46 protein-coding genes are annotated in these 50190 nt (G+C 63.0%); 9 read left to right on the top strand and 37 right to left on the bottom strand.

Annotation, left to right across the window (positions count from 1 at the left end):
• Positions 1-136 precede the first annotated feature (136 nt).
• The 5 genes from GEV37_RS16610 to GEV37_RS16590 all read right to left on the bottom strand — a co-directional run bounded on the left by GEV37_RS16610 (position 137) and on the right by GEV37_RS16590 (position 5668).
• Complete coding sequence (locus GEV37_RS16610) at positions 137-886, bottom strand: electron transfer flavoprotein subunit beta/FixA family protein (RefSeq protein ID WP_227391387.1); 750 nt, start codon at positions 884-886, stop codon at positions 137-139.
• 159 nt (positions 887-1045) lie between these two features.
• On the bottom strand, positions 1046-2329 hold the full coding sequence (locus GEV37_RS16605; protein WP_227391386.1) for a hypothetical protein: 1284 nt from the start codon (positions 2327-2329) through the stop codon (positions 1046-1048).
• Positions 2330-2436: 107 nt separating this feature from the next.
• Positions 2437-2919, bottom strand: coding sequence for a PaaI family thioesterase (locus GEV37_RS16600; protein ID WP_227391385.1), 483 nt, complete (start codon positions 2917-2919; stop codon positions 2437-2439).
• Positions 2919-4517: a class I adenylate-forming enzyme family protein gene (locus GEV37_RS16595; protein ID WP_227391384.1), complete on the bottom strand. Its 1599-nt coding sequence runs from the start codon at positions 4515-4517 to the stop codon at positions 2919-2921. Before GEV37_RS16595 ends, GEV37_RS16600 begins: the two co-directional genes overlap by 1 nt.
• On the bottom strand, positions 4517-5668 hold the full coding sequence (locus GEV37_RS16590) for an acyl-CoA dehydrogenase family protein (protein WP_227391383.1): 1152 nt from the start codon (positions 5666-5668) through the stop codon (positions 4517-4519). The genes GEV37_RS16595 and GEV37_RS16590 overlap by 1 nt, the downstream gene beginning before the upstream one ends.
• A 241-nt stretch (positions 5669-5909) precedes the next feature.
• Between GEV37_RS16590 and GEV37_RS16585 the strand changes: the two genes are divergently transcribed.
• The 7 genes from GEV37_RS16585 (at position 5910) to GEV37_RS16555 (ending at position 13152) form a co-directional block, all read left to right on the top strand.
• Positions 5910-7430 (top strand): 3-hydroxyacyl-CoA dehydrogenase, encoded by a 1521-nt coding sequence (locus tag GEV37_RS16585; RefSeq protein ID WP_227391382.1) that lies wholly within the window; start codon positions 5910-5912, stop codon positions 7428-7430.
• A gap of 59 nt (positions 7431-7489) precedes the next feature.
• Positions 7490-8698, top strand: a complete 1209-nt coding sequence (locus GEV37_RS16580; protein WP_227391381.1) for a 3-oxoadipyl-CoA thiolase — start codon at positions 7490-7492, stop codon at positions 8696-8698.
• A gap of 81 nt (positions 8699-8779) precedes the next feature.
• The gene (locus tag GEV37_RS16575; protein WP_227391380.1) at positions 8780-9595 is read left to right on the top strand and encodes an IclR family transcriptional regulator; all 816 of its coding nucleotides are present in this window, start codon (positions 8780-8782) and stop codon (positions 9593-9595) included.
• Between the two features lie 80 nt (positions 9596-9675).
• Complete coding sequence (locus GEV37_RS16570; RefSeq protein WP_227391379.1) at positions 9676-10788, top strand: MlaE family ABC transporter permease; 1113 nt, start codon at positions 9676-9678, stop codon at positions 10786-10788.
• The gene (locus GEV37_RS16565; RefSeq protein WP_227391378.1) at positions 10785-11585 is read left to right on the top strand and encodes an ABC transporter ATP-binding protein; all 801 of its coding nucleotides are present in this window, start codon (positions 10785-10787) and stop codon (positions 11583-11585) included. The genes GEV37_RS16570 and GEV37_RS16565 overlap by 4 nt, the downstream gene beginning before the upstream one ends.
• 8 nt (positions 11586-11593) lie before the next feature.
• Positions 11594-12535: an MlaD family protein gene (locus GEV37_RS16560; protein ID WP_227391377.1), complete on the top strand. Its 942-nt coding sequence runs from the start codon at positions 11594-11596 to the stop codon at positions 12533-12535.
• Positions 12532-13152: an ABC-type transport auxiliary lipoprotein family protein gene (locus GEV37_RS16555; protein WP_227391376.1), complete on the top strand. Its 621-nt coding sequence runs from the start codon at positions 12532-12534 to the stop codon at positions 13150-13152. Before GEV37_RS16560 ends, GEV37_RS16555 begins: the two co-directional genes overlap by 4 nt.
• Here the strand turns inward: GEV37_RS16555 and GEV37_RS16550 are convergent.
• The 10 genes from GEV37_RS16550 to GEV37_RS16505 all read right to left on the bottom strand — a co-directional run bounded on the left by GEV37_RS16550 (position 13149) and on the right by GEV37_RS16505 (position 25557).
• A complete protein-coding gene (locus GEV37_RS16550; protein ID WP_227391375.1) occupies positions 13149-14972 on the bottom strand; it encodes a protein kinase domain-containing protein in 1824 nt (607 codons plus the stop codon). The genes GEV37_RS16555 and GEV37_RS16550 overlap by 4 nt on opposite strands.
• A gap of 24 nt (positions 14973-14996) precedes the next feature.
• Positions 14997-16232 carry a 2-oxo acid dehydrogenase subunit E2 gene (locus GEV37_RS16545; RefSeq protein WP_227391374.1) on the bottom strand — a complete coding sequence of 412 codons (1236 nt, stop codon included), beginning with the start codon at positions 16230-16232 and terminating at the stop codon, positions 14997-14999.
• Between the two features lie 18 nt (positions 16233-16250).
• Positions 16251-17228 (bottom strand): alpha-ketoacid dehydrogenase subunit beta, encoded by a 978-nt coding sequence (locus GEV37_RS16540; RefSeq protein WP_227391373.1) that lies wholly within the window; start codon positions 17226-17228, stop codon positions 16251-16253.
• A 1-nt stretch (position 17229) separates the two neighbouring features.
• The gene (locus tag GEV37_RS16535) at positions 17230-18432 is read right to left on the bottom strand and encodes a thiamine pyrophosphate-dependent dehydrogenase E1 component subunit alpha (RefSeq protein WP_227391372.1); all 1203 of its coding nucleotides are present in this window, start codon (positions 18430-18432) and stop codon (positions 17230-17232) included.
• Positions 18433-18575: 143 nt separating this feature from the next.
• Positions 18576-19247: an ABC transporter permease gene (locus GEV37_RS16530; RefSeq protein ID WP_386110643.1), complete on the bottom strand. Its 672-nt coding sequence runs from the start codon at positions 19245-19247 to the stop codon at positions 18576-18578.
• An 85-nt stretch (positions 19248-19332) separates the two neighbouring features.
• Entirely contained in the window at positions 19333-20298 is a 966-nt protein-coding gene (locus GEV37_RS16525) for an ABC transporter ATP-binding protein (protein WP_227391371.1), read from the bottom strand.
• Positions 20295-21476 carry an ABC transporter permease gene (locus GEV37_RS16520; RefSeq protein ID WP_227391370.1) on the bottom strand — a complete coding sequence of 394 codons (1182 nt, stop codon included), beginning with the start codon at positions 21474-21476 and terminating at the stop codon, positions 20295-20297. The genes GEV37_RS16525 and GEV37_RS16520 overlap by 4 nt, the downstream gene beginning before the upstream one ends.
• Positions 21477-21494: 18 nt before the next feature.
• Entirely contained in the window at positions 21495-22403 is a 909-nt protein-coding gene (gene osmF, locus GEV37_RS16515; protein ID WP_227391369.1) for a glycine betaine ABC transporter substrate-binding protein OsmF, read from the bottom strand.
• Positions 22404-22478: 75 nt separating this feature from the next.
• Positions 22479-23867 (bottom strand): cysteine--tRNA ligase, encoded by a 1389-nt coding sequence (cysS, locus tag GEV37_RS16510; protein ID WP_227391368.1) that lies wholly within the window; start codon positions 23865-23867, stop codon positions 22479-22481.
• A gap of 10 nt (positions 23868-23877) precedes the next feature.
• Positions 23878-25557: a glutamine--tRNA ligase/YqeY domain fusion protein gene (locus GEV37_RS16505; RefSeq protein WP_227391367.1), complete on the bottom strand. Its 1680-nt coding sequence runs from the start codon at positions 25555-25557 to the stop codon at positions 23878-23880.
• Positions 25558-25712: 155 nt separating this feature from the next.
• Between GEV37_RS16505 and GEV37_RS16500 the strand changes: the two genes are divergently transcribed.
• Entirely contained in the window at positions 25713-26210 is a 498-nt protein-coding gene (locus tag GEV37_RS16500; RefSeq protein WP_227391366.1) for a peptidylprolyl isomerase, read from the top strand.
• Positions 26211-26221: 11 nt separating this feature from the next.
• A complete protein-coding gene (locus GEV37_RS16495; protein WP_227391365.1) occupies positions 26222-27001 on the top strand; it encodes a UDP-2,3-diacylglucosamine diphosphatase in 780 nt (259 codons plus the stop codon).
• Positions 27002-27102: 101 nt separating this feature from the next.
• Here GEV37_RS16495 and GEV37_RS16490 read toward each other — a convergent pair whose 3' ends face one another.
• The 22 genes from GEV37_RS16490 to GEV37_RS16385 form a co-directional block, all read right to left on the bottom strand.
• The gene (locus GEV37_RS16490; protein ID WP_227391364.1) at positions 27103-28923 is read right to left on the bottom strand and encodes a SurA N-terminal domain-containing protein; all 1821 of its coding nucleotides are present in this window, start codon (positions 28921-28923) and stop codon (positions 27103-27105) included.
• Positions 28924-29036: 113 nt separating this feature from the next.
• Positions 29037-29309, bottom strand: coding sequence for a nucleoid-associated protein HU-beta (gene hupB / locus GEV37_RS16485; RefSeq protein ID WP_227391363.1), 273 nt, complete (start codon positions 29307-29309; stop codon positions 29037-29039).
• A 181-nt stretch (positions 29310-29490) separates the two neighbouring features.
• Positions 29491-31911 carry an endopeptidase La gene (gene lon / locus GEV37_RS16480; RefSeq protein ID WP_227391362.1) on the bottom strand — a complete coding sequence of 807 codons (2421 nt, stop codon included), beginning with the start codon at positions 31909-31911 and terminating at the stop codon, positions 29491-29493.
• A gap of 202 nt (positions 31912-32113) precedes the next feature.
• Complete coding sequence (clpX, locus tag GEV37_RS16475) at positions 32114-33394, bottom strand: ATP-dependent Clp protease ATP-binding subunit ClpX (RefSeq protein ID WP_227391361.1); 1281 nt, start codon at positions 33392-33394, stop codon at positions 32114-32116.
• 75 nt (positions 33395-33469) lie between these two features.
• The gene (gene clpP / locus GEV37_RS16470; RefSeq protein WP_227391360.1) at positions 33470-34087 is read right to left on the bottom strand and encodes an ATP-dependent Clp endopeptidase proteolytic subunit ClpP; all 618 of its coding nucleotides are present in this window, start codon (positions 34085-34087) and stop codon (positions 33470-33472) included.
• A 58-nt stretch (positions 34088-34145) separates the two neighbouring features.
• The gene (gene tig, locus GEV37_RS16465; protein ID WP_227391359.1) at positions 34146-35486 is read right to left on the bottom strand and encodes a trigger factor; all 1341 of its coding nucleotides are present in this window, start codon (positions 35484-35486) and stop codon (positions 34146-34148) included.
• A 172-nt stretch (positions 35487-35658) separates the two neighbouring features.
• Complete coding sequence (locus GEV37_RS16460) at positions 35659-36027, bottom strand: hypothetical protein (RefSeq protein WP_227391358.1); 369 nt, start codon at positions 36025-36027, stop codon at positions 35659-35661.
• A complete protein-coding gene (locus tag GEV37_RS16455) occupies positions 36027-36485 on the bottom strand; it encodes a flavodoxin (RefSeq protein WP_227391357.1) in 459 nt (152 codons plus the stop codon). The genes GEV37_RS16460 and GEV37_RS16455 overlap by 1 nt, the downstream gene beginning before the upstream one ends.
• Positions 36486-36661: 176 nt before the next feature.
• On the bottom strand, positions 36662-36961 hold the full coding sequence (locus tag GEV37_RS16450) for an integration host factor subunit alpha (RefSeq protein ID WP_227391356.1): 300 nt from the start codon (positions 36959-36961) through the stop codon (positions 36662-36664).
• 58 nt (positions 36962-37019) lie between these two features.
• On the bottom strand, positions 37020-39398 hold the full coding sequence (pheT, locus tag GEV37_RS16445; protein WP_227391355.1) for a phenylalanine--tRNA ligase subunit beta: 2379 nt from the start codon (positions 39396-39398) through the stop codon (positions 37020-37022).
• 26 nt (positions 39399-39424) lie between these two features.
• Positions 39425-40444 carry a phenylalanine--tRNA ligase subunit alpha gene (gene pheS, locus GEV37_RS16440; RefSeq protein WP_227391354.1) on the bottom strand — a complete coding sequence of 340 codons (1020 nt, stop codon included), beginning with the start codon at positions 40442-40444 and terminating at the stop codon, positions 39425-39427.
• 255 nt (positions 40445-40699) lie between these two features.
• On the bottom strand, positions 40700-41053 hold the full coding sequence (rplT, locus tag GEV37_RS16435) for a 50S ribosomal protein L20 (RefSeq protein ID WP_009097607.1): 354 nt from the start codon (positions 41051-41053) through the stop codon (positions 40700-40702).
• 35 nt (positions 41054-41088) lie between these two features.
• Positions 41089-41283 carry a 50S ribosomal protein L35 gene (gene rpmI / locus GEV37_RS16430; RefSeq protein WP_009724291.1) on the bottom strand — a complete coding sequence of 65 codons (195 nt, stop codon included), beginning with the start codon at positions 41281-41283 and terminating at the stop codon, positions 41089-41091.
• An 81-nt stretch (positions 41284-41364) separates the two neighbouring features.
• On the bottom strand, positions 41365-41856 hold the full coding sequence (gene infC / locus GEV37_RS16425; RefSeq protein ID WP_227391353.1) for a translation initiation factor IF-3: 492 nt from the start codon (positions 41854-41856) through the stop codon (positions 41365-41367).
• Between the two features lie 60 nt (positions 41857-41916).
• A complete protein-coding gene (gene thrS, locus GEV37_RS16420; RefSeq protein ID WP_227391352.1) occupies positions 41917-43839 on the bottom strand; it encodes a threonine--tRNA ligase in 1923 nt (640 codons plus the stop codon).
• A gap of 159 nt (positions 43840-43998) precedes the next feature.
• Complete coding sequence (locus GEV37_RS16415; RefSeq protein ID WP_227391351.1) at positions 43999-44415, bottom strand: NUDIX hydrolase; 417 nt, start codon at positions 44413-44415, stop codon at positions 43999-44001.
• Between the two features lies 1 nt (position 44416).
• Positions 44417-45388: a class 1b ribonucleoside-diphosphate reductase subunit beta gene (gene nrdF, locus GEV37_RS16410; RefSeq protein WP_227391350.1), complete on the bottom strand. Its 972-nt coding sequence runs from the start codon at positions 45386-45388 to the stop codon at positions 44417-44419.
• A 28-nt stretch (positions 45389-45416) separates the two neighbouring features.
• Entirely contained in the window at positions 45417-47600 is a 2184-nt protein-coding gene (gene nrdE / locus GEV37_RS16405) for a class 1b ribonucleoside-diphosphate reductase subunit alpha (protein ID WP_227391349.1), read from the bottom strand.
• Positions 47582-48013, bottom strand: coding sequence for a class Ib ribonucleoside-diphosphate reductase assembly flavoprotein NrdI (nrdI, locus tag GEV37_RS16400; protein ID WP_227391348.1), 432 nt, complete (start codon positions 48011-48013; stop codon positions 47582-47584). Before nrdI ends, nrdE begins: the two co-directional genes overlap by 19 nt.
• 9 nt (positions 48014-48022) lie before the next feature.
• On the bottom strand, positions 48023-48244 hold the full coding sequence (gene nrdH / locus GEV37_RS16395) for a glutaredoxin-like protein NrdH (protein ID WP_227391347.1): 222 nt from the start codon (positions 48242-48244) through the stop codon (positions 48023-48025).
• Between the two features lie 455 nt (positions 48245-48699).
• The gene (locus tag GEV37_RS16390) at positions 48700-49311 is read right to left on the bottom strand and encodes a superoxide dismutase (RefSeq protein WP_227391346.1); all 612 of its coding nucleotides are present in this window, start codon (positions 49309-49311) and stop codon (positions 48700-48702) included.
• Between the two features lie 187 nt (positions 49312-49498).
• Positions 49499-50190 (bottom strand): electron transfer flavoprotein subunit alpha/FixB family protein (locus GEV37_RS16385; protein WP_227391345.1); only part of this gene is annotated, 692 nt, incomplete at its 5' end.

Genomic DNA, 50190 nt, shown 5'->3' with positions numbered 1-50190 from the left:
GCCGATGGCGCGGGCGGCGGCCACCACGTGGGCAGTGGCGTCAAGCAGGTGACCGTCGTGAACGTCGGCCAGAACCAGAATGCTCATGAGAAACTCCTTGAATACGGGTGAAAGAGGCGATCACTGGACCGGGAAATCAAAGCACCTTGGCTTCGTTCTTCAACTTGTCGACCAGCTCGTCCACCGAAGCCACCTTCACGCCGCCCTTGCGCTCGGCGGGCGTCTCGACCTTAATCAGGCTGATACGTGATGCCACCTCGACGCCGTAGTCCGCCGGGGTCTTGACGTCCAGCGGCTTCTTCTTCGCCTTCATGATGTCGGGAAGCTTGGCGTAGCGCGGCTCGTTGAGGCGCAGGTCCGTGGTGACGATCGCCGGCAGCGCGAGCGACACGGTCTGCAGGCCGCCGTCGATCTCGCGGGTGACGTTGACACGATCACCCTCGATCTCCACCTTCGAGGCGAAGGTGCCCTGGCCCATGTGGGTCAGCGCGGCGAGCATCTGGCCGGTCTGGTTGTTGTCGGTATCGATCGCCTGCTTGCCGAGGATCACCAGCCCCGGCTGCTCTTCTTCCACCACCTTCGCCAGGAGCTTTGCCACGGCGAGCGACTCGACCCGCTCGTCGGTCTCGATCTGGATCGCGCGGTCGGCGCCGAGCGCGAGTGCGGTGCGCAGCTGTTCCTGGGCCGCCTTGGGCCCGATGGTCACGGCGATCACTTCCGTCGCCGCGCCCTTCTCCTTCAAGCGTACTGCCTCTTCCACAGCGATTTCGCAGAAGGGGTTCATGGCCATCTTGACGTTGGTGAGATCCACATCGGAGTGATCCGCCTTGACGCGAATCTTGACGTTGTAGTCGATGACACGTTTCACCGCGACGAGAATTTTCATGCAATGCTCCAGGCTGGTTGATCGTTAGAAAACAAGAATACGGCAACTATGTAGCACTTTTATTCCGCTATGCAAAATAAGGTTTTGCTATTTATGCAATGAAAGTAAAAAAACCTTGAGGTAAAGGTCAAGCGCATCAGATGTCACCCGACGGATCGTTCAAAACGGCGACCAGGCAAACCACGCCGTGAGCAAGGGCACGACCGCCAGCATGAATCGCCCGTTCCAGCGGTAGCCGATGCACAGTGGCGAAATACCGGTAAACCGCGACAGGATCAGCATCGAGGCGGTCATCGGCGATGACATCAACGCCAGCGCCCACCCCACCATCAGCGCGGCGGCAATGAGTACCGGTGATAAGCCTTGAATATCAAGCGCTGGCAGGATGCCGGCCAGCAGCGTCACCGTGACAATGGGATTGACACCCAGTTGCGCAAGGCCGAGCACCGCCAGCATGGCCAGCACGGCGTTCAGTGCGCCCCACCCTTCGACCACCTTCAGCAGTGGCGCAAGCGTATGGGTATCCAGCACGCCCACGCAGAGGTGCCCGAGATAACCTGCGCCGCCGAGCACCACGATCTCGTTGGCACTGGGTGAAAGCAGCCAGGGCAGCTGGCGGTGCGCGGTGGTCACGGCAGCTGGCAAGCAAGCGCTACCGAGTCGACGGCGCTGCCAGGCAAGCCAGACGAGTGCACTCGCAGGCGCCCCCAGAAGCGCGCCGACGGGCAGGCGAACCTGGAGCAGCCAGGCGATCACCACCACCAGTGCTACCACGCCGGTCAGCAGCGCACTGAAGCGCAAAAGCGGCGCAAGCGAAGGTACCGCCTGCGCCTGGTTGGCGGGGGGATGTGGCCCGGTCAGATAATCCACGGCCCAGCCGGCCAGGAACATCAGGCCGGCGGCAGAGAAGATATAGGGGGCAAGTGCCGGCCAGGTGATCTGAGGAATGCTCGAGAGCACGACCGCAACGCCCATCCCCATGGGCGAGACCAGCGGTGCCAGGGCAAAGCCCCGCAGCAGCGCCAGCATCATGCGCCGCTGGCGCGCCTGGCGTACCCAGACGCGCCCTTGAGCCACCTCCAGCGTATTGCTCTTTTCGATCATGGCGGCGAACACGTTCAGTACGCCGATATTGAGGATGATACCGAACAGCATCGAGCCGAAGGACAGGATCGGATAGCGCCGGCCCGGCGGCTGCAGCAGCATCGCCTGACCGCAACGACGCACCAAAGGAGAACGGTAGGCGGGGAGCCGCATCATTCCCAGTGCCACTACGAAAGTGGCGAAGAAGGCGAAGCGCCCGCCGGCCTCGAACAGCAGCGCGCCGGGCGATGGCGCGTAGCAGACCGCCAGCGCCGTCATTGCCGCCGCCACGAACAGCAGGCCTCTCGCCATGGCATTCAGTTGCCCAGCCAAGGTGAGCAGATAACCGAGCAACGCCACGATCGCGCTCCCTTGCGCGAACATGGATAGCCAGCCGGTACTCGTCAGATGAAGCAGCGTCGCGAACGTGGTTAACAGCAGCAGTGAAACCCGCAAGCGGGGGTACGTCACTCGCGACGTCCTTTAAGACGCTCCTTGAGTATCGCGACAGGTACGCCTTGCGGGGATTCGCTTCCGCTCAGGCGCTTGAACGATCCTTCTCCCATGGCCACGAGATTACCCTGCTCGTCGGTGACCTCGGCGCTGGCCATGTAGATCTTGTGCCCGCCACCTCGCAGCTCGCCCACGGCACGCAGCACGCCATGTCGCGCCGGGCCCACGAAGGTGGTGCTCAGCGACAGCGTCACGGCGCGCCGGGCGTTGCCCTGTACCGAGCAGTAGAGCCCGGTCAGGCTCAAGGCGTTGTCCAGCAGCGAACAGAGCACGCCCCCGTGAACGTTGCCGCTGCGGTTGAAATGCTTTTCTTCCAGGCGCATTTCGACCACGGCGCGCGTCTCGCTCCACTCGACCACGCAAAGCCCCAGCAGGTCGTTGAAGCCGCCCGGTTCATCTTGCGGGCCTTGTGCAGCATCGTCATCGGCGCGGCGCATCACACGTCCTCCCGCTGTGCCAGATCGCGAAGGCGACCTTTCAAAATCTTGCCCGTCGCGGTCGCAGGCAGCGTCTCCATCAAAACGATCCGGGCAGGCCGCTTGTAGGGCGCCAGGCGTTCGGCGATGAAAGCTTGAAACTCGGCCATGTCGAGCTCGACACTCTCTTCGCACTGCACGAAGGCGACCACCTCCTCGTTGCCCGTGACTTGACGCCCTACCACGGCACTGAGCGTGACCGCGGGATGCTCGTTGATGACCGCCTCGACGTCCGGCGGGTAGATGTTGAACCCCGAACGTATGATGAGCTCCTTGCTGCGACCGACGATGTAAAGCTGGTCGTCGTGATCGATTTTCGCGATATCGCCGGTATTGAGCCAGCCATCCTCAGTCAGGCTGCGGCGCGTGGCCTCGGGTTGGCGAAAATATCCCTTCATGACGTTGGGCCCGCGCACCCAGAGTTCCCCCACCTCGTCCCCGGGGCGCTCGGCACTGGTGTCTCCCCCAAGCGGCTCGAGCCGATACTCGAGCAGCGGCAATACCCGGCCTACGGTGTTGCTGGCATGACGATCATCGATACGGGTCTGGCTGATGGTCGGACTCGCCTCGGTGAGCCCGTAGCCGTTGTGCAAGGTCAAGCCGAAAGCCGCCTCGACCCGAGTCTTGGTATCACTGTCCAGAGGCGAGCCGCCCGCCGAGATGTAGATCAGCGCTGGTGCCTTTAGGATGCGCTGCGCGCGCTTGAGATATTCGAGGGTGCGGGCATACATGGCGGGTACACCCTGCAGTACGCTGATGCGCTCCTTCTCGAGGGTTTCGAGCAGGTGCTCGGCCTCGAAGCGCGGCACAGTATAGAGGCAGGCGCCGTTGTAGAGCGACCCCATGCAGACCGAGGAAAGCCCGAACACATGAGACATGGGCAGCACGCCATAGACCCGCTGGCCTTCGCCCAGATGACGCATGCCCCCGGAAATCGAGGCTATGTAGAGAATGCCGCGATGGGTGAGCATCACGCCCTTGGGCGTACCGGTGGTGCCCGAGGTATAGATCATGGCGGCGACCTGATCGGCACCGCTTTCGCCCACCGGCTCCGGGTCGCTTTCCAGTAACGAGGAGAGGGCCAGTCCTCCGAGCTGCGGATGCTGGTAGCGGTCGGCACCGTGGCGTTCGGCGTGGAGGGCGGCCTCCGGCGAGACTTCGCAGGTATAGACGATGCGCCGGGGCTGGCAGTTGTCGCGGATGAGATCGACCTCCTGTGCCGAATGCCGCGAATTGACGATCGCCACCCAGACGTCCATTTCGCTGGCGGCCAGCAGCAGGACCACCAGCGCTCGGCCGTTCTCGCTCACCGTCATGAGCCGATCGCCGGGTCGCAGGCCGAGCTCCTCGAGCCAGCGACGAGCGGCGAGCACCTCGGCACCGAGCTCGGCATAGCTCCAGCGCACGCGGCCATCGACCAAGGCCGGGCATGTTGCGAGGCGCTGCGCGTTCTCGAGCACCCGAGTGCTGAGCCGCTCGGGCAGCCGAGCCACCAACTCACTTGCCAGCGTGCCGAAGATATTCTCGTCCGGCGCCTGATAGGGAGTCGAGAGGGCCATCAGGAGGCCTCCCGCACCATGTTGCGAGCGATGACCAGCTGCTGGATCTGTGTCGTTCCTTCATAGATACGAAACAGACGTACATCACGGTAGAAACGCTCGACGGCGTACTCGGCCATGTAGCCCGCGCCACCATGAACCTGCACCGCACGATCCGCCACGCGCCCCACCATTTCTGCGCAGAAAAGCTTGCAGCAGGACGCCAGGGTCGAGACGTTCTCGCCCGCGTCCTTGCGCCGCGCGGCATCCATCACCATGGTACGCCCGGCGTAGGCCTCGGTCTTGCTGTCCGCTAGCATCGCCTGTACCAGCTGGTGCTCGGCCAGGGCGGCGCCGAACTGCTTGCGCTCCATGGTGTAGTTGAGCGACTCCTCGACCAGCCGCTCGGCCACACCCACGCACACGGCGGAGATGTGCAAGCGGCCCCGATCGAGCACCTTCATGGCGGTCTTGAAGCCCTTGCCCTCCTGACCGCCGATGATATTTTCGGCAGGCACCCGGCAGTCGTCGAAGATGATGTCGCAGGTATGCGCGCCCTTCTGCCCCATCTTGCGATCCGATGGCCCGCGGGTGAGCCCCGGGGTATCGGCTTCGACGATGAAGGCAGAGATCCCCCCGGCGCCCTTGTTGTCGGGGTCGGTACGCGCCATCACGGTGAAGATGTCCGCCTCGGGGCCGTTGGTGATATAGCGCTTGGTGCCGTTGAGCACGTAGTGATCGCCATCGCGGATGGCGGTGGTGCGCAGACTCGCCGCATCGGAGCCGGAATCCGGCTCGGTCAGGCAGAACGAGCTGAGCAGCTCGCCGGTTGCCAGGCGCGGCACGTAGCGTGCCTTCTGCTCATCGGTGCCATCGATCAGAATGCCCTGCGCACCGATGCCGTTATTGGTACCGAAGACCGACCGAAACGCCGGTGAGGTCTTGCCGATCTCCATGGCGACCAACGCCTCCTCCTCCATGGTGAGCCCCAGGCCGCCATACTCTTCGGGTATAGACAGACCGAACAGCCCCATTTCCTTCATCTCCGCCAGAAGCTCGGCAGGTACGGCGTCCTCTTCGGCCAGCCGCGCTTCATTGGGTATCAAGCGTGCGCGCACGAAGCGAGAAATGGTAGCGACGAGCTGGTCGATCAATTCGGGATCACGAATCATGGCGGCTCCATAAAGCAGAGGTTATTCGAAGGGTCGAGTGCCCGGCAGAATGCGTAGCGCTTCTCGAGAAATCAGTTCTCAACTTATTCTGCACAGCGAAATCAAAGTTCGCATATTGTTGTCACGCACTTTTGCATAGCCTAGGATGGTCGTCAACGATCAAAACCTGGTTTTGCTCTGCAGAACAAAACCCAATGCCATATTTCAGACGACTGGCATCGATATATACGGGGAGCGGTAAATGGCAACATCGACTTCATCTTCCTTCACGACGATAGGCATCGTGGGTACCGGCGCCATGGGGCGCGGTATTGCCCAGTTGGCGGCGCAGGCAGGACTGGACGTGAGGCTTTTCGATCTAAAACAGGGCGCGGTTGACGACGCCAGGGCATTCATCGAGAACCACTGGCAGCGCGGCGTTCAGAAGGGACGGCTCTCTTCCCAGCAGGCTGATGCCTTCAGCGCGCGCCTTGCGAAGGCTGATGAACTTCAGGCGCTCGCTGGTTGCGATATCGTCGTCGAGGCGATCGTCGAAAACCTCGATGCGAAACAGGCGCTTTTCTCGGATCTCGAGGCGATCGTCGACACCGCTGCGGTGCTGGCGACCAATACCTCGTCGCTGCCGGTCACGCGCATTGCCGCGGGCTGCCGATATCCCGAACGAGTGATCGGCTTTCACTTCTTCAACCCCGTTCCCCTGATGAAGATTGTCGAGGTGATTCCGGGACTGCGGACCCGCGACGACATCACCGAACGCGTCACTGCACTAGGCGACGCCATGGGACACTTCACGGCGCGCGCGACCGATACGCCAGGGTTTCTCGTCAATCACGCCGGACGCGCCTTTGGCACCGAGGCACTGCGTATACTGGGTGAAAGCGTCGCCGACCCCGCCACCATCGATCGCATCATGGTCGATCAGGGTGGTTTCAAGATGGGCCCCTTCACGCTGCTGGACCTGACCGGCCTCGACGTTTCGCACGCGGTCATGGAATCCATCTACCATCAATTCTTCGAAGAGCCGCGCTTTCGCCCCTCTCCGCTGACGCGCCAGCGCCTTGACGCTGGCCTTCTGGGGCGCAAGACCGGGGAAGGTTTCTACCGTTACGTGGAGGGTCAGCAGCAACGCCCTGCAGAGCTCGAGATCCCCGAGGCCGACGCGCGCCCGGTATGGATCAGTCAGGACGACCCTGAAAGCGCGGCGCTTCTCGCGCGTCTGGTCACCGATGCCGGCTGGGTGCTGGAAGAGGACGATGCCCCTTCGCCTCACGCGCTGTGCCTGCTCACGCCCTTGGGAGAAGATGCCACGGCCTGCGCCCATCGCCTAGGGCTCGATGCCTGGCGCTGCGTCGCGGTCGACATGCTGGCCGGCCTCGACAGGCGGCGCAGCCTGATGACCACCCCGGCAACCGATCCGGATTACGTCAACGCCGCCGCCAGACTTCTGAATCACGACGGCACCCCGGTCAGCATCTTGCAGGACAGCAACGGCTTCGTTCTCCAGCGCATCGTGGCGTGCATCGTCAACGTGGGCGCCGAGATCGCCCAGCAAAGGGTGGCCGAGCCCGCCACCATCGATCGCGCGGTGGAGCTCGGCCTGGGGTATCCCCAAGGGCCGCTGGCGATGGGAGATCACTACGGGGTACGGCGAATCCTGACCATTCTCGAGCGTATGCTGGCCGCCACCGGCGATCCTCGCTACCGCCCGAGCCCATGGCTGCGCCGCCGCGCTGCGCTCGGCCTGTCGCTGACCCAGGCCTGATGCCTGGTCAGTCCCAGCCACTACGCCCAGAAGATGTCACTTAAAACAAGGACAACCCCATGCAAGACGCTTACATCTACGACGGTATTCGCACACCCTTTGGCCGCCACGGCGGCAGCCTCTCGACCCTGCGCCCGGATGACCTGCTTGGCCTTACCCTGAAAGCGCTGGTGGAGCGCAACCCCTTCTCGCCGGCAAGCTACGAAGACGTGCTGGCAGGGTGCACCAACCAGGCGGGCGAGGACTCGCGCAACGTGGCTCGCCACGCGGCGCTTTGTTCTGGACTGCCGATCAAGGTGGCCGGTCAGACCGTCAACCGTCTGTGCGGCAGCGGCCTAGCGGCGATGATTGACGCCGCCCGCGCGGCGTGCGTCGGCGAGGGTGATCTGTTTCTTGCCGGCGGGGTGGAGTCGATGTCGCGGGCGCCCTATGTAGTGGGCAAGGCGGAGTCGCCTTTCGCACGCAATCAGTCGATGTATGACACAGTGATCGGTTCGCGCTTCCCCAACCCTTGGATCGGTCGCGAGTACGGCAACCACAGCATGCCGGAAACCGCCGATAACGTGGCGCGGGATCTCGGCATCAGCCGTGAAGAGGGCGATGCCTTCGCCGCACGCTCTCAGGCGCGCTACGCCCGGGCGCTGGAAAACGGTTTTTACACGGGTGAAATCCTGGAGGTCGAGGTAGCCCAGGGACGCAAGCAGCCCCCACGCTTGATCGTCCAGGACGAGCATCCCCGCCCCCAGAGCACTGAGGAGAAGCTTGCCGGACTTGCGGCACTGTTCGAGAACGGCGTGGTCACCGCCGGCAATGCTTCCGGTCTCAACGACGGCGCCGCTGCGCTGATCATCGGAACCTTGGGCGCCGGCGAGCGCGCCGGCGTCGTGCCTCGAGCGCGGATCCTGGCAAGTGCCGTGGCCGGTGTCGCGCCACGGGTGATGGGGCTGGGTCCCGTACCCGCCTCGCACAAGGCGCTGACGCGGGCCGGGCTCTCTCTCGATCAGATGGATGTCATCGAGATCAACGAGGCCTTCGCGGTTCAGGTACTGGGATGCATCAAGCAGCTGGGGATCGCGCATGACGATCCCCGCCTGAATGCCAACGGTGGCGCCATCGCCATCGGCCATCCGCTGGGCGCTTCGGGCGCCCGCCTGGCACTCACCGCGCTGCGCCAGCTCGAGGCGACAAATGGTCGCTACGCTCTGGTGACCATGTGCATCGGAGTAGGTCAGGGCATCGCCACAGTCATCGAGCGCCTCGAGCAGTGATCCCCGGCGTTGAAGGGAGAGACGATGCTCCCTTCAGCCTGTGCGATAATTCATGACATCGCTCACCGACTGGAACAACGAATGCAGCATACCGACAGCGACGCCCCCTCTTCGCCCGACAAGGACCGTAATTTCGTGACCGCGCTGGCCCGCGGGCTCGAGCTGTTGCGGGCCTTTGATGCGGGCGAGGAGTACCTGGGCAATGCCGAGCTCTCGAGTCGAACCGGCATTCCCCGCCCGACGGTCTCGAGGCTCACCTATACGCTGACCCAACTGGGCTATCTTCAGCATAATACCCACCTGGAGAAGTATCGGCTCGGCCCCGGCGTTCTCGCTCTGGGCTATCGCTATCTCGGCAACATGGGGATTCGCGAGATCGCCCGCCCCCACCTACAGCGCTTCGCGGAAGTGACCGATTGCAACGTGAGCCTGGGGAGCGCGGACCGCAACGACATCGTGTATCTGGAAACCTGCCACGGTAGCGGGCCGTTGATCATTCGCCTGGACGTTGGCTCGCGCCTGCCCATCGCCACGTCTGCTATCGGGCGCGCCTGGCTTTGCGGGCTGCCCACGGATCGCCGCCGGCAGGTGCTTGTCGAGCTTGCAAAACACCACGCAAACGACTGGCCGACCCTCGAAGCCGGTATTCAGCGCAGCCTCGACGACTACGCCGAATACGGCTTCTGCTTCTCGGAACAGGACTGGCAACGCGATATCAGCGCCGTGGCGATGCCGCTCGTGCTCGAGGGCGGCGCCGAAGTGATGGCGATCAACTGCGGCGGCTCCAGCGTTCGCCTGGATCATGATCGCCTCGTCAACAACCTCGGCCCGCGCCTTAAGGAAGTGGCAGCACAAATCAAGCAGGAACTCGCTCCCAAACCGCGCATAGTGCGCTAAGCTGACACCCGAACCTTTCACTAACGCTCGTTTGAAACCATCATGTGCAGTCGATGATCCAGAGCGCACAGGGAGCGGGAATGCCGAAGGAGTGGGTAACACGGGAAGGCGAGTCGCTTTCGCTCACCGGGGAGTGGACGCTCGAGCACTACGCCAAGCTCAAGAAAGCGCTGACTGGGTACGCTAACGAGCGCGACCTCCAGGTGTCGCTCGAGGCGTTCGACCGGTTGGATACTGCCGGTGCGGCGCTGATCGTCGATCTGGTGGGTGTCGAGCGCGCCCAGGCGATCAATGACTGGGCGGGGCACCTTCCCGAAGCGCAGCAGGCGCTGATCAAGCGTATCGCCGAGGCGATGGAGGGCTCCCTCACTCCGGACACCGCCACCCCGAATCGCCTTACCCTGATGCTTGCGAGCATCGGCGAGCACATGGAGGGGCTCTGGCATCAGCAGCGCCAGCTTCTGGGTTTCGTCGGCCTGGTGCTGGCCACGCTTGTGCCGGTCATGATCGCTCCCCGGCGCTGGCGCCTGACGGCGACCGTCGCCCACATCCAGCAAAGTGGTCTCAACGCGGTGCCAATTGTCATCCTGCTCACCTTCATGGTCGGCGCGGTGGTGGCGTTTCTGGGCGCAACGGTGCTCGAGGACTTCGGCGCCACGGTCTACACCATCGATCTGGTGGCGTTCTCGTTTCTGCGCGAGTTCGGCGTGCTGCTGGCGGCCATCCTGCTCGCCGGGCGTACCGCTAGCGCCTTTACCGCCCAGCTCGGGGCGATGAAATCCAACGAGGAGATTGATGCGCTCAAGGCCTTCGGGCTCGACCCCATCGAGCTTCTGGTACTGCCCCGGGTGATGGCGATGCTGGTCAGCCTGCCGCTGCTGGCCTTCGTCGGCATGCTGAGCGGGCTGGTGGGCGGGGCGATGGTCGCCACACTGTCGCTGGACATCTCGCTTGGCCAGTTCATGAACACCCTGCAAAAGGACGTCTCGGTCACCCACTTTCTGGTCGGACTCGCCAAGGCGCCGATCTTCGCCTTCGTGATCGCGGTGATCGGCTGCCTCGAGGGCTTCAAGGTAGCGGGCAGCGCCCAATCTGTAGGCGCTCATACCACCTCGAGCGTGGTGCAGTCGATCTTCATGGTGATCCTGATCGATGCGCTGGCGGCGCTGTTCTTCATGGAGATGGGCTGGTGAGCGGGCGCGACGATTCACGCGATAGCACCGAGTCGGTCATTGAGGTACGCGGGCTGGTCAACCGCTTCGGCGATCACGTGGTGCACGACGGCCTCGATCTGACTCTGGCCAAGGGCGAGATCCTCGGCGTGGTGGGCGGTTCGGGCACCGGCAAATCGGTACTGCTGCGCAGCATCGTAGGCCTTAAGCGGCCCAGCCAAGGGGATATCGAGGTGCTCGGCACCAATCTGTCGACTCTGGACGACGCCGAGCGCAGCCGGGTGGATCGCCGCTTCGGCGTGCTGTTTCAGCAGGGGGCGCTGTTCAGCTCGCTGAATCTTCAGGAGAACGTGGCGCTACCCTTGATCGAGCATGCGGGGCTTGCCCGTGATGATGCGGAGTACCTGGCGCGGATCAAGCTGTCGCTGGTCGGGCTGTCGCCGGAGGCGGCGCTGCAGTCGCCGGAATCGCTCTCCGGCGGCATGATCAAGCGCGCTGCCCTCGCTCGAGCTCTCGCGCTGGACCCGGACATCCTGTTCCTCGACGAGCCCACCGCCGGGCTCGACCCGATCGGCGCGGCCGCCTTCGATCAGTTGATCAAGACGCTGCGCGACGCGCTCGGCTTCAGCGTCTTTCTGGTTACTCACGATCTGGACACGCTTAATGCCGCCTGCGACCGGGTGGCGGTGCTGTCGCAAAAGCGCGTACTGGTGGCGGACACCCTCGACAAGGTCGCCCGGACCGACGACGAGTGGGTGCAGGAGTACTTCAACGGGCCACGAGGCCGAGCCGCCGCCTCTTCATCGGACAGGGAATAATCGAACACATGGAAACCCGTGCACATCACGTTCTCATCGGCCTTTTCACCCTACTCACCGGCGCCGGCGCCCTGCTTTTCGCGCTGTGGATGAGCCAGGCCGCCGGCGACCACGACTATCGCCCTTATCGCATTCTCTTCGAGCGCAGCGTCAGCGGGCTTTCCGAGGGTAGCGCCGTGCAGTACAACGGCATCGAGGTGGGTGAGGTCACCGAGCTGACCCTCGACCCGCGCGATCCGCGCCGGGTGATCGTCGACATTCGCGTTCAAGAGGACACCCCGATCAAGACCGACACTCGGGCGAAACTCTCCTTCGCCAGCATCACTGGCAGCCTGTCGGTTCAGCTCGAAGGCGGCGAACCGGATAGCCCTTTGCTGACGGCAGATGACGACGACGAGGTACCTTTCATACGGGCCGAACCCTCGCCGATCGCCACCCTGATGGACCAGGGCGAGGAGATGATTCAGAACGTCAACGCCGTGCTCGAGAACGTCAACGCGCTGTTCACTGACGACAACCGCCAACAGGCCGGCAACATTCTGACCGACATCGCCGAGATCACCGACATGATCGCTTCCCAGCGCGCGGCCCTCGACGAGAATATGGCGCTGTTCGGCGACGTGTCGCGTCAGGCCACCGCCACACTCGCCAATATCGAGACGTTGAGCCAGGAAGCCACCCAGCTTCTGCAGCAGGATGGCCGACAGGTGATGGCTAGCGCCCGGAACGCCAGCCAGGACGTCGCCGATGCCGCCCGGCGCATCGAGCAGCTGGTCGATGACAACGCCGCCGCAGTGCAAAGTACGCTCGCCAGCACCCAGGACATCGCCCCGGCACTGGCCGCCCTGCGCGCCACGCTTACCACTCTTGATCGCATCACCCGCGACATCGAGGAAAATCCGACCGACTTTCTGCTGGGTCGGGACCGCGTAGAGGAGTTTCGCCCATGAACACCCGTTCGCTCGCAACCGTCGCCCTGGCTCTCGGCCTCGGCGGCTGCTCGATTCTGCCCGAAAGCGATCCGGCTACGCTCTACCGCCTGCCCGAACCCCGGCTTTCGGCGGCCGCGAGCAGTTCCGTGCTTGCCGGCAAGCGCCTGGGTGTCGCCACGCCCGAGGCCGGCCACCTGATCGGCAGCAACCGTATCGTGGTGTTTCCGGAGCGCAACGTGGTCAATGTCTACGAGGGGGCGCGCTGGCATCAGGACGCCCCGGAACTGATCCAGTCACGCCTGATCGACAGTCTGCAACGAAGCAAGCTGTTCGAGAGCGTCGGGGTGGATCGACTGCCGTCGGACCTGGTACTGCTCGGCGAGCTGCGCCACTTTCAGAGCGAGTATGATCGCACGCCGCCGGTGGCCCACGTACAGCTCGACGTGCAGTTGACCGGGCCGAATCGTGAACCGCTGGCGAGCCAGATCTTCGAGGCCCGTGCACGGGCGCAAAGCGTCGAGATTCCCGACGTGGTAAACGCCTTCGGCGCTGCAAGCGATACGCTTACCGACGAGCTGATCACCTGGCTCGCCAGTCTCGCGCCGTCAAAGCTCACCTCGCGGATCGACGACTAACGTGCGCGAGGATTACGCGGGTAGAAGCGTTCGGGCTGGCGCTCGAGGTGCGAGAAAAAGCGGGTATCCTTGTAGGGCATCTTCATGAACCCGGATACCCCGAGCCCCTCGATCAGCCCCACCGCCGCGAGAATCGCATCGAGCAGATCGCGAAACGTTGCTTCCTGCGCGGGGTCGAGCAGCCGGTAATAGCTGTGCAGCTTCAGGTGTCGCGGGTGGGCCTCAAAGATGATCATGCCGGTATGGTGAATCTCGTTGAGGCGCGTGAGCAGCGCCATGATCGCGACCGGCAGCACCAGCAGCTCCTCCGGGTCCGGGCCATCCTCGAAATAGCTGTGCAGCCGGGTGCGGTTCTCTTCCGGGGTGGCACTGATCTCGAACCGGATATGGGTGCCGGGAACCGGCACGAAGCGTTCATGCTCGCCACCGCGCTCCATGTGCAGTGTCTGGCGGGCATCGAACAGGCAGCTCTTGAATACCCCCTGACGGTGGATCGCCCGGGCCAGGTGGACCATGTTGTTCACCGCCTGCACGAAGGCCGCCTTGAAACGGGTATCGTGCAGGTTGAGCGAGGAGTCTATATAGACGCCTTCCGCCTCCCAGCGAATTGCCAGCCCGCCGACTACCGGGTACCTGCCCAGCCGGCTGACCGCCGCCAGAAAGGCTTTCTCGGTATCGCCCATGCCTTGCATGAACTGCCGGTAGTAGCGGTCGAGCTGCACATCGTCGACTTCGCCAAGCGCTTGCTCCACCTGCGCCTCGCGCAGGAACGCCTTGCGCGAGCTGTAGACCACGGTATCGATCTCGACACCCGCCGGGCGCAGCCAGACCGGCACCAGGGCCGCGGGTGGCACCTCGGGCAGCGTCACCATGACCATCTTCGCCATCGCCGGCATGGCCTTGAGAAAGTAGTCCCCCGCCGCGCGACGGCGCGCCGGATCGACGTCCAGCATGGCATCGAGGGTGCGCGCGAACTCCAGCGGAAGACCCAGCGAACTCGCCGGAATGGCGCGCTGACCGAACCGGCAGGACTGAGCCGAGGCCAGCGCGTAGAGCGTGCCCGCCACGCCCTGCTCGTCGAAGCGCGGTGACGAGAGCGCGCCGTTCAACTGCTCCTCGCCGATGAAATAGACGTCGCCGAGTCGCGCGTTGGTGTGCTGGTGCTGGTTCGACATCAGCTCCATGACGTTGCTGCCCACCGGCTGCAGGTCCGCATCGAGCTGGGCGAAGACCGACGATCCCCAGTCGATCAGCGCCACCGATTCGGTATCGGGATCGAACACCAGATTCGAAGGTTTGATGTCGCCGTGCACCAGTGGGCGCCCGTGCGGGCCCGTCTCCTGGCGCAGCGCCTGCAGAAGCTCGGCGAGTTGGACCGCGATACGCACCACCCACCGTGGCGCCAGGCGCCCCTCGCGCAGCGAGATCTCCTCGAGGTTGAGTCCCGGGGCGCGCTCCATCACCAGAATCGACTGACCGCGAATGCGCTGGTAGGCGATCAGCTTGGGAATACGCGGATGGGTGAGTTGGTCGAGCATGAACGCCTCCTCCTCGAGGCGCTCCTGCAGGTGAGTGGGCAGCGTGATGCGCGAAAACTTGAAGACGTAGTGGGCGGGCTCGCCGCGAACGCTTGCTCGCCCGGCGAAGACGAAGCCATAGGCGCCCTTGCCGATCAGCTCGATGGCGTCGAAGCCGAGCTGCTCGAGCTCGGCCTGGCACAGCGCCACCCAGTCCTTGAGCTTGCGCGCATCCCGGTGGGTGAGCAGGTAGACCGATTGCTCCTCGGGAATGTAAAACTGCTGAAGCGCGCCTTGGGACATCGTCCACCACCCTCCGAGAGCGGGCTAGCGCAGATGCAGCAGCATCGTCTCCGGCGCTTCGAGAAAGCCCTTCCAGGCGTTGCAGAAGCGTGCGATGGTGCCGCCATCGATGAAACGGTGATCCCCCGCCCAGGTGATGGTCATGATCGCCCGCCGCTCGACGCCCCCCGCCGCGTCGAAGCGCGGCAGCCACTGGGTCTTGCCGAGGGCGACGATGGCGGCTTCCGGCGCGTTGATGATCGGCGCGGCGTAGGTGCCGCCGAGCGCGCCGATGTTCGACACGGTGATGGTGCCGCCCTTGAGGTCCGCCTGCTCCACCCGCCCTTCCCGAGCCGCCTGGGTGAGGCGGCCGATCTCGCCGGCAAGCTCGAAAAGCGTGCGTGCCTCGACGCCCTTGACGTTAGGCACCATCAGACCCGCCTTGCCATCCACCGCCATGCCGATGTTGCAGGCACTCTGGTAATGCAGATTCTCGCCGGCCTCGTCGAGGCGTGCGTTGACGATCGGCTCCACGTCGATGGCCAGTGCCAGTGCCTTCATGATGAAGGGCATCAGGGTGAGGCGCTCGCCGCTCGCCTCGATGGCGGGCTTGAGCCGCTCGCGCAGCGCCAGAAGCGCCGTGACATCGATCTCGTCGCCGTAGTGAAAGTGGGGAATGGTACTGACCGCGTGCACCATGCGCCTGGCCATCGCCGCGCGCACGCCGCGCAGCGGCTCGACCCGCTCCGTCTGCGTGGAAGGCAAGGCGGGTTCGGCAGACACCGGCTGCCCGCCTTCTAGATGCGACAGTACGTCCTCCTTGAGTACGCGCCCCTCCTTGCCGCTGCCGGCGATGTCGCTCAAGCAGAGGTCGTGCTCGCGCACCAGGCGGCGCACCGCCGGGCTCGCCGGAGTCCTGTGGCCAACGCGAGAGGCCGGCGGGTTCGAGCGGGCCGGCGGCGCGTCCTCGACCGGCCGATCCGCCGCCCGCTGTTCCGATGCCGATTCCTGCGCGGCAGGCTCGCTCTGCGTGTCCGCCGTATCGCCTTCGGCCTGGTAGGCGTAGAGCGGCGCGTGCACCTTTGCGATCTCGCCTTTCTGAACGTAGAGCTTCGTGACCACGCCGGCTTCGGGGGCGGTGATCTCGACCAGCGCCTTGTCGGTCATCACTTCGACCACTGGCTGATCCTCTTCGATGCGCTCGCCCTCCTGGACGCGCCACTCGACCACTTCGCACTCGACGATCCCTTCGCCGATATCCGGCAATACAAAATCACTCATTGTCAGTCTCCGGGGGCGCTAGAAATCGACGCTTTCGCGAATCGCGTCGAGGATTTTGAGGTGATCCGGAAGGTACTCCTTCTCGAGCACCAGCGGGAACGGCGTATCCAGCCCCGTCACCCGGCGAATGGGCGACTCGAGATACAGAAAGCAGCGCTCGGCAATGGTCGCCGCGATCTCGCCGGCAAAGCCGCCGGTCAAGGGGGCTTCGTGGCTGACCACCAGCCGTCCGGTCTTGAGCACCGACTCGACCACGGTATCCGCATCCCAGGGCAACAGCGTGCGCAAATCGATCACCTCGCAGGCAATGCCCTGCTCCTCGGCGAGCTCAGCGGCCTTCTGGATCACTTCCATCTGCGCGCCCCAGCCCACCAGGGTGATGTCGCCACCCTCCTTGACGATTTCTGCCTCGCCAAAAGGAAGTTGATAGTCGGTTTCCGGCACTTCGCCGGTGGCGGCGCGGTAGAGCCTTTTCGGCTCTAGAAACAGCACCGGGTCCGGGTCGCGGATAGCGGCGAGCAGCAGTCCCTTGGCCTGGTAGGGGCTTCGCGGCACCACCACCTTGAGCCCCGGCGTATGGGTGAAGTAGGCCTCCGGCGACTGGGAGTGGTAAAGGCCGCCCGCAATACCGCCGCCGTAGGGCGTGCGGATGGTCAAGCCTCCAACGTTGAACAGATCCCCGGAGCGGTAGCGGAACTTGGCGGTCTCGTTGACGATTTGATCGAAGGCCGGAAAGATATAGTCGGCGAACTGGATCTCGGCCACCGGCACCGAGCCTTGGGCGGCCAGGCCGTTGGCAAAACCGATGATGCCCTGCTCGACCAGGGGCGTGTTGAAACAGCGTGCCTTGCCGTACTTCTCCTGCAGGTGGCTCGTGGCGCGAAACACCCCGCCGAAGACACCGACGTCCTCGCCGAAGCAGATCACCTTGTCGTCTTCCGCCATGGCGGTATCGAGGGCGCTGTTGATCGCCTGGAGCAGATTCATGGTCGGCATGTCAGGCGTCTCCCTCGGCGCTCGAGGTGGAAGAGATATCCAGATCCAGGGTCTTCGCCCCTTTGGGGTAGGCCTCGGGGTGGCGGCGGATATGGCGCTTAAGATCATCGAACTGACGCTGGAGCGCTGGAGTGATATCGGCATAGACATCGCTGATCAGCGTGTCGAGCGGCGGCGCGGGCCTTTTCTCGGCGCGCTTCATGGTCTCGAGCACGTCACGGCGCAGCCGCTCCTCCTCGCTTGCCTGCTCGTCGTCACTCCACCAGCCCTTGGCGGTCAGCCATTTGCGCAGCCGCAGCACCGGGTCCTTCAGGCGCCACGTCTCCTCTTCGCTCTTGGCGCGATAGCCCGAGGGGTCGTCCGAGGAGGAGTGCGCGGCCAGGCGGTAGGACATCGCCTCGATCAGTACCGGCTGGTTCTGCTCCACAGCGATGCGCCGCGCCATTCGGGTCGCCTCGAACACTGCCAGGGCATCGTTGCCGTCGACCCGAATGGCGTGCATGCGATAGCCGATCGCACGTGGTGCGATCCCGTCGGCGGCGAACTGCTCGACCGCGGGCGTGGAGATGGCGTAGCCGTTATTGCGACAGAAAAAGATCACCGGTACGCGGTGCACGGAGGCCATGTTGAGCGCGGCGTGAAAGTCCCCTTCCGAGGCCGCGCCCTCGCCGAAGAAGGTCAGCGTGCACTGGCCGTCGCCGGCGAGTTTCTGGCCGTAGGCATAGCCGGTCGCCTGGGGGATCTGGGTGGCCAGCGGCGACGAGATGGTCATGTAGTGGAGCTTGCGCGAGCCATAGTGAACCGGCATCTGACGGCCCTTGCCGTAATCCAGGTCGTTGCCGAACAGCTGGTTCATGAACTCGTCGATGGTGAAGCCGCGATACATCAGCGCCCCCTGCTCGCGGTACTGCGCCATGATCATGTCGGCATCGTCGAGAGCAGCGGTGGCACCGACGATCGCCGCCTCCTCGCCGGTACTCTGCATGTAGAAACTCAGTCGCCCCTGGCGCTGGGCGGCCAACATGCGTTCGTCGAGCAGTCTCGTGGCGAGCATCGCCTGGTACATGCGCCGGGCATGATCGCGTTCGAGCCGGGGTTCGACAGCGCCTTCGTGGAGCGCCCCGTCAGGGTCGAGCAGGGCAAAGGTCGCCATGGAGAATTCGTCGCCGGTCATGAAGCTCGGCTGATGGCAGTAGCGTGTCATGTTCTTGTCCTTGTTGACCCCTTTTGAGGGCAGTGTTGTCGGTGCCGACCGTTTTCGCCAGTGGATTTATCTGGCAAGGGTCAACGCAACACAAGGACAGTACCTCAGTGCAAACGCTTTAGGCATACCACTTAAGGTGGGGGTCAATCGGTCGGACGGTGGCGCAATTGCTGCTCGAGCAGATCGAACAGGCTGTCCACGGTGAGCGCCAGCAACGCAATGAGCAGCGCCCCCTGGATCACGTAGGCCATGTTGGCGTTGATGATGCCGGCGATGATCGGATCGCCCAAGTTGCTCGCGCCCACGGTGGCGCCCAGCGCGGCGGTGGCGATGTTGATGGTGATGGAGGTGCGCACGCCGGCGAGAATGACCGGTGCCGCCAGGGGCAGCTCCACCCGCCAGAGCCGCTGGCGCGGCGTCATGCCCATCGCAATGGCCGCTTCCTTGAGGGCCGGGTCGACCCCGTCGAGGCCAGCCAGGGTGTTGCGCAGAATGGGCAGCAGGCCGTAGAGCATCAGCGCGACGATGATCGCGGGCGTGCCGAAACCTAGCGCCGGTACCGCCAGCGCCAGTACCGCGACCGGTGGAAAGGTCTGGCCGATGGAGGCGAGCTGACCCGCCAGGGGCAGAAAGTCGCGCCCGTATCTGCGGGTCACCGCGATGCCGGCGATTAGCCCCAGGCACACCGTGACCGCGCCCGCCGCGCCGACCACCAGCAGATGCCGCCCCAGCAGGTCCACGAAGCTCGCCCGGGCATAGATGACGCTGCGCGCATCCGGTTCCACCCAGCGAAAGAACGGCTCCAGAAGCTCCATGCCAAAGAGTGCCAGCCCAAGGAGTGCGGCAAAGCCAAAAGCTGGCAGCCAGTTCGGCCACGCACGCGGGATGGAAACGGCGCCCCTAGCCTGCACGAGGCGTGCCTCGCTCGCTTTGGGACTCCTTGATCAGCCGACGCAGCGACAGCTCGCCTATGGGAACGTCGCTTGCATCGACCACGGTGAGACGCTCGGTGTGATCACGCAGCATCATCGAAAGCCCCTGGCGCAGGGTGAAGTCGCCCGGGATACGCGAATGGGCGGGAACCTGCGGGCCAAGCGAGGTCATGTGCTCCTTGACCCGGGTGAGGCCCGCCTGCTTGAGCCCGCGCTCGAGCCCGCCCAGCAGTGACTCCACGAAGGGATCGGCGGGATGGCGCAAAAGCGTGAGCGGACTGCCCTGCTGAACGATGCGACCCTCGCGCATCACCACCAAATGGTCGGCGAGCTTGAGTGCCTCGTCCATGTCATGAGTGACGAATACCACCGTCTTGTGCAGCCTGGCCTGGAGCCTTGCGAGCTCCTCCTGGAGCTTGTCGCGGGTGAGCGGATCGAGGGCCCCGAAGGGCTCGTCCATCAGCAGAATATCCGGGTCGGCGGCCAGCGCCCGGGCCACCCCCACCCGCTGGGCCTGGCCGCCAGAGAGCTGGTGCGGGTACTTGCCGACGAACTCGTCGAAAGGCAGCCCGAGCAGCGCCATCAGCTCCTCGACCCGGGCATCGATCTTCTCTGCCGGCCACTTGAGAAGCCGCGGTACCAAGGCGATGTTGCGCGCCACACTCCAATGCGGAAACAGCCCGGTACTCTGGATCACGTAGCCGATGCGCCGGCGCAACTTGACCGGATCGAGCTGTTCGATCGGCTGGCCATCGATGAGGATCTCGCCGTCGCTGTGGGGAATGAGCCGATTGATCATGCGAAGCGTGGTCGACTTGCCGCAGCCGGAGGTGCCGACCAGCGCGCAGAACGAGCCCTTCTCCACGCGCAGCGAGATGTCGTTGACGGCCAGCGCCTCGTTAAAGCGCTTGGAAACCTTGTTGAGTTCGATCACGACGCGCCTCCATGACGGGTGATGTCGGCCAGCGCACCGAGGGCGGCGTCGGCGATCAGGGCCATGGCCACGATCGGCAGCGCCCCGAGCAGCACCATGTCCATGGCCGCCTGCCCCAGGCCTTGGAAGATGAAGGTGCCCAGGCCCCCGGCGCCGATCAACGCGGCCACGGCAGTCAATCCGACCGCCTGGACGGTGGTAATGCGTACCCCTTCGATCAGCACTGGCAGCGCCAGCGGAAAGCGCACCTGCCAGAAGCGCTGATGCCCGCGCATGCCCATTGCCGTGGCGGCTTCCAGAGTATCCGGGCGTACCTGTTGGAGGGCGATGAAGGTATTGCGCACGATCGGCAGCAGGCTGTACGCGATCAGCGCGATCAATGCCGGGGTGTTGCCGATACCGCTGACGCCAAGATTTCCAAGCCAGGCGACGTTGGCACCGAGCCAGGCCAGCGGCGCAAGAAGCAGCCCGAACAGGGCAAGGCTTGGAATGGTCTGCAGGAAATTAAGCAGCGCGAACCCTGCCTTGCGCAGACGATGAAAACGGTGCATGGCCAGTGCCAGGGCAAGGCCCAGCAAGAGACTGCTGCCCACCGCGACACCCACCAGCAGCACGTGCTGACCCACGGCGGAAAAGAACGCCCCGCGACGTGCCTGGAACTCCTGTACGAGGGCAAGATCATCCAGCCATAGCCTGGCGCAAAGCCACCACGCGAGCGCCACGGCCACCAGCAACAGCGCCGTGGGCAGCCGCTTGATGGCAAGGCGCAGGCGCAGCTCGACGAGATAAAGCAATAGCACGAAGGAAAGTGTCCAGTACGCCGCGCCGAGCCCCAGGCGCGCCTGGGGCAGCGCCGGATCGATCAAGAAATGACCGGCGACCATGAGCCCGAAAGGCATCAAGAGCAGCACCATGACCAGCAGCAACAGCATCGCCAGGTAGTGGATACGCGCCGGGCGCAGCGCCAGCGCCGTCATGGCACCGAGCAGCAGCGTGACCAGCAGCGCGCCGGGCATGCCCAGCGCCGCGACCAGGGGATAGGAAGTACCGGGCACGATGCGGTTGGGTGCAACGCTGACGACCCCGAGTAGCCAGACGGCGCACAGCATAACGATGCCGAGCGCTATCAGAACGACATTGGGGGATGGGTGCCGCTCACCAGCGTTGACGATGACCATCCCTCCAGGCACTTTTTATCACTCGCCGAGGGTGTCGAGATAGTCGCGAGCTACCTGATCCGGCGACAGGCCATTGACGGCCACGTCGGCGTTCAGGCGCTGAAGCGTTTCGAGATCCAGTGTCTCGAACACGGCGTCGAGGCTCGCCTCGATCCCCGGGTAGGTCTCGAGCACGCTTTCACGCACCACCGGCGCAGGCTGATAGATCGGCTGAACGCCGAGGGTATCCTCCAGCACGACCAGATTCAGAGCGTTGAGCCCACCATCAGTCCCGTAGGTCATGGCGGCATTGACGCCGCTGGTCTGCTGGGCGGCGGCGCGCATGGTGGCAGCGGTATTGCCGCCGGAGAGTACCAGCAGCTGGTCATCGGAGAGCTCGAAGCCGTAGGCCTCCTGGAAGGCAGGTAGCGCCTGGTCGGAGTCGACAAACTCGGCGCTGGCGGCGAACTTGAACTCGCCCCCCTGCTCCAGGTACGTCGCCAGGTCTTCCAGCGTCACGAGATCGTTCTCTTCGGCAACGTCGGCGCGAATGCTCATCGCCCAGGTATTGTTGGCGCTGGCGGGTGCAAGCCACACCAACCCCTGCTCGGCATCGCGTTCGCGCACGGTCTGGTAGGCCTGCTCCGCATCGTTCCAGACGGGGCTGTCGGTCATGTCGAAGAAGAACGCGCCGTTACCGGTGTACTCTGGATAGAGGTCGATCTCGCCGGCCTGGAGGGCGCTGCGCACCACGCTGGTCGCGCCCAGCTGCAGGCGATTCTCGGTCGGGATTCCCTCGCGCTCCAGCGTCTGGATGATCAGCTCGCCGAGCACGGCACCCTCGGTATCGATCTTCGACGACACCACCACCGGCTCCTCGGCCTGGGCCGTGCCGGCCAGCCACGAAAGCGCCAGTCCACCCAGCGCGGTTTTCACGATAGAGCGCATCGTCATCATCCTTTTATCAATTGGCTCATTTAGCGGTGGCTTCAGTATAGGTGGCCTGGGGGCCAACGCCACGGGTCAGGGCGTTTCGATCACCCAGGTAGTGCCTTCCCGCGAATCCTTGAGCACCACACCAAGCGCTGCAAGCTCATCGCGAATGGCGTCGGCTCGGGCAAAATCCTTGTCCGTTTTCGCCTGCTGGCGCTCTGCGATTTTCATCTCGATGTCGGCGCCACTGATCGCTGCCTTCGCGCTCGCCCCCTTGAGAAACGCCTCGGGTGGCTGTTGCAAAAGACCCAGCACGCCGCCCAGACGGACGAGCTCCGACGCCAGAAGCGGGGCGCGCTCAGGCGCATCGGTCCTGGACCGGTTCACTTCGCGGGCCAGATCGAACAGCACCGCCAGCGCTTCCGGCGTGTTGAAGTCGTCGTCCATGGCCTGCTCGAAGCGCGCCGCGTACGGCGTTTCCACGCCACCCCTTGCCTCGGCGTCGACGCCTTCGAGGGCGGTGTAGAAGCGGATCAACGACTTGCGCGCTTCAAGAAGCGAACTCACCGAGTAGTTGATCGGGCTGCGGTAGTGGCTCGCCACCAGAAGATAGCGCACCACTTCCGGGTCGTGCTCTTCGAGCACTTCGCGGATGGTGAAGAAGTTGCCCAGCGACTTGGACATTTTCTCCTGATCAACCCGCACGGCACCGGCGTGCATCCAAGTGTTGACGTAGGTCTGACCGGTGGCGGCCTCGCTCTGGGCGATCTCGTTCTCGTGGTGCGGGAAGGTCAGGTCAGGCCCGCCGCCGTGGATGTCGAAGGTGTTGCCCAGGCAGCACGTCGACATCGCCGAACACTCGATGTGCCAGCCCGGGCGGCCGTCGCCCCAGGGCGAGGCCCAGTGCGCCTCGCCCGGCTTGGCGGCTTTCCACAGCACGAAGTCGAGCGGGTCTTCCTTGTGGGTGTCGATCTCGACCCGGGAGCCTGCGCGCATGTCATCGAGCTGACGGTTGTTGAGCTTGCCGTAGCCTTCGAACCGGCGCACGCGGTAGTAGACGTCGCCGTTGTCGACGGCGTAGGCGAAGCCCTTGTCGATCAGCGTCTCGATCATCGCGACGATCTCGTCGATGTGGCCGGTGGCCCGGGGCTCGCGGGACGGCGGCAGCACCCCGAGGCGCGCCTCGTCCTCGTGCATGGCGTCGATCATGCGCTCGGTGAGCGAGGCGATCGACTCGTCGTTCTCCTCGGCACGCTTCAAAATCTTGTCGTCGATGTCGGTGATGTTGCGCACGTAGGTGACGTCGAACCCGCGATGGCGCAGGTAGCGCGTGATCACGTCGAACGCCACCATCACCCGGGCGTGGCCGAGGTGGCAGTAGTCGTACACCGTCATGCCGCAGACGTACATGCTCACCCGGCCGGGTTCGATGGGCGTGAACGCCTCCTTGCGGCGGGTGAGCGTGTTGTAGATGTGCATGGCGCGCCTCTTAGCCTTTTTTCTGAATTTTCGCCCAGGAGTCCTTCAAGCCCACGGTGCGGTTGAAGACCAGCTTCTCGGGAGTGGAAAGATGGCGATCGGCGCAGAAGTAGCCCACCCGCTCGAACTGGTAGCGCGACTCCGGGGTCGCATCGGCCAGGCTCGGCTCGCCGATCGCCTGGCTGATCACCAGCGACTCCGGATTCAAGTGCTCGAGGAAGTCGGCGTCCTTGTCGCGGTCCGGCTGCTCGACCATGAACAGGTTGTTGTAGAGGCGCACCTCCATGGGCACGCCGTGAGTCGCGCTCACCCAGTGAATCACGCCCTTCACCTTGCGCCCTTCCGGGTTCTTGCCCAGTGTGTCGAAATCCACCGAGCAGCGAAGCTCGGTGATCACGCCAGCGTCGTCCTTGATCACCTCGTCGCAGCGAATGACGTAGCTGTTGCGCAGGCGTACTTCCTTGCCCGGCGCCAGACGGAAGAACTTCTTCGGCGCATCCTCCATGAAGTCGTCGCGGTCGATGTAGAGCTCGCGGGTGAAGGGCACGCGGCGCACGGGCATGTCTTCGCGAGCCGGGTGCCCTGGTACCTCGTAGACCTCCTCGAAGCCTTGCTCGACGTTGGTCAGTACCACCTTCAAGGGGTTGATCACGCACATCGCGCGCGGGGCGTTGTCCTCGAGATCCGAGCGGATCGCGTGGGTCAGCATGGCGATGTCGACCAGGCCGCCGTCGGCACGGGTGACGCCGATCATCTCGCAGAACTTGCGGATGGAGGCCGGCGTGTAGCCACGCCGGCGCATGCCGGAGATGGTCGGCATGCGCGGATCGTCCCAGCCATCGACAATACCCTCGTCGACCAGCAGCTTCAGCTTGCGCTTGGAGGTCAGGGTGTAGTCGAGATTCAGACGCGCGAACTCGATCTGGCGCGGCTTGCTGGGCACCGGCAGGTTATTCAGGAACCACTCGTAGAGCGGGCGGTGATCCTCGAACTCCAGGGTGCAGATCGAGTGGGTCACGCCTTCGATGGCGTCCGACTGACCGTGAGTGAAATCGTAGGAGGGGTAGATCTTCCAGGCATCGCCGGTCTGGTGGTGGCTTGCGTGGCGAATGCGGTAGAGGATCGGGTCGCGCAGGTTGATGTTCGGCGAGGCCATGTCGATCTTGGCGCGCAGCACCTTCTCGCCTTCAGCGAACTCGCCGACGCGCATGCGCTCGAGCAGCTCCAGGTTCTCCTCGACGCCGCGCTCGCGGTGGGGGCTCGGACGACCCGGCTCGGTGAGCGTGCCGCGGTACTCGCGGATCTCGTCCGGGGAAAGATCGTCGACGTAGGCCTTGCCTTCGCGAATCAGGTGCTGGGCCCAGGCGTAGAGCTGGTCGAAATAGCTGGAGGCGAAACGCACCTCGCCCGCCCACTCAAAGCCCAGCCACGCGACGTCCTCCTTGATGGCATCGATGTAGGCCTGCTCTTCCTTCGCCGGGTTGGTGTCGTCGAAGCGCAGATGACAGTCACCACCGAGTTCCTCGGCCAACCCGAAGTTCAGACAGATCGACTTCGCATGACCGATGTGCAGAAAGCCATTGGGCTCCGGCGGAAAACGGGTCACGATCTGGGTGACCTGCCCACGCTCGATCTCGTCGCTCACCTGGTTGCGAATGAAGTTCGGGGCTTTGGTGGTCTCGTTGGTCATGGTGGTGTCGCTAACCTCACAGTGGATGGCGTGCCGGGCGCCGGGCGCCTACGCTGAAACCGTAGCGCTTCGCGGCGCCGGGCAAAACCGCTATTATAACGCGACGCCGATGCACAGCGCCAAGGCGAACGCCTTTATTCAACAGGAATTTATCCATGATCGTATTACAGACCACCCTGGGTGACATCACCATCGCGCTCGACCACGAGAAGGCGCCGAAGACCGCCGCCAACTTCGAGCAGTACGTACGCGACGGCTTCTACGACGGCACCCTGTTCCACCGCGTGATCGATGGCTTCATGGTGCAGGGCGGCGGCTTCGACCAGTCCTTCGAGCAAAAGCCCACCCGCGAGCCGGTCGAGAATGAAGCCGACAACGGCCTTCAGAACACCATCGGCACCGTCGCCATGGCGCGTACCCAGGACCCGCACTCGGCGACCGCACAGTTCTTCATCAACGTGGGTAACAATGCCTTCTTGAACCATAGCGGCAAGAACCTGCAGGGCTGGGGCTACGCGGTCTTCGGTGAAGTGACCGATGGCATGGACGTGGTCAATGCCATCAAGGGCGTGGCCACCACCCGCCGTGGCATGCATGCCGACGTGCCCGCCGAGGACGTCATCATCGAGCGCGCCTACGTCAAAGAAGACTGAGCGAGGGTATCATGCGCACTCTGCTGGTAGCCGACACGCACTTGAGCGGTGACACGCCCAAGATCAACCAGGGCTTCTACCGCTACCTGGAGCATACCGCCCCGGGAGCCGACGCGCTCTATATCCTGGGGGACCTGTTCGATGCCTGGATAGGCGATGACGTGCTCGACACGCCGCACCCCATCGCCACCGTGGCCCACGAGGTGATCACCCGGCTGAGCGCGCTAAGTGATGGGGGCACGCGGGTCTACTTCCAGCACGGCAACCGCGACTTCCTGCTCGGCGAGCGCTTTCTCGCCGCCTGCGGCGCCGAGGCGCTGCCCGAGGTGCACGAGGTCGAACTCGAGGGGCTACCCGTGGTGCTGCTGCACGGCGACAGCCTCTGCACCCGGGACGAGCCCTACATGGCGTTTCGCGCCCAGTCGCGAAGCCGCGAGTGGCAGGCGCAGATACTCGCCATGCCGCTGCAGGATCGGCTGGCGCTGGCCGGCAAGCTGCGCCTGGAATCGAGCAGTGCCAACGCCGACAAGGCGCAGGCGATCATGGATGTCACCGAGGCCGAAGTGATTGCCCTGATGCATCAGCTGGGCGTGAGCGTGATGATCCACGGTCATACCCATCGCCCGCAGGTGCATACGCTCAGCGTCGAGGACGTGCCCGCAAAGCGCTTCGTGCTGGGCGACTGGAGCGAGAGCCACGGTTTCGACATCGTGGTCGAGCGCCATGACGGTCGAACGCCTGAGCCCGAGCTTCGCCGCTTCGAGCTGGCGTCACCTCCCGCCGCTGACTAGCCCAAGCACTCAGATACGAACCAAGCACTCAGATACGAAAAAGCCGATCCAAGGATCGGCTTTTTTGATGACGCACGCTCGTGTCCGAGCGGACAAGAACCTCAGCGCTCGATGTCGGCGTCGTCGCGCAGTGCCTCGACCAGACCTTCGAGCGCCGCCTGGGCGCGCATCTGCTCGGCGAACTGCACCATGAACTCGCTCAGCTGGTCGTCGTCGGCGCTACCCTGCTCGACACTATCCAGTGCCACGACGCTTACCGTACCAGGCATGGCGATGCTCGCGAAACGGCTTTCGCCTTCTTCCGGGCGCGGCAGGCGGAACACGCCGTCGATCAGCGCAGCGGGCAGCGTGGCCGGACCTTGACGCGAGACGTCGCTGGCCTCGAGCCAGGTGACATCGATCTCATCGCCGGCTTCGAGCGCCGCCACCAACCGATCGGCCTCGGCCTGGAGTGCGCGCTGGCGCTGCGCGGCGGCGACGTACCCTTCGATGTCCCCACGCACCTCGTCCAGCGGCAGCACGGTCGCTTCGCGATGATCCGCCACGCGAAGCACCAAGCGCCGGTCGTCATCGAGCTCGATCACTTCGCTGTTGTAGCCGGCATCGAGCACGTCCTCGCTGAACGCCTCGTCCATCACCCCGGGTTCGGAAAGAACGCCGGTCGCTTCGTCGCGGGCGATCCAGCCGGTCTGCTGGAGCGCAAGGCCAAGATCGTCGGCCACGCTGCCGAGATCGTCGGCGGCAAAGCTCTCGTCGATCAGGCGCTGCACCTGGCGGTTGAAGTCGTCGCTGACTTCGCTGACCGCCGCGCTCTGGGCGAGCGTTTCGCGCTGCTCCTCGAAGCTCGGGCCTTCGACCTCGGTGACCTGCAGCACGTGGAAGGCGTCGCCCATTTCGACCAGCCCCGAGGTTTCGCCTTCGGCAAGCTCGAAGGCCGCATCATCGAAGGCCTGCCCCATGATGCCCGGTGCGATCACGCCAAGATCGCCCCCCTGCTCAGCGCTGGCGGTATCATCGGAGTAACGCAGCACGGTGTCCTCGAAGGACTGGCCTTGCTCAAGATCGTCGAGCGCCTGCTGGGCACGTGCCTCGGCCTCCTCGCGACTGCGCTCGTCACCATAGGTGACCATGATGTGTGACACGCGTCGCTCGGCGGTGCGGTTCTGTGCCCGCCAGGCACGCCTGAGCGCCTCGTCGTCGACATCGACGTTCTCGGCCATTGCCCGACGATCGATCAAAACGTATTCGACTTGAACCTGTTCCGGGCGCTCGAAACGCTCCGGGTTGGCATCGAAGTAGGCCTCGACGTCCTCATCGGTGACGTTCGGTGTGAAATCGATGTCACCTGCCTGCAGCATCGCATAGCGGAAACTGCGCTGCTGGTTCTGCAGCGCCGCCATGCGCTCGCGTTCGCTTGGCAGGCTGAAATCGCTCTGCGCAACGCCCTGCTGAAGGTAGCGGCGTTTCAGATCGCCCTCGAGCTCCTGACGGAACGCCATGGGCGTGTAACCGGCGCGGCCGAGCTGATTACGGAAGATATCGGGGTTGAAACGGCCCTGTTCATCCTGGAATTCCGGCAGCGTGACGATGACCTGATCGAGCTGATCGTCAGAAAGATGGAAGCCGCCTTCCTCGGCGTACTGGCTAAGAAGCTCCTGGGTGATCAGCTGGTCGAGCACCTCATTGCGCAGGGCGCGCTCCTGTTCCGGTGGCACCTGGCCCGAGCGCAGCGCGCGCTGGACCTCGAGTTCCACCTGCTGGCGCAGGATCGGTTCGCCATTGACGCTGGCGACCTGGTTCGGATCGCGGCCGAAGGCGCTGAACAGCGACTCGACACCGAATAGCGCCATCGCGGCCACCATGAGTCCGATGATGATTTTGGCTCCCCAGCTTCGGGAGCCGTTTCGAATACTTTGCAGCATGCTTGCCTCAGATCGTCGCAGCCAAACGCATCGCCCGTTGCCGGGGCTTGAAAAAAACATGGGCGCATCGCCCAAGCGATGCGCCCATTACGTTACACGAAAACGCGAGCCAATTAGTTGACGGCGTCTTTCAGCGCTTTACCGGCCTTGAAGCTGGGCACCTTGGCAGCGCTGATCTCGATCGGCTGACCGGTCTGCGGGTTACGACCGGTACGGGCAGCGCGCTCTTTGATCGCGAACGTGCCAAAACCTACCAGTGAAACGCTGTCGCCCTTCTTGAGGCTATCGGTGACGGACTCCACCATGGCATCCAATGCGCGAGTCGCCGCAGCCTTGGGAATATCGGCAGATGCGGCAATAGCTTCGATCAGCTCGGACTTATTCACACTTCACCCCTTAAATGTTTCGCAAAATGGCTCTGAACGGCGCGGTCACCGGCAGGTACAACCTCAAAGCGTAGCTGCGTTTTATAGCAATGCCTTGAAACACCTGTCAAGCGACCCAGTGTCGGGCGCCCGGGCCTTTGTCCCGGGCGCCCGTTATCGATACAAGTCTCTTCGGACCTGCTTAGTGCGTGCTGGCAACGGTAGTACCCTTGAACGATGGATCGGTACCAGCGAGCGTCGCCGCTCCCTCCACCGCTTCATCGGCCAGCGCGACCGTCAATACATCATCTATCCAGCGTACCGGGCGAATATCAAGCGCTCCCTTGATATTGTCCGGTACTTCCTTGAGATCACGACGATTTTCCTCAGGGATCAGGACGGTCTTTATACCACCCCGGCGGGCTGCCAGCAATTTCTCCTTGAGCCCTCCTATGGGCAGCACTTCACCGCGCAGATTGACCTCGCCGGTCATGGCGACATCGCAGCGTACCGGGCGCTGGGTGTAGGCGGAAATGATCGCCGTCACCATGGCGATACCCGCACTTGGGCCATCCTTGGGCGTGGCGCCTTCCGGCACATGAATGTGCAGGTCTTCGTTCTCGAAACGCTGCGGGTCGATCGCGAACGCCGCCGCCCGGGCCTTGACCACGGTCTGGGCCGCGCTCACCGACTCCTTCATGACGTCGCCGAGCGAGCCGGTCTTGTTCAACCGCCCCTTGCCGGGGGTGACGACGGACTCGATAGTCAGAATCTCGCCGCCCACGGATGTCCAGGCAAGCCCGGTCACGCGGCCGACCTGATCTTCCTTCTCGGCCAGCCCGTAGCTGTAGCGGCGCACGCCAGCGTAGGTCTCGACATCCTCGGCGGTAAGCGTGCGCTCAACCGCCGCCCCCGCTTTCTTGGAACTCACCTCGGCCTCGACATGCTCGCGCAGCACCTTGCGGCACACCTTGGCGATCTGGCGTTCGAGCTCGCGCACCCCGGCCTCGCGGGTGTAGTAGCGCACCAGTTCCAGAAGCGCTTCGTCATCGAGGGCCAGCTCATCAGGCTTCAGACCGTTGGCGCCGAGCTGCTTGGGCAGCAGATAGCGCCTTGCGATGGCAAGCTTCTCGTCCTCGGTGTAGCCGGGCAGACGAATGATCTCCATGCGGTCCAGCAGTGGTCCGGGAATGTTCATCGAATTGGCGGTACAGATGAACAGTGTCTCCGAGAGGTCAAAATCGAGCTCGAGGTAGTGGTCGCTGAAGCTGCTGTTCTGTTCCGGGTCGAGCACTTCGAGCAGCGCCGAGGCGGGGTCGCCACGGTGGTCCATGCCAAGCTTGTCGACCTCGTCGAGCAGAAACAGCGGGTTCTTAACCTCGGCGCGAGCCATGCGCTGCATCAACTTGCCGGGAAGCGAGCCGATGTAGGTTCGCCGGTGGCCGCGAATCTCGGACTCGTCGCGCACCCCGCCGAGCGCCAGGCGCACGTACTTGCGATTGGTTGCCCGGGCGATCGACTGCCCCAGAGAGGTCTTGCCCACCCCGGGCGGGCCGACAAGGCACAGCACCGGGCCCTTCATCTTCTTGACCCGCTTCTGCACCGCGAGGTATTCGAGAATGCGCGCCTTGACCTCCTCGAGGCCATAGTGATCCTCGTCGAGCACTTCCTGGGCCTTGACCAGATCGTGCTTGACGCGGGTGCGTTTCTTCCAAGGCACGGCGATCAGCCAGTCGAGGTAGGAGCGCACCACGGTGGCCTCCGCCGAGTTGCTCGCCATCATCTTGAGCTTGTTGAGCTCCTGGGTGGCTTTCTCGGCGGCCTCCTTGGGCATGCCGGATTCCTTGATGGCGCGCTCGTACTTCTCGGCCTCGTTGGGCACATCGTCGAGCTCGCCCATCTCCTTCTGGATGGCCTTCATCTGCTCGTTGAGATAGTACTCGCGCTGGGTCTTCTCCATCTGCTCCTTGACCCGCGAGCGGATGCGTTTCTCCACCTGGAGAAGATCGATCTCGGACTCGATCAGCGCCATCAGGTGTTCGATGCGATCACGCACGCGATCCATCTCGAGCAGCTCCTGCTTGTCACCGATCTTCAGCGACAGGTGGGCACAGATGGTATCCACCAGCCGGCTCGGGTCCTCGATGCCGGAGAGCGAGTTGAGCACCTCGTTGGGCACCTTCTTGGAAAGCTTGACGTACTGCTCGAACTGGTTAAGCAGTACGCGCACCAGCGCCTCCTGCTCGCGGGAGGTGAGCGGCTCGCTCTCGCGCGGAACCAGGTGCGCCTGGGTATAGCCCGCCTCGTTCTCCTCGATGTCGACCACGTCGGCGCGGAAGTTGCCTTCGATCAGAACCTTGACCGTGCCGTCCGGCAGTTTCAGAAGCTGCATGATATCGGCCACGGTGCCCATGCGGTAAAGGTCGTCGTTGTCCGGTTCATCCTGAGAGGCTTCGCGCTGGGCCACCAGGAGAACGCGCTTGTCCGATTCCATTGCGGCCTCGAGGGCCTGGATGGACTTTTCCCGACCCACGAACAGCGGGATCACCATTTGCGGGTAAACAACCACGTCGCGCAGCGGCAACATGGGTAAACACTGTGTCTGATCGGCGTTCTGCTGCATCGCAGACGTTCCTCAAAATCGGAGAAGCGCTTGGTGAAGCGTTACCACTTTAAAGCGCTTGACAGTATGGAAGACGCGGCTCGATGACCCGAGCCCCGGGTTCGCGCAGCGGCCAGACCCAGGTGCGGCTCAGTCAACGGCAAGGGGTCGCCTAGGCGACCCCTTGGATTGGCTTTTGCGAGCACTCAGGTCGAAAGGCGCATTAGCCGTCGGTGCCGTCGACGCGAGCCTTCTGCTGATTGAAGTAGATCAGAAGCGGCTGACTTTCGCCCGTGATGACCGACTCGTCGATGACCACCTTGCTGACGTCCTCGAGCGAGGGGATCTCGTACATGGTGTCGAGCAGCACCGACTCGAGAATCGAGCGCAGGCCGCGAGCACCGGTCTTACGCTCCATCGCCTTGGCGGCAACGGCGCGCAGCGCCTCCTCGCGAAACTCAAGCGCCACGTCCTCCATCTCGAAGAGCTTGGCATACTGTTTGACCAGCGAGTTCTTGGGCTCGGTCAGAATCTGGATCAGCGCGTCCTCGGTCAGTTCGGTGAGCGTGGCGATGACCGGCAGGCGACCGACGAACTCCGGTATCAGACCGAACTTGACCAGATCCTCCGGCTCAACGCCGGCCAGCACCTCGCCCACACCGCGCGAGGATTCCTTGCTTTTGACACTGGCGTTGAAGCCGATGCCACCTTTCTCGGCGCGGTCACGAATGACGTTGTCGAGCCCGGCGAAGGCGCCGCCCACAATGAACAGGATGTTGGCGGTGTTGACCTGCACGAACTCCTGCTGCGGGTGCTTGCGCCCCCCCTGGGGTGGAACCGAAGCGGTGGTGCCCTCGATCAGCTTCAGAAGCGCCTGCTGCACACCCTCGCCCGATACGTCGCGGGTGATCGAGGGATTGTCCGACTTGCGCGAGATCTTGTCGATCTCATCGATGTAGACGATGCCGCGCTCCGCCTTCTCGACATCGTAGTCGCACTTTTGCAGCAGCTTCTGGATGATGTTCTCGACATCCTCGCCCACGTAGCCCGCTTCGGTCAGCGTGGTCGCGTCAGCAATAGTGAAGGGTACGTTCAGAAGCCTGGCCATGGTTTCCGCCAGCAGCGTCTTGCCGCTACCGGTCGGGCCAATCAGCAGGATATTGGATTTACCCAGCTCCACATCGCCATCGCGCACTTCGCTTTTCAGGCGCTTGTAGTGGTTGTAGACCGCCACCGACAGCACCATCTTGGCACGGTCCTGGCCAATGACGTAGTCGTCCAGGGTGTGGCGAATTTCGCGAGGCGTAGGCAGACGCTCCTCGTCGCTCTCGGCATCGGCTTCGAGAACTTCCTCGCGAATGATGTCGTTGCACAGATCGACACACTCATCGCAGATATATACGGACGGGCCGGCAATCAGCTTGCGTACTTCGTTCTGGTTCTTGCCACAAAACGAGCAGTAGAGCAGCTTGCCACCTTCGTCCTTGCCTTTGCCGTCGGCCATTGGCGTACCTCTATCGCTGCGGCGGCGTTCGCCGCCTTGAAAGCTCGTTGGAAAAGCGGGAATCCGATAACGCTATCAGGATGTAGGGCGCTTATCCAGCACTGCGTCGATCAGGCCGTACTCTTGAGCCTTGTCGGCGCTCATGAAATTGTCGCGGTCGGTATCACGCGCCACTTTCTCGATATCCTGGCCCGTGTGATGGGCAAGAATCTGGTTCAACTTCTCGCGGATGCCGAGGATTTCCCGAGTGTGGATCTCGATGTCCGAGGCCTGACCCTGGTAGCCGCCGAGCGGCTGGTGGATCATTACGCGCGAGTTGGGCAGACAGTACCGCTTGCCCGCGGCACCCGCGGTCAGCAGAAGCGCGCCCATGCTCGCCGCCTGACCGATACATACGGTCGAGACGTCCGGCTTGATGAACTGCATGGTGTCGTAGATCGACATGCCCGCCGTGACCGAGCCACCGGGCGAGTTGATATAGAGATGGATATCCTTATCGGGATTCTCGGACTCCAGGAACAGCATCTGCGCCACGACCAGGTTAGCCATGTAATCTTCGACCGGCCCGACGAGGAAAATGACGCGCTCCTTGAGAAGGCGCGAATAGATATCGTAGGCGCGTTCGCCCTTGGCGCTCTGCTCGACCACCATGGGGACCAAACCGCCGGCGTTTTGAATATCAAACTCACTCATTCGGGTGATTCCTTGCGTCCGGTAAGAGAGTGGCGCGCCGGGCGCGCCACGCGTTGCATCAGGCCTCGGACTCTTCGCCTTCGCCCTGCTCTGCCTGCTGCTGGGCAGCGGCCAGCGCCTGCTGGTAGGTCATCTCGACATCCTTGACCGTCGCCTGCTCGAGAAGCTTGTCGACCGCCTTCTCTTCGAGGATGGCGGACTTGACCTGGGTCTTGAGCTCGTCGTTACCCATGTAGTAGTCGACGACTTCGGACGGGTCCTGGTACTGCTCGGCCAGCTCCTCGACCTTGGCCTTGATCGCGGCGTCGTCGGCGTCGAGCTCGTGAGACTTGATCACTTCGGCCAGCAGCAGGCCGACCTGAACGCGGCCACGGGCCTGCTCCTCGAACAGCTCGTTGGGCAGCTGGCTGACGTCGAAGTCTTCACCGAGGCCGAACTGCTGCGCAGCCTGGCGCTTCATGCCGTCGGTCTCCTGCTGAACCAGTGCGCTCGGCACGGTGATCTCGTTGGCCTTCTTGAGCGCATCGAGCACTTGCTGCTTGACGCGATTGTCGACCGCCTGGGAGGCTTCGCGGGTCATGTTCTTCTTGATCTCGGCGCGGAACTTGGCTTCGTCGCCATCCTCGATACCGAAGCGTTCGAAGAAGTTCTGGTCGACCTCGGGCAGCGCCTGAGTGCTGACCTTGTGAACCTTGACCTTGAAGGTCGCTTCCTTGCCCGCCAGGTGCTCGGCCTGGTAGTCCTCCGGGAAGGTCACGGTCAGGGTCTTCTCTTCACCGGCCTTGGCCCCGATCAGCTGCTCCTCAAAGCCGGGGATGAAGCTGTTGGAACCGATCACCAGCGCGTGGCCCTCGGCACTGCCGCCTTCGAAAGGTTCGTCGCCCAGAAAGCCCTGGAAATCGATGGTGACCTGGTCGCCATCTTCGGCAGCCTTGTCGTCTTCCTTCCATTCGGCGTTCTGCTTGCGCAGCGTCTCGATCATCTCGTCAACGTCGGCATCGGTGACGCTCACTACCGGACGCTCGACTTCAGTGCCCTCGATCGAGCTGAGCTCGACCTGCGGGTACACTTCCATGACCGCCACGAATTCGAAATCCTTGCCCGCCTCGTTGATCTTCGGCTCGATCTTCGGGAAACCGGCGGGGTTGAGTCCTTCATCGGTGATCGCACGCACGTAGCGCTCGCGCATCACCTCACCCACGACCTCGTTGCGCACGCTCGCGCCGTAGCGCTGGCGAACGACGTCCATGGGTACCCGGCCCTGGCGAAAACCGTTCAGGCGAACGTTCTTCGCGGTGTCTTTCAAGCGAGCGCTGACGGCCTCGTCGATGTCGGCAGCCGGTACCTGAATGGTGATACGGCGTTCGATGGGGGAGGTCGTCTCGACAGAAACTTGCATGAATTGTCCTCTAGCGGCTGGGCTTTGTGTTGATTGCTTGATGTTCAGTGCATATTCGGTGTTCAAGGGGGCAATTTTAAGAACCCCGGCGTGCAGTGGCAAGCACCATGCTCGCAAGATGGGGGCGCGCCGGGCGATTACAAGGCACCGGCACAGAAATTGTCGCTTTCCCCTAGTGCTGGGCGCTGCGGCGCCATCCGAGCGTCACGGCGTGGAGCAGCAGCCCGCAGGTGGCGGCATGGGAGATGAAGCGCTGCCAGCTGATCCAGTCAGTCATCAGCGCGTGCCAGACGCCCATCATCACCGCGCCGGCCAGCATCATGATGGTCAGACGCTTGAGCAGCGCCGTCAGCGCACTGCGCTGCGTTGATGCCAACAAACGCCACTGGAGCAGCGCCGCACCGATGACCACCGCCAGGGCGATGAGCAGCATGGTCAGGTGCGTCTGGTGGCCACCGGCAAGATAGCGTGGCACGATGGAGATCATCACGATGCAAAGACCCAGCGTGACGCTGACGCGTTCGGCGGAAACCGTCTGCATCAGGCGACCGTCAACGCTTGTTCGTCGATCCACTGCTCCACCCAGGGCACGGCGGCGTCGTCGGCCATGAACGTCTCCATGGCATCCACCTCCAGGCGTTCGCCCAGACGCTCGGCCCCGAGCTCTTCGAGAAGCGCGTCGAGCGCTCGCCCGGCGCCGCAGAAGGTATCACCGTAGGAACTGTCGCCGAGCGCGATCACGCCGTAGCGCAAGGTGCTCAGCGCCGGGCTCTCGTCGCGCAAACGGCGCACGAACGGCACGATATTACCGGGGAAGTCGCCGCTGCCGGTGGTGGAGATGCAGAACAGTGCAAGCTCACACGCCTGGAGATCCTCGAGACTCGGCTGCTCGAAGATATCGACATCGTAGCCGGCGGTCTCGAACAAGGGTTTGACCTGCTCGGCGACATCCAGTGCGCCGCCGTACATGGTACCCACGACAATCGAAAGCTTGGGCATCATCGGTATCCTGTAACGCTTTGCAGGCACTGAACCTGCAAAAATAGTTGATGAATTCGCTCGGATATTAACACGACTCACCCGGCGCACGCAGCCGGTCGACCCGCGATAAAAAAGGCGCCCTTCGCGGGGCGCCTCGATCGTGAGTCTGGCCAGGGACTCGAGCCATCCAATCTTTACCGAGTGCTGGTGTAGTGCTCCACCTGCTGCTTGAGCTTCTGGCCAGGCCGAAAGGTCACTACCCGCCGGGCGGAGATCGGAATCTCCTCGCCGGTCTTGGGGTTACGGCCAGGGCGCTCGCGCTTGTCGCGCAGATCGAAATTGCCGAAGCCCGACAGTTTGACCTGCTCGTTCTCGCGCAGGCAGGCGCGAATCTCCTCGAAAAACGCCTCCACCATCGCCTTGGCCTCGCGCTTGGAAAGCGCAAGCTCGGTATGTAGATGCTCTGCCAGTTCCGCCTTGGTCAACGCCCCCATGACGCCTCTCCTTGTTCGCAAACCCATTGCTCGAAAGGTCAGTCGCAGCCGGCGTCCGTCAGCCCCGCAACCGTGCGTTCAGCACGGCGTTCGCCTGCGCCACGATCGAATCCACGCGCTCATTGATTTCATCATCATTTAGCGTGCGCGATGGATGCTGCCAGGTCAAGCCCAGAGCGATACTCTTCTGCCCCGGCTCCACGCCCTTGCCGGCGTAGACGTCGAACAGCTTGAGATCCTGCAGATAATCGCCCGCCTCGCGCTTCACGCAGTCCAGCAGCGACTGTACCGGCACCTGCTCATCGAGCATGAAGGCAAGATCACGACGCACTTCCGGGTAGCGTGACAGCGGCTCGAAGGCCGGAATCACGCCATCGCCGAGCGCGTCGAGGCGCACCTCGAAAAGCACCGCATCGGCCTTGAGACCGAGTTCGGCGCGTACCTTCGGGTGAAGCGTGCCGATCCAGCCGGCGGGACGGTCGTGATGCAGAAGCCGTGCGCTCTGCCCAGGATGCAGCGCCGGGTGCTCGGCGGGCTCGAAGCGCCAGGCACCGGGATTGCCACCGAGCGCGAGAAGAGTCTCGAGATCGCCCTTCAGATCGAAGAAGTCGATCGCGTCCTTAGCGCTGCTCCAGCCCTCCACTTCGCGTGAGCCGCAGGCCAGCGCCCCCATCATCGGCGTCTGGACGAGGGCGTCGAGCTCGCCTTCGAACACCAGCCCGGTCTCGAACAGCCGCACCCGGGTCTGCTGGCGATTAAGGTTGTGCTCGAGAGCGCGCACCAGTCCCGGGAAAAGACTGGCCCGCATTACCGACAGATCCGCCGAAATGGGGTTGGCCAGTACCGGCGATACCGCTTCGGGCAGGATTGCCTTTTGCAACTCCGGCGCGACGAAACTGTAGGTCACCGCTTCCTGGTAGCCGCGCGCGACCATCTGGTTGCGCAGCCGGGCCTGGGTCAGCCGAGCCTCGTTCGCCGGGCGAAGCGCCAATCGCGCCGCCGGACGACGAACCGGCAGGTTGTTGTAGCCGTGGATACGAGCGATTTCTTCGATCAGATCCTCTTCGATGGCGATATCGAAGCGCCAGCTCGGCGCCGTGACGCGAAAACCCTCCTCGACGCGCTCGGCCGTCATACCGAGGCGACCGAGAATGTCGGCGACGTCATCATCGGCCAGCGTCTTGGAAAGCGCCTGGGCCAGACGCGCCTTGCGCAGCGTGATGACGCGCTCCGAGGGCAGATGCGCCTCGCTTTCGCTCGCGCAGACCGGACCCGGCACGCCGCCGCAGATCTCCATCAGCAGCTGGGTCGCCCGTTCGATGGCGTCGATCGTCAACGCCGGATCGACGCCGCGCTCGAAACGGTGCGAGGCATCGGTGTGCAGCCCGTAGGAGCGCGCCTTGCCGGCGATAGCCAGCGGCGTGAAGTAGGCGGCCTCGAGAAACAGGCTGCGGGTCTTGTCGCTCACTCCTGAGGTTTCGCCGCCCATGATGCCCGCCATGGCGAGCGGCCCGGAGGCATCGGCGATCACCAGCGTGTCGGTGCGCAACGCCACATCCTGACCATCCAGCAGGGTCAGGCGCTCGCCCTCCCCGGCCATGCGCACCTCGATACCCTCCTGGAGATTGTCGAGATCGAAGGCGTGCAGCGGCTGGCCGAGCTCGAGCATGACGTAGTTGGTGACATCCACCGCGGGGTCGATGGCGCGCACGCCACTGCGCCGCAGGCGCTCGACCATCCACAAGGGCGTCGGCCGGGTGAGATCGACCTCGTTGATGATGCGAGAGACGTAGCGCGGGCACTGTTCGGCGGCGGCGATGCGCACCGGGAAGCGGCGATCGCTCGCCGGGGCAACCGGCGCGAGCGACGGCGACGCGACCGGCAGGCGGTTGAGCACGCCCACTTCGCGCGCCAGCCCTTTCACGCTCAGACAGTCGCCGCGGTTGGGCGTCAGATCCACCTCGATGGTGGCGTCGTCCAGCAGCAGATAGTCGCGCACGCTGGTACCGACCGGGGCATCAGCGGGCAGTACGAAGATGCCCTCGGACGTCTCCTCCTCGAGACCCAACTCCGAGGCGGAGCAGATCATGCCGAAAGACTCGACGCCGCGAAGCTTCGCTTTCTTGATCTTGAAATCGCCGGGCAGCACTCCGCCCACCTGGGCGAAGGGTACGCGCTGGCCAACGGCCACGTTGCGCGCGCCGCATACCACCTGCACTTCGCCCGTGCCGTCGCTGACGCGGCAGACGTTGAGCTTGTCGGCATCCGGATGCGGCTCCTTGGCGATCACTTCGGCCACGACCACGCCTTGGAAAGCCGGGGCGACGGGTTCGACGGCATCGACCTCGAGGCCCGCCATGGTGATCTGGTCGGCCAGCGCCTGGGTCTCGAGCTTCGGCGAGACCCACTCACGCAGCCACTGTTCTGAAAATTTCATGCTCGTTCCTGTGTCTGGCGGCGTGGTTAGGCGAACTGGCGCAGAAAGCGCAGATCGTTTTCGAAGAACAGGCGCAGGTCATTGACGCCGTAGCGCAGCATGGCCAGGCGCTCGGCCCCCATGCCGAAGGCGAAGCCGGTGAAGCGCTCGGTGTCGATACCGGAGTGCTTGAAGACTTCCGGGTGCACCATGCCGCAACCCATCACCTCGAGCCAGCCGCTGTGCGAGCAGACCCGGCACCCCTTGCCACTGCACATCACGCACTGGATGTCGACTTCGGCGGAAGGCTCGGTGAAGGGGAAGTAGGAGGGCCGAAAGCGCACGTCGAGATCGTCGCGCTCGAAGAACGCCTGCAGGAAATCTTCGATGGTGCCCTTGAGATCGGCGAAGCTCACGCCCTCGTCGACCAGCAACCCCTCGACCTGATGGAACATCGGCGTATGGGTCAAGTCTGAGTCGCTGCGGTAGACCCGCCCCGGGCAAACGATGCGAATCGGCGGCTCGCTCTCCTTCATGGTGCGCACCTGCACCGGCGACGTATGGGTACGCAGAAGCCGCGTGGCGTCGAAGTAGAAGGTGTCCGCCATGCCGCGCGCCGGGTGATGGGCGGGAATGTTGAGCGCTTCGAAGTTGTGGTAGTCGTCCTCGATCTCCGGGCCGACCGCGACGTCATAACCGATGCGCGTGAAGAGGTTCTCGATGCGCTCGAGCGTACGCGTGACCGGGTGCAGACCGCCGCCGGCCTGATGGCGACCGGGCAGCGTCACGTCGATCTTCTCCGCTGCGAGACGCTGGTTCAACGCCTCGCTTTCAAGCGCGGCGCGCCGGGTGTCGATCTCGCCAGCCAATGTCTGCTTGGCCTGGTTGATGCGCTCGCCCGCCGCCGGACGCTCTTCGGCAGAAAGCTTGCCGAGGCCCTTGAGCAGCGCGGTGACCTCGCCCTTCTTGCCCAGATAGCGAACTCGCAACTCATCCAGCGCCGCGACGCTCTGCGCGGCCTGAATGGCCTCGCGCGCCTCGGATACCAGCGTAGGCAGGTGATCCATCCATTACACTCCGAATTAAGCGATTTTTTACAACTCATTCATTACTGCAAGACAGCGTTTTAAACGCCGTGGCCCGCAAGCGCCGTGGCGCCGATGCCGAGCGCAACGCGCGGGTCACGTCTTTTAAGACACGGCCCTGAAAAGTGCTTTACATTGCACCATTACAAAAAAACAGGGGAAGAGCGGCTGCTCTTCCCCTGCTCGGGTCACTTTACAATGACCTTACGGTTTTAAGCCAACGAAAGGCTTGAAACCTTATTGGGCAGCCTTGGCTTTTTCCACGATAGCAGCAAAGGCTGCTTTCTCGTGTACCGCCAGATCGGCCAATACTTTACGGTCGATTTCGATGCCGGCCTTCTTCAAACCGCCAACGAAACGGCTGTAGGACATACCGTTGATGCGCGCACCAGCGTTGATACGCTGGATCCACAGGGCGCGGAACTGGCGCTTACGATTACGACGGTCACGGTAGGCGTACTGGCCGGCTTTGATGACGGCCTGCTTGGCCACGCGGAAAACGCGCGAACGGGCACCGTAGTAACCCTTGGCCTGCTTCAGTACCTTCTTGTGACGACGACGGGCGACTACGCCACGCTTGACTCGAGTCATGACTTACTCCTGACGATATAGATTTCGAAAACGACTTACAGGTTCGGCAGCATGCGCTGGATCAGCGCCTTGTCGGACGCGTGGATCTGCTTCATGCCGCGAAGCTGACGCTTACGCTTGGTCGATTTCTTGGTCAGGATGTGACTACGGAAAGACTGCTTGTGCTTGAAGCCATTAGCCGTCTTCTTGAAGCGCTTGGCCGCGCCGCTGTTGCTTTTGATTTTCGGCATGAGAAAAACTCCGCTCGATGTTTTTTAGAAAACCCAGGGCCGGTCAGCGCCAGGCGCTGACCCGTTAAACTCGCCGCTGGATCACTTCTTTTTGGGGGCAAGAATCATGATCATCTGGCGGCCTTCCATTTTCGGGAAGGATTCCACCGAACCGATCTCTTCGAGGTCAGCAGCGATCCGCTCCATCAGCTTGCGGCCGATGTCCTGGTGCGCCATTTCGCGACCGCGAAAACGCAATGTGACCTTGCCCTTGTCACCACCTTCGAGAAAGCGGATCAGGTTCTTGAGCTTCACCTGATAATCGCCTTCGTCGGTGCCAGGCCGGAATTTGACTTCCTTGACCTGGATTTGCTTTTGCTTTTTCTTTTGAGCCGCTTTCTGCTTTTTCGTCTCAAAAACGAACTTGCCGTAATCCATGATCTTGCAGACGATCGGATCGGCATTGGAAATTTGCACGAGGTCGAGACCGGCAGCTTCAGCACGCTCCAACGCTTCAGTGGTGGGCACCACACCCAACTGCTCACCTTCGGCGTCGATCAGACGTACTTCTTCTTCGGTAATACGCTCGTTCATTGGTGGGCGCTTGTCTGCTGGACGCCCGCGCGGATTGCTTCGCTTGATTGCTCTGTCTCCTTAGGCAATTGACGATGTCGCCAGGGCTGCTCTCTCGGCAGTAACGCGCTCGATGAACTCATCGACGGTCATGGTGCCGAGGTTTTCGCCGCTGCGAGTTCGCACGGCCACTGAGTCAGCTTCGACTTCCTTATCTCCGACCACAAGGAGATAGGGAATTTTCTGTAACGTATGCTCACGGATTTTAAAGCCGATCTTCTCGTTCCTCAAGTCTGCCTTGACGCGAAGACCGCTTTTTTGCAGGCGATTCTCCAATTCGAGCGCATAATCGCGCTGAGAATCGGTAATATTCATGATCACGACCTGCTCGGGCGCCAGCCATAATGGCATGGCACCGGCATAGTGTTCAATCAGGATGCCGATGAAGCGCTCCATGGAACCGACGATCGCACGGTGCAGCATGACCGGCGGCTTGCGCTCGCCCTCTTCGGTCACGTACTGGGCACCGAGGCGCTCAGGCATCATGAAATCGACCTGCATGGTGCCGACCTGCCATTCGCGGCCCAGGCAATCCTTCATGTGGTACTCGATCTTGGGTCCGTAGAACGCACCTTCGCCGGGAAGTTCCTGCCACTCGACATCACATGCTTTCAAGGCGCCGCGCAGCGCTTCTTCGGCGCGGTCCCACACGTCGTCGCTGCCGATGCGCTTTTCCGGGCGCAGGGCGATCTTGATCGCGATGTCCTCGAAGCCGAAGTCGTGATAGACCTTGAGCGCCTGACGATGAAAGCTCGTGACCTCCGGCTCGACCTGGGCTTCGGTGCAGAAGACGTGACCGTCATCCTGAGTGAAGGCGCGCACGCGCATGATGCCGTGAAGCGCACCCGAGGGCTCGTTGCGGTGGCAGCCGCCGAACTCGCCAAAGCGCACCGGAAGCTCCCGGTAGCTTCGAAGCCCGGAGTTGAACACCTGGACGTGGCCCGGGCAGTTCATCGGCTTGAGCGCGTACTCGCGCCTCTCCGACTCGGTGAAGAACATGCCGTCGGCGTAGTTGTCCCAGTGGCCGGACTTCTTCCACAGCGACACGTCCATGATCTGCGGGCAGCGAATCTCCTGGTAGCCGCCAGCCTTGTAGACGCCGCGCATGTACTGCTCGACCTGCTGCCACAGCGCCCAGCCGTTGGGGTGCCAGAAGATCATGCCCGGCGCCTCTTCCTGCATGTGGAACAGGTCGAGCTTGCGCGCAAGCTTGCGGTGATCGCGCTTCTCCGCCTCCTCGAGGCGCTTCATGTACGCCTTGAGCTGCTTCTTGTCGCCCCAGGCGGTGCCGTAGATGCGCGTGAGCATCGCGTTGGAGGCGTCCGCCCGCCAGTAGGCGCCGGCCAGCTTGGTCAGCTTGAAGGCCTTCAGGTGACGGGTGTTGGGCACGTGCGGGCCCCGGCACATGTCGGTGTACTCTTCGTGGTGGTACAACCGAATGGTGGCGCCTTCGGGGATGTCGCGGATGATCTCCTGCTTGTACGGCTCGTCGCGGCTCTCGAAAGTCGCCATGGCCTTGTCGCGATCCACGTACTCGCGCACCACGTCGTACTCCTGGTCGATCAGCGCCTGCATGCGCTTCTCGATCGCCTCCATGTCCTCCGGCGTGACCGAACGGCCGAAGTCGATATCGTAGTAGAAGCCGTTCTCGATCACCGGGCCGATCGCCATCTTGGCGTCCGGGTAGAGCTGTTTCACCGCATGCCCGATCAGGTGCGCACAGGAGTGACGAATGATCTCGACGCCTTCCGGGTCGCGGGCGGTGATGATCGCCACGTCCGCGTCGTGTTCGATCATATCGGCGGCATCGACCAGCACACCGTCTATCTTTCCGGCAACGCACGCCTTGGCCAAACCAGGGCCAATGGACTCGGCAAGCTGCATAATGGAAAGCGGTTCGTCGAAGGGTCGTTGACTGCCGTCGGGCAGTGTCACAATGGGCATTCGGATGTTCCTTGAGCGCAGTGGTGATCCATACCAGGGATCACATATCGCTATCAATGGCTTGAGGATTCGTTTCAAACGCAAAAGCGCCTGCCCATCGATGGGCAGGCGCGTAGCCTAGCAGACTTTAAAGCGGCGAGACACCGGCGCCGAGCCGCTTCAATCGAACGCCAGCGGCAGAACGTGTTCGCGGGTCAGCGGCGCAAGCTCGAGTGCCAAGGCTTGCCTTGGCGCCACCCATATCGTTTCTGCGATCTCCGCCGCCGCCTCCACGCGCTCATCGAGCACAAGGCGATAGAGCTCGGCGTCGATCAGCGTGTTCGCTTCGTTGGCCGCCTCGATCTCGACCCGCGTGACGTACGCAAGACGAGATGGCGCCACGCGCACGCCTAGCTCCTCCTCGATTTCACGCGTCAGCGCCTCGCGGACGGGCTCACCGGGCTCGATCTTTCCGCCGGGCTGCATGAAATAGCGAGTGCCGCGCTTGCGAACCAACAAGAGCTCCCCCTTCACGTTCTCGACGATCGCTGCGGCGATGCGAAGCGTCTGCTGCGGGAGTTCACTTGTGAGCGCCATGCTAGAACGCCCAGTCGTCGTCTTCGGTGGCCACCGCCTTGCCGATCACGTAGGACGAACCCGAACCCGAGAAGAAGTCGTGGTTCTCGTCGGCGCTCGGTGACAGCGCGGCCATGATGGTCGGGTCGACGTCGGTGACGCTGCTCGGGAACAGTGGCTCGAAGCCCAGGTTCATCAACGCCTTGTTGGCGTTGTAGTGCAGGAACTTCTTGACGTCTTCGGTGAGACCCACTGCGTCGTAGAGCGACTCGGTGTAGCGCACCTCGTTGTCGTAGAGCTCCAGCAGCAGCTCGTAGGCGTAGTCCTTGACCTGCTGGCGGCGCTCTGGCGTTGCCTCGTTGAGCGCCTGCTGGAACTTGTAGCCGATGTAGTAGCCGTGCACCGCCTCGTCGCGAATGATCAGGCGAATCAGGTCCGCCGTGTTGGTGAGCTTGGCGTGGCTCGACCAGTACATCGGCAGATAGAAGCCCGAGTAGAACAGAAACGACTCGAGAAAGACGCTCGCCACCTTGCGCATCAGAGGATCGTCGGAACGGTAGCGCTCGAGGATCAGCTCGGATTTGGCCTGCAGCGTCGGGTTCTCCTCGCTCCAGCGGAAGGCGTCGTCGACGTCACGCGTGGTACAAAGCGTCGAGAAGATCGAGCTGTAGGAGCGCGCATGCACCGACTCCATGAAGGCGATGTTAGTGTATACCGCTTCCTCGTGAGGCGTGCGTGCGTCTTCCATCAGCACCGGCGCGCCGACGCTGCTCTGGATGGTGTCCAGCAACGTGAGCCCGGTGAACACGCGGATGGTCAGCTGCTTTTCCTGCTGGGTCAGCGTATTCCAGGACTGGATGTCGTTGGAAAGCGGCACTTTTTCCGGCAGCCAGAAGTTGCTGGTCAGGCGGTTCCAGACCTCCAGGTCCTTGTCATCCTGAAGGCGGTTCCAGTTGACGGCATCGACCCGTGATAAGCGTTGCGTAGTGGTCATCCCATGAATCTCTTAAGTCGTTGCGATGTTACAGCGTGCAGGAAACGCAGCCTTCCACCTCGGTGCCCTCGAGGGCACTCTGGCGAAGACGGATGTAGTAGAGCGTCTTGATACCCTTGCGCCAGGCATGGATCTGCGCCTTGTTGATGTCGCGAGTGGTGGCGGTGTCCGGGAAGAACAGCGTCAGCGACAGCCCCTGGTCGACGTGCTTGGACGCCTCGGCGTAGGTATCGATGATCTTTTCCGGGCCGATCTCGTAGGCATCCTGAAAGTAGTCGAAATTCTCTTCGTTCAAGAAAGGCGCCGGGTAGTAGACGCGGCCGAGCTTGCCTTCCTTGCGGATCTCGATCTTCGCCGCCACCGGATGGATGCTCGAGGTGGAGTGGTTGATGTAGGAGATCGAACCGGTCGGCGGCACCGCCTGCAGGTTGCGGTTGTAGAGGCCGTGGGCCATCACCGATGCTTTGAGCTCCTCCCAGTCGGCCTGAGTCGGAAGCGCGATGCCGCTGCGCTCGAAAAGCCCGCGCACCTTCTCGGTCTTCGGTAGCCATGCCTCATCGGTATACTTGTCGAAGAACGTGCCCGAGGCGTAGGTGGAATCCTTGAAGCCTGCGAAGGTGTCGCCGCGTTCGATGGCCAATTGGTTCGAGGCGCGAATGGCGTGAAACGCCACGCAGTAGAAGTAGAGGTTGGTGAAATCGAGACCCTCTTCACTGCCGTAGTAGATGTGCTCGCGGGCCAGAAAGCCGTGCAGATTCATCTGGCCAAGGCCGATGGCGCGGGACTTGGCATTGCCTTCGGCGATCGACGGCACGCTCTTCAGATTGCTCATTTCGGAAACGGCGGTGAGGCCGCGAATCGCGATGTCGACGCTGGTGCCGATATCGCCGGCGTCCATGACCTTGGCGATGTTCATCGAGCCCAGATTACAGGAGATATCCTGACCGACCTTGCTGTAGTTCAGGCTTTCATCGTACTCGGTCGGCGTATTGACCTGCAGGATCTCGGAGCACAGGTTGCTCATGTTGATCCGCCCGGCAATCGGGTTGGCCCGGTTCACTGTATCTTCGAACATGATGTAGGGGTAGCCGGACTCGAACTGCAGCTCGGCGAGCGTCTGGAAGAAGGCGCGTGCGTTGATCTTCTGCTTGCGGATACGCGCGTCCGCGACCATCTCATGGTACTTCTCGGAGACGCTAATGTCGCCGAAGGGCTTGCCGTAGACGCGTTCGACATCATAAGGCGAGAACAGGTACATATCCTCGTTGCGCTTGGCGAGCTCGAAGGTGATGTCCGGAATCGTCACGCCAAGCGACAGCGTCTTGATGCGGATCTTCTCGTCGGCGTTCTCGCGCTTGGTATCGAGAAAGCGCAGGATGTCCGGGTGGTGCGCGTTGAGGTACACCGCGCCCGCGCCCTGGCGCGCGCCGAGCTGATTGGCGTAGGAGAAGGCGTCTTCCAGCAGTTTCATGATCGGGATGATGCCGGAGGACTGATTCTCGATGCGCTTGATCGGCGCCCCCGCCTCACGAATGTTGCTCAAGAGAAACGCTACGCCACCGCCGCGCTTGGAAAGCTGCAGCGCCGAGTTGATCGAGCGGCCGATCGACTCCATGTTGTCTTCGATGCGCAGCAGAAAGCACGATACCAGCTCGCCGCGCTGCTGCTTGCCGCAGTTCAGAAACGTCGGCGTGGCCGGCTGGAAGCGCCCGGTGATGATCTCGTCGACCAGCGATTTGGCAAGCTGCTCCTCGCCGCGGGCGAGCGTGAGCGCGACCATGCACACGCGATCCTCGTAGCGTTCGAGGTAGCGTTTGCCGTCGAAGGTCTTGAGCGTATAGCTGGTGTAGTACTTGAACGCGCCCAGAAAGCTCGGAAAGCGGAACTTGAAGGCGTAGGCCTGCTCGAACAGCGCCTTGACGAAAGCGGGCGCGTATTGTTCGAGCACCTCGGCCTCGTAGTAGCCCTCTTCCACCAGGTAATCGAGCTTCTCCTCGAGCGAGTGGAAGAAGACCGTGTTCTGGTTGACGTGCTGCAGGAAGTACTGGCGCGCCGCTTCGCGATCCTTGTCGAGCTGGAGCTCGCCGTTGGCGCCATACAGGTTCAGCATGGCGTTGAGGGCGTGGTAATCGAGCGTACGCGCCTGCGCCTTCTCCGCCGCCGGCTTCTTGGTGTCGGCCTGGCTTGTCGTGACTACGTTTGTCGTTTCCAAAACTCTTCTACTCCTTTGCGAACCCTGGCGACGTCATCGTCGGTGCCCAAAAGCTCGAATCGATACAACAGCGGCACCTGGCATTTCTGCGCAATGATGCGCCCGGCCAGCCCGTATGCCTCGCCAAAATTGGTATTGCCTGCGGCAATGACGCCTCGAATGAGGCGCCGGTTGTGCTCATCGTTCAAGAAGCGGATCACCTGGATCGGAACCGCGCCTTGCGCCCCGCCCCCACCGTAGGTCGGCGTGATCAGCACGTAAGGGGCTTCGATGTGCGGTGTCGGCTCGTCGCGACCGATGGGCAGCCTTCGCGCTTCAAGCCCCAGCTTCTCGACGAAACGATGGGTGTTGCCTGACTTGGTGGAAAAGTACACCAGCGTGCCAGCCAACGGTGCGTGCGCGTCCGTCAGCATGGCGATGAATCAGGCGAGCGCCTGGATACGATCTGGGCGAAAGCCCGACCAGTGATCCTCGCCGGCCACAACGACCGGCAGCTGGCGATAGCCCAGCGCCTCGACCTGCGCCTGGGCACCATCTTCGGCGGTAATGTCGATCACCGTGTACTCGATGCCCTGCTTGTCCATGGCACGATAAGTAGCGGTGCACTGGACGCAGGCGGGCTTGCTGTAGATTTGGATGGCCATGGCTACTTTTTCCTTTTCATAGCGGCGTTATTAGGCTAGGGCACATGTAGTGTCCCAACCTCATAAAAGACACTACGAATACTATATATAGACCACTGCAAAATCAATTCAAGCATATATAGTATTTTTTCATCCACAGCTTATTGACAAACAATGCCCAGCGACGCCGCGGGGGCGCGCACTGATTTAAGCATGAAAACCGGCGTTTTTGGCCTGCATTCAACGCCATGAAACGCCGTTTTGACGCTCGATTAATCGCCGATGAAAGTTATCCACTTCGGCCATCGAGGCAAAAGATTTGGCCCGGCACGCAAAACCGAGCCGATACACCCATACGTGAAACGAGCGCCGCACGGCGGTTGCCGACAAACGCTTTTGAACAGCTCGTACATCAATGTCGATACATGAAAAAGCCCGGCCGATTGGCCGGGCTTTCGAAGGCGATTGCGGGGCTATCAGGCGATGGCAGCCTGGTAGCGACGCTCGACCTCTTCCCAATTGACGACGTCGAAGAAGGCGGCAACGTAGTCGGGACGCTTGTTCTGGTATTTCAGGTAGTAAGCGTGCTCCCACACGTCCAGGCCCAGGATCGGCGTGTTACCGTGCATCAGGGGGCTATCCTGGTTCAAGGTGTTCTCGACCACGAGCTTCTTCTCGGGAGTGACAGAGAGCCACGCCCAGCCGCTGCCGAAACGGCCGGTGGCGGCCTTCTTGAACTCTTCCTTGAAGGTATCGATGCCACCCAGCTCGCTGTCGATCGCCTTGGCAACGTCACCCTGGGGCTGGCCGCCACCGTTGGGCGACATCATCTGCCAGAACATGGAGTGGTTGACGTGGCCGCCACCATTGTTGATCACGGCCTGACGCTTGGCTTCCGGCACGCGGTCGAGGTTGGAAACCAGCTCTTCGATCGCCACGTCCTCGAGGCCGGTGCCTTCCAGCGCTCCATTGAGGTTGGTGACGTAGGTGTTGTGGTGACGCGAATGGTGGATTTCCATGGTCATCGCATCGATGCTCGGCTCGAGCGCGTCATAAGCGTAGGGCAGTTCAGGCAGGGTATGTGCCATGTCATCGTCTCCTTGAGTGACTGTCGGTGTTCAATCGAAGTAGGTGCGGTCGCGCCCACCTCTTTTCAACCGCTGCTGCGGATTTTTACCTAAAACGTCAACGCCTTTTGGTGCTGCGTGCCCTGCACTCTAGCCAAGAATCGCCGCCTCGGCGAATGCCCAGGCGAGGCCGGCGCAGGGCACGCCATCACAGCTTGCTCTCGAGCGCCGGCAGGATCTCGAACAGATCCCCCACCAGCCCGTAGTCCGCTACCTGGAAGATCGGTGCTTCCTCGTCCTTGTTGATCGCCACGATCACCTTCGAGTCCTTCATCCCCGCCAGGTGCTGAATGGCCCCCGAGATACCCACCGCGATGTACAGATCCGGCGCCACGATCTTGCCGGTCTGCCCGACCTGCATGTCGTTGGGCACGAACCCGGCATCCACTGCCGCCCGCGAGGCCCCCACCGCCGCGCCGAGCTTGTCGGCGATGGCGTCGAGCAGCTTGAAGTTCTCGCCGTTGCCCATGCCGCGACCGCCAGAGATCACCACCTTCGCCCCGCCCAGTTCCGGACGGTCCGAGGCCGCAAGCTCCTCACCGATAAACTGCGACTGGCCGTTCTCGACGACGGTGTCTACTGCCTCGATCGCGGCGCTGCCGACCTGGCCGACCGCGTCGAAGGCCGTGGTACGCACGGTCATCACCTTGAGCGCATCGTCGCTTTTCACCGTGGCGATGGCGTTGCCGGCGTAGATCGGGCGCTTGAAGGTGTCCGGGCCGTCGACCGCGACGATCTCGGAGAGCTGGCTGACGTCCTTGAGCGCGGCCACGCGCGGCAGCACGTTCTTGCCGGTGGTCGAGGCGCTGGCGAGCACGTGGGTGTAGTCGCCGGCGAGCT

The sequence above is a fragment of the Vreelandella malpeensis genome (assembly GCF_020622355.1).
GTDB classification, from domain to species: domain Bacteria; phylum Pseudomonadota; class Gammaproteobacteria; order Pseudomonadales; family Halomonadaceae; genus Vreelandella; species Vreelandella malpeensis.
Note: the sequence above shows the minus strand (reverse complement) of the source record. Positions and strands in the feature narration are given on the sequence as shown.

Excerpts from the sequence above, each read along its gene's own strand:
- GEV37_RS16610 (WP_227391387.1), bottom strand. The coding sequence starts at position 886 with ATGAAAATTCTCGTCGCGGTGAAACGTGTCATCGACTACAACGTCAAG.
- GEV37_RS16600 (WP_227391385.1), bottom strand. The coding sequence starts at position 2,919 with ATGCGCCGCGCCGATGACGATGCTGCACAAGGCCCGCAAGATGAACCG.
- GEV37_RS16595 (WP_227391384.1), bottom strand. The coding sequence starts at position 4,517 with ATGGCCCTCTCGACTCCCTATCAGGCGCCGGACGAGAATATCTTCGGC.
- GEV37_RS16590 (WP_227391383.1), bottom strand. The coding sequence starts at position 5,668 with ATGATTCGTGATCCCGAATTGATCGACCAGCTCGTCGCTACCATTTCT.
- GEV37_RS16585 (WP_227391382.1), top strand. The coding sequence starts at position 5,910 with ATGGCAACATCGACTTCATCTTCCTTCACGACGATAGGCATCGTGGGT.
- GEV37_RS16580 (WP_227391381.1), top strand. The coding sequence starts at position 7,490 with ATGCAAGACGCTTACATCTACGACGGTATTCGCACACCCTTTGGCCGC.
- GEV37_RS16575 (WP_227391380.1), top strand. The coding sequence starts at position 8,780 with ATGCAGCATACCGACAGCGACGCCCCCTCTTCGCCCGACAAGGACCGT.
- GEV37_RS16570 (WP_227391379.1), top strand. The coding sequence starts at position 9,676 with ATGCCGAAGGAGTGGGTAACACGGGAAGGCGAGTCGCTTTCGCTCACC.
- GEV37_RS16560 (WP_227391377.1), top strand. The coding sequence starts at position 11,594 with ATGGAAACCCGTGCACATCACGTTCTCATCGGCCTTTTCACCCTACTC.
- GEV37_RS16555 (WP_227391376.1), top strand. The coding sequence starts at position 12,532 with ATGAACACCCGTTCGCTCGCAACCGTCGCCCTGGCTCTCGGCCTCGGC.
- GEV37_RS16550 (WP_227391375.1), bottom strand. The coding sequence starts at position 14,972 with ATGTCCCAAGGCGCGCTTCAGCAGTTTTACATTCCCGAGGAGCAATCG.
- GEV37_RS16545 (WP_227391374.1), bottom strand. The coding sequence starts at position 16,232 with ATGAGTGATTTTGTATTGCCGGATATCGGCGAAGGGATCGTCGAGTGC.
- GEV37_RS16540 (WP_227391373.1), bottom strand. The coding sequence starts at position 17,228 with ATGCCGACCATGAATCTGCTCCAGGCGATCAACAGCGCCCTCGATACC.
- GEV37_RS16535 (WP_227391372.1), bottom strand. The coding sequence starts at position 18,432 with ATGACACGCTACTGCCATCAGCCGAGCTTCATGACCGGCGACGAATTC.
- GEV37_RS16530 (WP_386110643.1), bottom strand. The coding sequence starts at position 19,247 with ATGGAGCTTCTGGAGCCGTTCTTTCGCTGGGTGGAACCGGATGCGCGC.
- GEV37_RS16520 (WP_227391370.1), bottom strand. The coding sequence starts at position 21,476 with ATGGTCATCGTCAACGCTGGTGAGCGGCACCCATCCCCCAATGTCGTT.
- osmF (WP_227391369.1), bottom strand. The coding sequence starts at position 22,403 with ATGCGCTCTATCGTGAAAACCGCGCTGGGTGGACTGGCGCTTTCGTGG.
- cysS (WP_227391368.1), bottom strand. The coding sequence starts at position 23,867 with ATGCACATCTACAACACGCTCACCCGCCGCAAGGAGGCGTTCACGCCC.
- GEV37_RS16505 (WP_227391367.1), bottom strand. The coding sequence starts at position 25,557 with ATGACCAACGAGACCACCAAAGCCCCGAACTTCATTCGCAACCAGGTG.
- GEV37_RS16500 (WP_227391366.1), top strand. The coding sequence starts at position 25,713 with ATGATCGTATTACAGACCACCCTGGGTGACATCACCATCGCGCTCGAC.
- GEV37_RS16495 (WP_227391365.1), top strand. The coding sequence starts at position 26,222 with ATGCGCACTCTGCTGGTAGCCGACACGCACTTGAGCGGTGACACGCCC.
- GEV37_RS16490 (WP_227391364.1), bottom strand. The coding sequence starts at position 28,923 with ATGCTGCAAAGTATTCGAAACGGCTCCCGAAGCTGGGGAGCCAAAATC.
- lon (WP_227391362.1), bottom strand. The coding sequence starts at position 31,911 with ATGCAGCAGAACGCCGATCAGACACAGTGTTTACCCATGTTGCCGCTG.
- clpX (WP_227391361.1), bottom strand. The coding sequence starts at position 33,394 with ATGGCCGACGGCAAAGGCAAGGACGAAGGTGGCAAGCTGCTCTACTGC.
- clpP (WP_227391360.1), bottom strand. The coding sequence starts at position 34,087 with ATGAGTGAGTTTGATATTCAAAACGCCGGCGGTTTGGTCCCCATGGTG.
- tig (WP_227391359.1), bottom strand. The coding sequence starts at position 35,486 with ATGCAAGTTTCTGTCGAGACGACCTCCCCCATCGAACGCCGTATCACC.
- GEV37_RS16460 (WP_227391358.1), bottom strand. The coding sequence starts at position 36,027 with ATGCAGACGGTTTCCGCCGAACGCGTCAGCGTCACGCTGGGTCTTTGC.
- GEV37_RS16455 (WP_227391357.1), bottom strand. The coding sequence starts at position 36,485 with ATGCCCAAGCTTTCGATTGTCGTGGGTACCATGTACGGCGGCGCACTG.
- GEV37_RS16450 (WP_227391356.1), bottom strand. The coding sequence starts at position 36,961 with ATGGGGGCGTTGACCAAGGCGGAACTGGCAGAGCATCTACATACCGAG.
- pheT (WP_227391355.1), bottom strand. The coding sequence starts at position 39,398 with ATGAAATTTTCAGAACAGTGGCTGCGTGAGTGGGTCTCGCCGAAGCTC.
- pheS (WP_227391354.1), bottom strand. The coding sequence starts at position 40,444 with ATGGATCACCTGCCTACGCTGGTATCCGAGGCGCGCGAGGCCATTCAG.
- rplT (WP_009097607.1), bottom strand. The coding sequence starts at position 41,053 with ATGACTCGAGTCAAGCGTGGCGTAGTCGCCCGTCGTCGTCACAAGAAG.
- rpmI (WP_009724291.1), bottom strand. The coding sequence starts at position 41,283 with ATGCCGAAAATCAAAAGCAACAGCGGCGCGGCCAAGCGCTTCAAGAAG.
- infC (WP_227391353.1), bottom strand. The coding sequence starts at position 41,856 with ATGAACGAGCGTATTACCGAAGAAGAAGTACGTCTGATCGACGCCGAA.
- thrS (WP_227391352.1), bottom strand. The coding sequence starts at position 43,839 with ATGCCCATTGTGACACTGCCCGACGGCAGTCAACGACCCTTCGACGAA.
- GEV37_RS16415 (WP_227391351.1), bottom strand. The coding sequence starts at position 44,415 with ATGGCGCTCACAAGTGAACTCCCGCAGCAGACGCTTCGCATCGCCGCA.
- nrdF (WP_227391350.1), bottom strand. The coding sequence starts at position 45,388 with ATGACCACTACGCAACGCTTATCACGGGTCGATGCCGTCAACTGGAAC.
- nrdI (WP_227391348.1), bottom strand. The coding sequence starts at position 48,013 with ATGCTGACGGACGCGCACGCACCGTTGGCTGGCACGCTGGTGTACTTT.
- nrdH (WP_227391347.1), bottom strand. The coding sequence starts at position 48,244 with ATGGCCATCCAAATCTACAGCAAGCCCGCCTGCGTCCAGTGCACCGCT.
- GEV37_RS16390 (WP_227391346.1), bottom strand. The coding sequence starts at position 49,311 with ATGGCACATACCCTGCCTGAACTGCCCTACGCTTATGACGCGCTCGAG.